The 57671-nt window shown below is 72.0% G+C and carries 39 protein-coding genes and 3 pseudogenes (1 of these 42 only partly in view); 20 read left to right on the top strand and 22 right to left on the bottom strand.

Going from position 1 to position 57671, the window contains the following annotated elements; all coding sequences use genetic code 11:
* From ACFWVP_RS03250 to ACFWVP_RS03240, 3 genes and pseudogenes are all read left to right on the top strand, one after another.
* Positions 1-4209 carry the 3' portion of an SDR family NAD(P)-dependent oxidoreductase gene (locus ACFWVP_RS03250; protein WP_384493211.1) on the top strand. Its footprint begins 1689 nt before the window's first position, so 4209 of the gene's 5898 nt are visible here — the last part of the coding sequence; its start codon lies beyond the left edge, outside the window; its stop codon occupies positions 4207-4209.
* A 73-nt stretch (positions 4210-4282) separates the two neighbouring features.
* Positions 4283-10936: pseudogene (locus ACFWVP_RS03245) on the top strand (beta-ketoacyl synthase N-terminal-like domain-containing protein); the annotation flags it as partial.
* Positions 10937-12303: 1367 nt separating this feature from the next.
* A pseudogene (locus tag ACFWVP_RS03240) lies at positions 12304-12599 on the top strand (HEAT repeat domain-containing protein); the annotation flags it as partial.
* Positions 12600-13238: 639 nt separating this feature from the next.
* On the opposite strand, the gene ACFWVP_RS03235 reads toward ACFWVP_RS03240, so the two are convergent.
* The 4 genes from ACFWVP_RS03235 to ACFWVP_RS03220 form a co-directional block, all read right to left on the bottom strand.
* The gene (locus tag ACFWVP_RS03235; protein ID WP_384493305.1) at positions 13239-16130 is read right to left on the bottom strand and encodes an AAA family ATPase; all 2892 of its coding nucleotides are present in this window, start codon (positions 16128-16130) and stop codon (positions 13239-13241) included.
* A gap of 139 nt (positions 16131-16269) precedes the next feature.
* Positions 16270-16608 (bottom strand): hypothetical protein, encoded by a 339-nt coding sequence (locus ACFWVP_RS03230; protein ID WP_384493210.1) that lies wholly within the window; start codon positions 16606-16608, stop codon positions 16270-16272.
* A 123-nt stretch (positions 16609-16731) separates the two neighbouring features.
* Entirely contained in the window at positions 16732-17262 is a 531-nt protein-coding gene (locus ACFWVP_RS03225) for a hypothetical protein (protein WP_384493209.1), read from the bottom strand.
* A gap of 61 nt (positions 17263-17323) precedes the next feature.
* A complete protein-coding gene (locus ACFWVP_RS03220) occupies positions 17324-18424 on the bottom strand; it encodes a M20 family metallopeptidase (protein ID WP_384493304.1) in 1101 nt (366 codons plus the stop codon).
* 266 nt (positions 18425-18690) lie between these two features.
* On the opposite strand from ACFWVP_RS03220, the gene ACFWVP_RS03215 reads away from it, so the two are divergent.
* Positions 18691-19584 carry a LysR family transcriptional regulator gene (locus ACFWVP_RS03215; RefSeq protein ID WP_384493208.1) on the top strand — a complete coding sequence of 298 codons (894 nt, stop codon included), beginning with the start codon at positions 18691-18693 and terminating at the stop codon, positions 19582-19584.
* Positions 19585-20030: 446 nt separating this feature from the next.
* On the opposite strand, the gene ACFWVP_RS03210 is transcribed toward ACFWVP_RS03215, so the two are convergent.
* Both ACFWVP_RS03210 and ACFWVP_RS03205 read right to left on the bottom strand, forming a co-directional pair.
* A complete protein-coding gene (locus ACFWVP_RS03210) occupies positions 20031-20336 on the bottom strand; it encodes a cupin domain-containing protein (protein WP_384493207.1) in 306 nt (101 codons plus the stop codon).
* Between the two features lie 178 nt (positions 20337-20514).
* Positions 20515-20721, bottom strand: a complete 207-nt coding sequence (locus ACFWVP_RS03205; protein WP_384493206.1) for a hypothetical protein — start codon at positions 20719-20721, stop codon at positions 20515-20517.
* Between the two features lie 396 nt (positions 20722-21117).
* On the opposite strand from ACFWVP_RS03205, the gene ACFWVP_RS03200 reads away from it, so the two are divergent.
* From ACFWVP_RS03200 to ACFWVP_RS03180, 5 genes are all read left to right on the top strand, one after another.
* A complete protein-coding gene (locus ACFWVP_RS03200) occupies positions 21118-21903 on the top strand; it encodes a DeoR/GlpR family DNA-binding transcription regulator (RefSeq protein WP_384493205.1) in 786 nt (261 codons plus the stop codon).
* A 52-nt stretch (positions 21904-21955) separates the two neighbouring features.
* Positions 21956-22309 carry a DUF4406 domain-containing protein gene (locus ACFWVP_RS03195; RefSeq protein ID WP_384493303.1) on the top strand — a complete coding sequence of 118 codons (354 nt, stop codon included), beginning with the start codon at positions 21956-21958 and terminating at the stop codon, positions 22307-22309.
* Positions 22306-22977: an NUDIX domain-containing protein gene (locus ACFWVP_RS03190; protein WP_384493204.1), complete on the top strand. Its 672-nt coding sequence runs from the start codon at positions 22306-22308 to the stop codon at positions 22975-22977. The genes ACFWVP_RS03195 and ACFWVP_RS03190 overlap by 4 nt, the downstream gene beginning before the upstream one ends.
* 105 nt (positions 22978-23082) lie before the next feature.
* The gene (locus tag ACFWVP_RS03185; protein ID WP_384493203.1) at positions 23083-23700 is read left to right on the top strand and encodes a GNAT family N-acetyltransferase; all 618 of its coding nucleotides are present in this window, start codon (positions 23083-23085) and stop codon (positions 23698-23700) included.
* A gap of 288 nt (positions 23701-23988) precedes the next feature.
* Positions 23989-25344: a tetratricopeptide repeat protein gene (locus ACFWVP_RS03180; RefSeq protein WP_384493202.1), complete on the top strand. Its 1356-nt coding sequence runs from the start codon at positions 23989-23991 to the stop codon at positions 25342-25344.
* Between the two features lie 422 nt (positions 25345-25766).
* On the opposite strand, the gene ACFWVP_RS03175 is transcribed toward ACFWVP_RS03180, so the two are convergent.
* The 7 genes and pseudogenes from ACFWVP_RS03175 to ACFWVP_RS03145 form a co-directional block, all read right to left on the bottom strand.
* Positions 25767-26162, bottom strand: a complete 396-nt coding sequence (locus ACFWVP_RS03175; protein ID WP_384493201.1) for a contact-dependent growth inhibition system immunity protein — start codon at positions 26160-26162, stop codon at positions 25767-25769.
* Between the two features lie 136 nt (positions 26163-26298).
* Positions 26299-27027 (bottom strand): annotated as a pseudogene (locus tag ACFWVP_RS03170) (transposase family protein).
* 139 nt (positions 27028-27166) lie between these two features.
* Entirely contained in the window at positions 27167-27694 is a 528-nt protein-coding gene (locus ACFWVP_RS03165; RefSeq protein WP_384493200.1) for a DUF6584 family protein, read from the bottom strand.
* A gap of 135 nt (positions 27695-27829) precedes the next feature.
* On the bottom strand, positions 27830-28921 hold the full coding sequence (locus ACFWVP_RS03160) for a DUF1996 domain-containing protein (protein ID WP_384493199.1): 1092 nt from the start codon (positions 28919-28921) through the stop codon (positions 27830-27832).
* Between the two features lie 392 nt (positions 28922-29313).
* Positions 29314-31494, bottom strand: a complete 2181-nt coding sequence (locus ACFWVP_RS03155) for a discoidin domain-containing protein (RefSeq protein ID WP_384493302.1) — start codon at positions 31492-31494, stop codon at positions 29314-29316.
* A gap of 374 nt (positions 31495-31868) precedes the next feature.
* Positions 31869-32300, bottom strand: a complete 432-nt coding sequence (locus tag ACFWVP_RS03150) for a cupin domain-containing protein (RefSeq protein ID WP_384493198.1) — start codon at positions 32298-32300, stop codon at positions 31869-31871.
* Positions 32301-32647: 347 nt separating this feature from the next.
* Positions 32648-33658 carry a ferritin-like protein gene (locus tag ACFWVP_RS03145; RefSeq protein ID WP_384493197.1) on the bottom strand — a complete coding sequence of 337 codons (1011 nt, stop codon included), beginning with the start codon at positions 33656-33658 and terminating at the stop codon, positions 32648-32650.
* Between the two features lie 765 nt (positions 33659-34423).
* Here ACFWVP_RS03145 and ACFWVP_RS03140 point away from each other — a divergent pair.
* On the top strand, positions 34424-35692 hold the full coding sequence (locus tag ACFWVP_RS03140; protein WP_384493196.1) for an esterase/lipase family protein: 1269 nt from the start codon (positions 34424-34426) through the stop codon (positions 35690-35692).
* Here ACFWVP_RS03140 and ACFWVP_RS03135 read toward each other — a convergent pair.
* Positions 35679-36077: a phytanoyl-CoA dioxygenase family protein gene (locus ACFWVP_RS03135; RefSeq protein WP_384493195.1), complete on the bottom strand. Its 399-nt coding sequence runs from the start codon at positions 36075-36077 to the stop codon at positions 35679-35681. The genes ACFWVP_RS03140 and ACFWVP_RS03135 overlap by 14 nt on opposite strands.
* A 65-nt stretch (positions 36078-36142) precedes the next feature.
* On the opposite strand from ACFWVP_RS03135, the gene ACFWVP_RS03130 reads away from it, so the two are divergent.
* Both ACFWVP_RS03130 and ACFWVP_RS03125 read left to right on the top strand, forming a co-directional pair.
* A complete protein-coding gene (locus tag ACFWVP_RS03130; RefSeq protein ID WP_384493194.1) occupies positions 36143-36757 on the top strand; it encodes a YdeI family protein in 615 nt (204 codons plus the stop codon).
* A gap of 134 nt (positions 36758-36891) precedes the next feature.
* The gene (locus ACFWVP_RS03125) at positions 36892-37098 is read left to right on the top strand and encodes a hypothetical protein (RefSeq protein WP_384493193.1); all 207 of its coding nucleotides are present in this window, start codon (positions 36892-36894) and stop codon (positions 37096-37098) included.
* A 219-nt stretch (positions 37099-37317) separates the two neighbouring features.
* On the opposite strand, the gene ACFWVP_RS03120 is transcribed toward ACFWVP_RS03125, so the two are convergent.
* Positions 37318-37647, bottom strand: coding sequence for a Tn3 family transposase (locus ACFWVP_RS03120; RefSeq protein ID WP_384493192.1), 330 nt, complete (start codon positions 37645-37647; stop codon positions 37318-37320).
* Positions 37648-37713: 66 nt separating this feature from the next.
* Between ACFWVP_RS03120 and ACFWVP_RS03115 the strand changes: the two genes are divergently transcribed.
* The 6 genes from ACFWVP_RS03115 (at position 37714) to ACFWVP_RS03090 (ending at position 42213) form a co-directional block, all read left to right on the top strand.
* A complete protein-coding gene (locus ACFWVP_RS03115) occupies positions 37714-37950 on the top strand; it encodes a hypothetical protein (RefSeq protein WP_384493191.1) in 237 nt (78 codons plus the stop codon).
* A 131-nt stretch (positions 37951-38081) separates the two neighbouring features.
* Complete coding sequence (locus ACFWVP_RS03110; protein ID WP_384493190.1) at positions 38082-39029, top strand: adenosine kinase; 948 nt, start codon at positions 38082-38084, stop codon at positions 39027-39029.
* Positions 39026-39166, top strand: a complete 141-nt coding sequence (locus ACFWVP_RS03105) for a lycopene cyclase family protein (RefSeq protein ID WP_384493189.1) — start codon at positions 39026-39028, stop codon at positions 39164-39166. Before ACFWVP_RS03110 ends, ACFWVP_RS03105 begins: the two co-directional genes overlap by 4 nt.
* 16 nt (positions 39167-39182) lie before the next feature.
* On the top strand, positions 39183-39527 hold the full coding sequence (locus tag ACFWVP_RS03100; RefSeq protein WP_384493188.1) for a sugar nucleotide-binding protein: 345 nt from the start codon (positions 39183-39185) through the stop codon (positions 39525-39527).
* Between the two features lie 326 nt (positions 39528-39853).
* Complete coding sequence (locus ACFWVP_RS03095; protein ID WP_384493187.1) at positions 39854-41209, top strand: M14 family metallopeptidase; 1356 nt, start codon at positions 39854-39856, stop codon at positions 41207-41209.
* Positions 41210-41427: 218 nt separating this feature from the next.
* Positions 41428-42213 (top strand): SAM-dependent methyltransferase, encoded by a 786-nt coding sequence (locus tag ACFWVP_RS03090; RefSeq protein ID WP_384493186.1) that lies wholly within the window; start codon positions 41428-41430, stop codon positions 42211-42213.
* A 234-nt stretch (positions 42214-42447) separates the two neighbouring features.
* Here ACFWVP_RS03090 and ACFWVP_RS03085 read toward each other — a convergent pair whose 3' ends face one another.
* Genes ACFWVP_RS03085 through ACFWVP_RS03065 form a run of 5 tightly spaced genes read right to left on the bottom strand, consistent with a single transcriptional unit; the run spans position 42448 to position 49306 of the window.
* Positions 42448-43161 carry a DUF2470 domain-containing protein gene (locus ACFWVP_RS03085; protein WP_384493185.1) on the bottom strand — a complete coding sequence of 238 codons (714 nt, stop codon included), beginning with the start codon at positions 43159-43161 and terminating at the stop codon, positions 42448-42450.
* Between the two features lie 29 nt (positions 43162-43190).
* Positions 43191-44435, bottom strand: a complete 1245-nt coding sequence (locus ACFWVP_RS03080; protein WP_384493184.1) for a type III PLP-dependent enzyme — start codon at positions 44433-44435, stop codon at positions 43191-43193.
* Between the two features lie 33 nt (positions 44436-44468).
* Complete coding sequence (locus tag ACFWVP_RS03075) at positions 44469-46223, bottom strand: IucA/IucC family protein (protein ID WP_384493183.1); 1755 nt, start codon at positions 46221-46223, stop codon at positions 44469-44471.
* A 6-nt stretch (positions 46224-46229) separates the two neighbouring features.
* Complete coding sequence (locus tag ACFWVP_RS03070) at positions 46230-48107, bottom strand: IucA/IucC family protein (protein ID WP_384493182.1); 1878 nt, start codon at positions 48105-48107, stop codon at positions 46230-46232.
* On the bottom strand, positions 48104-49306 hold the full coding sequence (locus ACFWVP_RS03065) for an acetyl-CoA carboxylase biotin carboxylase subunit family protein (protein WP_384493181.1): 1203 nt from the start codon (positions 49304-49306) through the stop codon (positions 48104-48106). The genes ACFWVP_RS03070 and ACFWVP_RS03065 overlap by 4 nt, the downstream gene beginning before the upstream one ends.
* Positions 49307-49523: 217 nt before the next feature.
* On the opposite strand from ACFWVP_RS03065, the gene ACFWVP_RS03060 reads away from it, so the two are divergent.
* Positions 49524-50396, top strand: a complete 873-nt coding sequence (locus ACFWVP_RS03060; RefSeq protein ID WP_384493180.1) for a (2Fe-2S)-binding protein — start codon at positions 49524-49526, stop codon at positions 50394-50396.
* Positions 50397-50531: 135 nt separating this feature from the next.
* On the opposite strand, the gene ACFWVP_RS03055 is transcribed toward ACFWVP_RS03060, so the two are convergent.
* Positions 50532-53909 carry a pyruvate carboxylase gene (locus ACFWVP_RS03055; protein ID WP_384493179.1) on the bottom strand — a complete coding sequence of 1126 codons (3378 nt, stop codon included), beginning with the start codon at positions 53907-53909 and terminating at the stop codon, positions 50532-50534.
* A 291-nt stretch (positions 53910-54200) separates the two neighbouring features.
* Positions 54201-54650 carry a Fur family transcriptional regulator gene (locus ACFWVP_RS03050; protein ID WP_384493178.1) on the bottom strand — a complete coding sequence of 150 codons (450 nt, stop codon included), beginning with the start codon at positions 54648-54650 and terminating at the stop codon, positions 54201-54203.
* A 467-nt stretch (positions 54651-55117) separates the two neighbouring features.
* Between ACFWVP_RS03050 and katG the strand changes: the two genes are divergently transcribed.
* Entirely contained in the window at positions 55118-57349 is a 2232-nt protein-coding gene (katG, locus tag ACFWVP_RS03045) for a catalase/peroxidase HPI (RefSeq protein WP_384493177.1), read from the top strand.
* Positions 57350-57671 lie beyond the last annotated feature (322 nt).

Raw genomic sequence — 57671 nt, 5'->3', positions numbered from 1 at the left:
ACCTCACCCGGCCGGATCGGCTTCCTCTTCCCGGGCCAGGGGGCGCAGTACGTCGGCATGGGCGCCGACCTCGCCATGCTGTCCCCGGCCGCCCAGGACACCTGGGACCGGTTGGGCGGTGCCGGGTTCGACGGCCGCCCCCTGCACCGGGTGGTCTTCCCACCGCCTGCCTTCACCGACGAGGAGCGTGCGGCCCAGGGCGCACGGCTGACCGCCACCGAGTGGGCGCAGCCCGCCCTCGCCGTGCACGGTCTCGCTCTGCTGGAGGTGCTGCGGGGGCTCGGGCTGCGGCCGGACTGCGTGGCGGGCCACAGTTTCGGCGAGCTGGTGGCCCTGCACTGCGCCGGGGTCCTGGACGCGGAGTCCCTGGTGGGCCTGGCCCGCAGGCGCGGTGAGCTGATGCGGGACGCGGCCGTCGCGCCGGGCGCGATGCTGGCGGTCGGCGCGGACCGTGACCGGGTGGCGGCCGTGCTGGCCTCCGGCGGGTTCACCGACGTCTGGCCGGCCAACCACAACTCGCCCCAGCAGGTGGTGCTTTCCGGGACCACGGAGGCGATCGAGGCCGTGGAGAGGACGTGCGCCGCAGAGGGCGTCTCCACCCGGCGGCTGAACGCGTCGGCCGCCTTCCACAGTCCGCTGGTCGCCTCGGCCGGTGAACCGCTCGCCGCGTTCCTGCGGGACGTCGCGATCGCGGGCCCGGGGATCGAGGTCTACGGCAACGCGGACGCCGCACCGTATCCGTCGGAGCCCGACGAGGTGCGCGACAGGATCGCCGGTCACCTGGCCTCGCCGGTGCTCTTCCACGACCAGATCGAGGCGATGTACGCGGCGGGGGTGCGGACCTTCGTCGAGGTCGGCGCGGGCGCCACGCTGAGCGGTCTGGTCGGTCAGATCCTCGGCGACCGCGAGCACGCGGCCGTCCCCCTGGACCGGCCCGGCCGGTCCGGGGTCAGCAGCCTGCACACCGCGCTCGGCCGCTTGGCCGTACGCGGTGTCCCGCTCGACCACGACCACCTCTGGGCGCCCTACGCGCCGCCCGGAACAGCGAAGGAGCGCGAGCCCAGGATGACCGTGAAGATCAGCGGTGCCAACTACGGTCAGCCCTACCCGCCGGCGGGCGGGGCCGCGGCGCTGCCCGCACCGAATCCGCCTGCTCCGGAGCCTGTGCCGGCACCGGCACCCGTGCCCGTGCCCGTGCCCGAACTCCCGGGGGGTTCCGACTGGTACGCCATGGTCGAAAGTGTGCAGCGGCAGACGGCGGAGGCCCACGCGGCCTGTCAGCGCATGCTGATCGACAGTCATATGGCGTTCCTGAGGATGACGGAGGCGACCTTCGCCGCGATGCTGGGGTCGCCCGGAGCCCCTGGCGCGCTCGGTGCGGCCGTCTCCGGACCGCCGCTCGCGGCAGTCCCTCCGGCTCCGCCGCAGCCGCCTCGGCAGGTGCCGTCCGCACGGACACACGCATCCGCCCCGCACCCGGCGACGGTCCCGCCCGCCGCACCGGCCACCGTCATGGCGCCCCCGCCGGTCCTCGCCCCCGTACCGCCGCGCACCGTGCCGGAGACCCCGGACGTCGCGCCTGCGGTGACGGTCGCCGAGCCCGCCGACCCGTCGCCGCGGGAGATTCCCCCGCCCGAGCTCGAGGAGCTGCTGCTCTCGGTGGTGGCCCGGCTCACCGGATACCCGGTGGCGATGCTCGACGCGGACATGGAGCTGGAAGCGGATCTGGGCATCGACTCGATCAAGCGCGTCGAGATCCTGTCCGCCGTACGCCGGCAGGTGGGTGACGCTCCGGCGGGGGACATCGCCCGCCTCGGCAAGCTCCGCACCCTGCGCGAGATCGTCGACGCGCTCACCCCGGGTGCCGGCACCGGCACCCCGCCTCCGCAGGCCGCCGTCCCGGAGATCCCGGCCATGCGGGACGCGCCCGCGCCACGCGCCGGACTGACCAGGCTCGTGCCGCGTTCGGTGGAGGCACCGGCGTCCGGCCTGGCGATGGCGGCTCTGGGCGACGGGCCGCTCGCGGTGGTGGGGGACGACTCCGAGATCGCCGTCCTCGTCGCGCGGAAGCTGACGGGTCACGGCATCGACGCCACCGCCACCACCGGCGTTCCCGAGAACGCGCACGGTGTCGTGCACCTCGGCGGCCTGACAGCGGCCGGCTCGCCCGACGAGGCCCGCGAGGTCCACCGGTCCGCGTTCCGCACGGCACGTGCGGTCGCCGCCCGGACGGCCGCGCGGGGCGGGCTGTTCGTCACCGTGCAGGACACCGGCGGTGACTTCGGGCTCGACGGCCGCCGTCCGGACCGTGCGTGGCTCGGCGGAATCGCCGGTCTGACCCGGACCGCGGCCAAGGAGTGGCCGGAGGTTTCGGTCAAGGCGATCGACTGCGAGACGGGCGGGCGCGACGCCGACGCGGTAGCGGAGGCGATCGTGCACGAACTGCTCGAAGGCGGCCCGGAGCCGGAGGTCGGCCTGCGCGTGGACGGTAGCCGTACGACGCCCCGGGTGGTACCTGCCCCGCCGGCACCCGGGACGCCGCGGATCACGGCCGAGTCGGTGATCGTGGCCACCGGAGGGGCTCGGGGTGTGACGGCCGCCGCGCTGCTCGACCTGGCCGGGCGCCACCGGCCGCGGATCGTCCTGCTCGGCCGGACCGGTGCCGTCGTGGAGCCGCCCGGCCTGGATTCGGCCACCGACGAGCCCGCGCTGACCCGCCTGCTCGCCGAGCGCTCGGCAGGTGACGCGGGTGACGCGTCGCCGGCCGCCGTTTCCGCACGGGCCCGGGAGATCCTGGCGGCGCGTGAGGTGCGGGCCACCCTGGCACGGCTGGAGGCCGCCGGCTCCGCCGCGCGGTACGTCACCGTCGATGTGCGGGACGGCGACGCGGTAGCTGCCGCGCTCCGCGACGTACGGAGGGACTGGGGGCCGATCACCGGCCTCGTGCACGGCGCCGGGGTGCTGGCGGACAGGCGGATCCGCGACAAGACCGACGACCAGTTCGACCTGGTGATGTCCACCAAGGTCGACGGCCTGCGCGCGTTGCTGGCCGCGACGGCCGACGATCCCCTCGACGTGATCTGCCTGTTCTCTTCGGTGGCCGGCGTCTTCGGCAACGCGGGACAGAGTGACTACGCGATGGCCAACGAGCTGCTCGCCCAGGTGGCGTCGGCCGAGCAGTCCCGCCGCCCCGGCTGTCTGGTGCGGTCCCTCGCCTGGGGTCCGTGGCACGGCGGAATGGTCACCCCGGCCCTGGCCGGGCACTTCGGCCGGTCCGGGGTCGCCCTCATCCCGCTGGAGGAGGGGGCCGCCGCCTTCACGGCCGAGCTGGACGGCGCGGCCGGGGAGCCGCGTGTCGTCATCACGGCCGGCGACGGTGCCACCGCCCTGTCCGGTGAGCCGCGCCCCGCGCAGGTGCGGGTCGGGCGGAGGACCCATCCGCAGCTGTCCGACCACGAGCCGGCCGGGGTTCCCGTGCTGCCCGTGGCGATGGTCCTGAACTGGTTCGCCGGGGCGGCCGCGGCCTGGCGGCCGGACGCGACCGGCGTGGTCCTGCGCGATCTCCGGGTGTTCAGGAAGCTCGTCCTGCCCCGGCTCGCCCACGAGGGCCACCGGCTGACCGTGCACGGCAGCCGCGGCACGGTCGGGGATCCCTCGAACCTGGACGTGGAGCTGCGGGCCGAGGACGGCGTTCCGCACTTCCGGGCCGTGCTGGCCTTCGAGCCCGCCCGCGATTCGGCCTTCGGTGCCGGGGAACCGGATCCGGCCGCCTGGGTCACTCCCGCCGGGCTGACGCCGCCGGCCCGCCAAGAGGTGTACGACGGAGGGGTCCTCTTCCACGGCCCCCTGTTCCGGGCGGTCCGCACCGTGCACGGGGTCTCCCGGCACGGGGCGGAGGCGACCGTGGCGGGTCTGCGCGAGCTGGGCTGGCCCGGCGACCACTGGACGCTCGACCCGGCCGCCGTGGACGGCGCGCTCCAGCTCGCCCTGGTCTGGGCGGAGCACGTACTCGGTGACGCGACACTGCCGATGGCGGTCGCGGAGTGCAGGGTGCACCGGGGCGGCCCGGTGACCGGCACGCCGCGGTGCGTGGTGCGGGCACGGAAGGCGCATGACACGGGGGCGCGGTGCGATGTCGCGCTGATCGACCCCGACGGGTCCGTGCGCGTGGAACTGCGTGGCGTGGAACTCGTCCGCCGCCCCTCCTGAATCCGGGCGGACCGCCCCCCCGACCCGAGCAGCGGCCGACGGCCATCCGTACCGCACGCGAAGTGAGATCTGTATGGGATTCGAACCGATCGCCGTCGTCGGCCGGGGCTGTGTACTGCCCGACGCGCTCGACCCGGATACGTTCTGGGACAACATCGCCGCAGGCCGGCGGAGCCTCTCGGCGGTTCCGGACGACCGGTGGAGGCTGCCGCGCCACTGGGCCATGGGCGCGGTGGACGACCATCTGGACCGTACGTGGACCGATGTCGGAGGCTACGTACGAGGTTTCGATTCCGTCTTCGATCCGGGTGGCTTCCTGATCGACCCGGAACAGATCCTCGGGCTGGACCCGCTCTTCCGATGGGTCCTGCACGGCGCCCGTCAGGCGCTCACGGAGGCCGGGCGCGAAGGGCCGCTGCCGCGCGCCGGCCTCGTACTGGGCAATCTGTCCTACCCCACGGAAACGGGCTCGGCGTACGCCGAACACGTATGGCTGTCCGCGCAGCGGCCGTCCGTGCGCGATGCCCTGCTGACGGGTGGGCGCCGGGTCCGGCCCGACGCGCGCAACCGCTTCTCGTCGGGGCTCCCCGCCCATCTGGCGGCCCGGGCGCTCGGGCTCGGCGCGGGTGGATGGGCGCTCGACGCCGCCTGCGCCTCGTCGCTGTACGCGATCAAGCTGGCGTGCGACCGGCTGCACGACGGCACGGCGGACCTGATGGTTGCGGGAGCGGTCAACCGGGTCGACAACCTCTATCTGCATGTGGGGTTCTGCGGGCTGGGGGCGGTGAGCAGGACGGGCCGCAGCCGGCCGTTCCACCAGGACGCCGACGGGCTGATGCACGGTGAGGGCGCGGGGTTCGTCGCGTTGACGCGGTTGTCAGACGCGCTCGCCTCCGGCCTGCCGGTGCTCGGTGTGATCCGGGGTATCGGGCTGTCCAACGACGGGCGTGGCCATGGGCTGCTCAGTCCGGCGGAGGAGGGCCAGGTCCGGGCGATGCGCCTGGCGTACGCCTCGGCGGGCATCGCGCCGGAGACCGTCTCGCTCGTGGAGTGCCATGCGACGGGGACGCCGGTCGGGGACGCGGTGGAGGCGCGCGGCATGGCCCGGGTCCATGCCCGCGGCGAGGATGTGCCGATCGGTTCGGCGAAGTCCAACGTGGGCCACCTGCTGGCCTCGGCGGGGATTGCCGGGCTGCTGAAGCTGCTCGGCGCGATGCGTACGGGGATCCGTCCGGCGACGCTCGGCGCCGATCGTCCGCTCGCCGAGCTGCGTGGCACTCCGCTGCGCGTGCTGACCGGACCGGAGCCGTGGCCGGGGCGGCGCAGGGCGGCCCTGAGCGCCTTCGGTTTCGGCGGGACCAACGCCCATCTGATCGTGGACTGCTGGGACCGCGACCAGGTGTTCGCCGCGCCCGCACCGTCGCGTCCGCGTGCGGACACCCGGATCCCGGACCCGCCCGTGCCGCCCCCGGAGCCTTCCGGCCGCCCCGCCCCCGACGTGCCGGGGCGTCGGGCGCCGGTGGCGATCGTCGCCCTCGGTGCCCGGGTCGGTGACGGGGCCGATACGGAGGACTTCCGCCGCGCGGTGCTCGGCGGCGAGCGGCGCGGTCCCGTCGCCGGGATCGCCGTGGAGCTGACGGATCTGTGCTTCCCGCCGCTGTCCCTGGAGCACACCGTGCCCCATCAGCTGCTGGTCCTCGAAGCCGCCCGTGAGGCGGTACAAGGGGTGTCCCTGCCCCGCGAGCGGACCATGGTGGTCATCGGGATGGGGGTGGATCCCGAGGTGGCGCGGGCCGGGGCCCGGTGGCGGGTTCCGTACTGGCTGCGGCAGGCCGGGGAGGCCGGCGACGCCGATTCGCTCGACCGCGCCCGGGACGCCTTCGTGTCCCCCATGACGGCGGAACGGGTGGTGGGCAGTCTGCCCAATCTCGTGGCGAGCCGGATCAGCACCCAACTCGACCTGGCGGGTCCCGGTTTCGCGGTGTCGGCGGAAGAGGCTTCCGGTCCGGTGGCGCTGGGCCTCGCGGCGCGGGCCATCAGGGCGGGTGAGGCCGATGCCGCGCTCGTCGGCGCCACGGACCTGTCGTGCGGGCTGGTCGCGGGCACCGCCCTGCGCGAACTGGGCCACGAGTCGGAGCCGGGTGACGCCGCCGTGGTCCTGGTCCTCAAACCGCTCGACGCCGCCCGCGGGGACGGCGACACGGTGATCGCGCTGCTCGACGAGGACCCCACCGGCGTACCCGACCTGGTCGTCGGCGACGGGGCCGACGCCGCGTTCGACCCTGCGTCACTCTTCGGGCGTGCCCACGCGGCGCAGGGGCTGCTGTCCGTCGCGGTCGCGGCGGTCGCGCTTCGGCACCGCGTGGTGCCGTGCGCGGACAGGCCCGCGGACCCCGGCGCGTTCCCCCGGACCGCCGCGGCCGTCGTGTCCCCGCTGGAGGGGGCGCCCGCCACGGTCCGGCTGTGTGCCGGTGACCCCCTGCCGTGGCTGCGGGGGCAGGCGCCTCGCCTGCACGTGTTCTCCGGGGGCGACCGCCGGGAGGTGCTCGCCGCGCTCGCGTCCGGCAGGGAGTCCTCGGACGGCCCGGCCAGGCTGGCGCTCGTGGTCGAGGGCGAAGGCGGGCTCGCGGCTCGTGCGGAGGCCGCGCGTCGCTGGCTGGCGGAGGGCGGGATCAGGCCGGCCGACGTGTTCTACCGGGACGGACCGGTGACGGGGCGGACCGCCTTCGTGTACACCAACGGCTCGGCCTCCTACCGGGGCATGGGCCATGAGCTGATGCTCGCGCTGCCGTCGCTCGGCGAGGCGGTCAGGGCCGAACACGGGCCCGTCGCCGCCTGGGCACGCCCCTGCTCGGCGCCGACGGTGCTGGACCGGATCTGGGGTGCCGCCGGGCTCGCCGCCGTACACACCGAGCTCACCCGGAACATGCTCGGCCTGCGGCCGGACGCCGCCATCGGCTACTCCTCCGGCGAGTCGGCCGCCCTGGTGGCCCTGGGGGCGTGGCCGGACGCCGCGGGGCTGTACGGCGCGGCCAAGAACAGCGGTCTGTTCACGACGGAGCTCACGGGTGAGCTCCGGACGGTCCGGCGCGCCTGGGAACGTCTGGGTGTGCGGGGTTCCCGCTGGTCGAGCTACCTGGTGGGCGCGCCCCTCGGCAGGGTCCGTACGGAACTCTCGGGCGAGGTCGCCGTGCACCTGGTGGCGGTGAACGCGCCGGACCTCTGTGTCATCGGCGGCGAGTCGCGGGCGTGTGCCGCCGTCGTGGCCCGGCTCGGTGACGTCCAGACCATCCCGATCGACTACGACATGGCGGCCCACGTACCGGAGTTGGCCGGGATCCGCGACCTGTGGCGGGAGGTGCACCACCGCCCCACCGTCGATGTGCCGGGCGTGCGGTTCTACAGCGGGGCCACCGGGCGGTCGTACCGCCCGACGCCCGAGCGCGCGGCCGAGGCACTCACGGCCCAGGGCCTGGGCACGATCGACTTCGCGGCCACGGTCGGACAGGCGTGGGCCGACGGGGTCCGGGTCTTCGTCGAGCACGGGCCGCGCGGGCTGTGCACCGGCTGGGTCAAGCGCGTGCTCGGCGACCGCGATCATGTGGCCGTCGCCCTCGACGCCCCGCGGGGCGAGGGCCTGCGGCAGTTGTGCCTCGCCGTGGCCGAGCTGGTCGTCGCCGGGGTACCCGTGCGGGCCGAGGAGCTCTTCCGCAGCCTCGGGGCGGCTGCCGTGGGCCGTACCAAGCCGGGGCCCACCGTCACGGTGTCCGTACCGGCCACACCCCGTCTGCCGTCCCTCCAGGCACCCGCCGTGACCATGCGCAGGGCTCCCGAGCTGGCGCCGCTGCACGGGTGGGAGGCCGACCTGTCCGCGGCCCCGGCGGCCGTCGAGGTGGTGGGACCACGGGCGGAGCGGCAGCCGGGGCCGACGGACGTACGGGCTCTGGTCGCCCTGCAGACTCGCCGGGTGACCGCGCTCCATCAGGAGATCACGGCCCTGCACACCGAGACCCATCTGCGCTTCCTGCGCACCTCCGCCCAGGCGGTGGCCGCACTGACGCGCACCGGAACGGGTGGCGCGATGCCCGCCGGGACAGGTCGCGGGACGCCCCCGCTGCCCGTACGGCTGCCACCCGCAGCCGCAGCCGCAGCACCGTCACCGCGCACCGCATCCGCCGCAGCACCGTCGCGCACCGCATCCGGAGCCGCAGCACCTGAGCCGCACACCGGACCCGGTGCCGCGCCCCTGCGGCAGGGCTCTCGCCAAGGGCCGCTGCCCGGACCGAGGTTCGACCGTGCCCAGCTCGAACACCTCGCCTCGGGCCGGATCTCCGCGCTGTTCGGTCCCCGGTTCGCCGCGCAGGACGCCTACGCGGTGCAGACCCGGATGCCCGAACCGCCCATGCTGCTCGCCGACCGGGTCACCGGCATCGACGCGGTACCGGCGGCGCTCGCCGGACCCGGTCAGGTGCGCACCTCGGGGACGATCTGGACCGAGACCGATGTCCGCCTGGACAGCTGGTACCTGGACCCCGCCGGCCGGATGCCGGCCGGTCTGATGATCGAGGCGGGCCAGGCCGACCTGCTGTTGATCAGCTGGCTCGGGGTCGACCTGCTCAACCGGGGTGATCGCGCCTACCGGCTGCTCGGCTGTGAGCTGACGTACCACGGCAGCCCGCCCGAGGCGGGCGACACGCTGCGCTACGAGATCCATATCGACGGCCATGCCGAACACGACGGCGTGCGGCTGTTCTTCTTCCACTACGACTGCTCCGTGAACGGTGAGCTCCGCCTGAGTGTCCGCAACGGCCAGGCGGGGTTCTTCACCCGTGCGGAACTCGCCGACAGCGCCGGGGTGCGGTGGGATCCCGCCGACTGCCCGCCCGGTGACGGGTTTCCGCTCGATCCGCCCGCCGTGCGCTGCGAGCTGACGCACTTCACGGCGGAGCGGGTGCGCGCACTGTCGGAGGGGCGGCCCGCGGACTGTTTCGGGCCGGGCTGGGAGGCGACCGCCGCCCATGTCCGCTCCCCCGGCATCGACGCGGGCCGGCTTCGGCTGTTGCACGAGGTCACCGAGTTCGATCCGGCCGGGGGCCCGTGGGGCCGGGGCTACCTGCGCGCCGAGACGCCTGTGTCGCCGGAGGACTGGTTCTTCGCCGGGCACTTCAAGAACGACCCGTGCATGCCGGGCACCCTGATGCTCCAGGGCGGCTTCCAGGCGATGGCCTTCTATCTGGCGGCCATGGGCTTCACCGTCGGCAGGGACGGGTGGCGCTTCGAACCCGTGGACGGCTCCCCCTGTTCGGCGGAGTGCCGTGGTCAGGCCACCCCGGAGAGCCGCCGGGTCGTGTACGAGGTGTTCGTGCGGGGCGTCTCGTCCGGGCCGCTGCCGACGCTGTACGCCGATGTCCTGGGCACGGTGGACGGGGTCAGGGCCTTCCACGGCCGGGACGTGGCGCTGCGTCTGGTGCCCGACTGGCCGCTGTCGCACTGGCGGCGGCTGGGCCCGCCCGCCGTCCAGGACAGCGGTGTCCCGGTGCCGCTCGCGGCCCTCGGCGGGCTCGACGGCCATGCGGAGGTCCGTCCGGTCGCCTCGGTGGGCGGATTCCCGTTCGGTTACGCCTCGCTGCTCGCGTGCGCCTGGGGCAGGCCGAGCGAGGCGTTCGGTGCCGCGTACACGCCGTTCGACGGTACGCGCAGGGTCGCCCGGCTGCCCGGTCCGCCGTACCACTTCATGAGCCGTATCGCCGAGGTGGACGGCCCGCAGGGCGGTATGCGGGAGGGCAGCGCCGTCGTCGCGGAGTACGACGTGCCGGACGCGGCCTGGTACTTCGAGCAGAACGACGGCCGGACGATGCCGTTCGCCGTACTCCTGGAGGTCGCGCTGCAGCCGTGCGGCTGGCTGGCCTCCTACGTGGGCAGCGCGCTGACCACCGGCACCGACCTGCTGTTCCGCAACCTCGACGGATCGGGGACCGTGACCGGCGAGGTCACTCCCGCGACCGGGACCGTGCGCACGGACGCCAGGCTGACGCGTGTCTCCCGCAGCGGCGACATGATCATCGAGTCGTTCGACGTCACCTGTAGGGCCGACGGGGAGCCGCTCTTCGAACTCTCCACGGTCTTCGGGTACTTCCCGCCCTCGGCCTTCGACCACCAGGCCGGTCTGCCGGTGTCGGGGGAGGACCGGGCGCGCCTCGACGAGCCCTGCGACCGCACCGTGGACCTGACCTCCCGGCCCGGCCGTTACTGCGCCGGTCCGGCGCGTCTGCCCGGTCCGATGCTGCTGATGTTCGACCGGATCACGGGGTACTGGCCGGACGGGGGAAGGGCGGGGCTCGGCCGGCTGCGGTCGGAGAAGGACGTCGACGCGGACGAGTGGTTCTTCGCCGCGCACTTCTTCCAGGACCCGGTGCAGCCGGGTTCGTTGGGCATCGAGGCGATGTGCCAGCTGCTGCGGTTCCACCTGATCGAACGCGGGATGACGGCCGGTGTCCCGGACCCCCGCTTCGAACCGGTCCTGCCCGGACGCGAGATGACCTGGACGTACCGCGGCCAGATCACCCCGGCCAACCGGCTGATCAGGGTGGAGATGGACGTCCTGGAGGCCGGGCACGACGCACGGGGTCCGTACGCGACGGCGGAGGCGTCGCTGTGGGGCGACGACACGTGCATCTACCGCGTACGCGGGCTGGGCATGCGCGTGGTGCCGGGGGGTGGTCCCGTCACGGCGCCGAGAGATCCGTCCGGGCGGGGGGAGGGCCCCACCGGCAGGCCGGAAAACCCATCAGGAGCTTCCATGGGTGATCCGTCAGGCCCTGCCACGGGTGGTCCGACCGGCCCGGGTACCGAGGAGCTGCTGGATCCGGGGATCGACAGGTGGGTGGCGGATCACTGTCCGACCTGGACGGTTCCGGTGCTGCCGATGATGTCCGTCCTGGACCGGCTGGCCGGTGCCGCGGCGGACCGCACCGGCCGGCGGGTCGTCGCCGTACGGGATGTGCGGCTCCGCCGCTGGATCCCGGTGTCCGGGCCGGTCCGGCTGCGGACCGAGGCCGTTCCCGGTCCGGGCGGGGCCGATGACGGGCTGGGCGGTGTCGGGGTGCGGCTGCTGGTGTGGCGGGAGGCGGAGACTGCGGCCCTGTCGAGGTTCGAGGAGGTCGCGACCGCGACGGTGTGGGTGGGCGACCGGGCCGCCGCCGGACGGCCCGATCCGTTCGCGCCGCTGCCCGACGCGGAGACGCGGCCCGACCCGTATGCCTCCGCCGAGCTGTTCCACGGCCCGGCCTTCCGGTATCTGACCTCCTGGTCGACCGGGACTACCGGTTCGTCGGGGGTTCTCGACGCGGGGCGCGGAACCGTGCCGCCGGGACACCTGAACCAGGGGCTGCTCGACGCCGTCGTGCAGGTGATCCCGCACCAGGGCCTGTGGCGGTGGGCCCCCGGCATCGGCGGTGACGAGGTCGGATTCCCGCACCGGGTCATCTCCCTGGACCTGTACGAGGTGCTGCCCCGGGCCGGTCTCGCGTCGGTCGAGGCCCGCTTCGCCGGATTCGACGGCGGCGACAGGTCGTTGCCGGTGTCCGATGTCCAGCTCATCGTCGAGGGGCGGGTCGTCGCCGCGCTGCGGCTGGTCAGTGTGCTGCTGCCGGTGACGGCCCTGGTCTCGGGTTCACCGGCCGAACGCCGGGAGTTCGCCGGGCGGCGCCCGGTGGCGGGGCTCGGTCTGTCCCGGCAGCGTGACGGGGTGACCGTGCTGAGCGCCGAGGACGTGGAGGGCCTCGACTGGCTGCGCGGCACGGTGGCCCAGGTGTGGGGTCTTCCGTCGGGGGCGCGCGGGCGGGACCATCTGGAGCTGATCGCGGTCAGGGAGCACGTGGGCCGGCCGGCCGGGGTCCATCCGTCGGCCGTGGAGGTGGCCGCCGATCTGCGGTCCGCGCGCGTCGCGGGTGCTGCGGGGCCGGCGCACCGCGTCGAGGTGACGCGCGTACGGGACACGGTCACGGTCCGGTCGGCGGCGGCCCCGTGACCTCGGTGCCCGTCCCTGTGCCGTCCGAGGCCGTTGTCGGTGGCGCCCCCGGCAGACTCGGGTTCATGTTCACGGGGATCGATGACGTCGACTGGGCGTCCATGGGCCATGCGTACGGCGACGTGTCCGATGTGCCGGATCTGCTGCGGGGGGGGCGTCCCCCGACCCGGCCGAGCGGGAGATCGCGCTCGACGGGATGAGGGGTGCCGTGCACCATCAGGCAGACGTGTACGACAGCACCGTCGCGTGTGTCCCGTTCCTGTTCGAGCTCGTCGGGACGGCCGGTCCGGCGGGGCGCGGGGAGCTGGTCGGCCTGCTGTGCGGCATCGAGGATGACGGCCGCGACCCCGAGGTGATCGACGGGCCCGGGAGGCGCTCCCGGAGCTGCGGTCGCTCGCCCGGGACTGCGCGCCGCATCTCCACGTCGACACGGCGGCGGCGCCGTGGTCGGTCGGGGGCGAGGCGGGAGGCAGCGTTCCGCCTCTGCTGACGGCGGCTCTCGGCGCGGAGCACCGGTCGCAGCGGCGCGACGCGCTGCGGGTGGTCGCCGGAACGGGGACCGGGGCGGCGTCGTTGCTGCCCGAGCCGCGCGTACTCGCGGGGTCGCCGGCGGAGAACGGCGGCCGGGTCGCGGGCGCCCCGGCGGTGGCCGTGCGGGAGGCGGGCCGGGATGCGGAGGAGGCCCTGTCGTTGCTGCCGTGCGCGTGTTCGGCACACCCTGACAACCGTCCGGTTGTGGCCGGTGTGTGGGCGCGGTCGGGTGCCGCGGCGGCGCCGGCGTTGCCGCGTGCGGAGTTCGCCGCGGCACGCCGCCACAACTCGGGCGGCAGGGGCAGGATGCGCTATCGCTGCGCCGGTGCTGCGGCACGCCCGTACCGTGCTCGGAGCGTGCGGCGAGGGGTTCACGCCCGGGACGCTTCCGGATGGGGCCTGATCAGGCCTTGTCCGGGAGCGGAGTCGGTTGCGTGCGGCCGTCCAGGAGGCTGGGGCGTCCTGGGTCTCAGGAGCGGGCCATCAGGGCGGCGAGGCCGGCGCGGGTGGCGACGTCGGTCTTGCGGTACACGCGGGACAGGTGCGTCTCGACGGTGCGTGGGCTGAGGTAGAGCCTGGTGGCGATGGCCTGGTTGGTGAGGCCTTCGGCGACCAGTTCGGCGACCTCGCGTTCGCGGGCCGTCAGGGAGGCCAGCCGCTGCGGGGTTCCGGACGAGGTGGCGGGTGCGGCGGGCCGTGTCATCTCCGCCAGGCCGATCAGCAGTCCCGCGCCGCCGGTGGTGGCCAGCCGGTGACCCTTCTCCCACATGGCGGTCCCGCGCGCGCCGAACCCGGCAGCCGTCATGGCCGGGGCGGCGAGCAGGAGTGACCTGGCCTCCCAGAACACCGCGCCGGACCGGGCGCATTGCGTTGCCGCCTCGGACAGCAGCGTCGCCGCCGTGGCGGGGTCGCCGCCGTGCAGGGTGAGCTGTGCCGCGCTGCGCAGGGCGGAGGCGCGCTGGACGGGAAGGCCGAGCCGATCCGCCTCCTCGCGGGCCTGCTCGGCCCAGGCCGACGCGGAGTCGACGTCTCCTGTGGCCATGGCGGCGGTGACGAGGAGTTCCGACAGGAGGGGGCGCATCGAGGGCTGCAGTCCGCGCAGGTCGTCGCCGCCCGCCCGGAGCAGGGCGTCCCGGGCGCGGTGCGGGTCGCCGCCGGTGAGCGCCGCGTAGCCGAGCATGCTCCAGGCCATGGACGCCCGCCAGTTGTCGCTGGGTCCCATGGAGGCGACGGCTTCCTCGGCGGCAGCCAGTGCCTCCGGGGCTCCGGGCGAGGAGGCCGCGACGAGCACCTGTGCCTTGTTGGCCAGGACGAACGCGAGCAGTTCGCCGCTTCCGATGCCCCGGGCGATGTCCTCCGCCTCGTACGCCAGTTGTCGGGCCGACGGCAGGCGGCAGGTCTGGATCCGTACGTGGGCCTTGCACAGCAGCAGGAGCGGCAGGAGGTAGACCTGCCCGCTGCGGCGGGCGATCCGCAGGCCCCGGTCGGCGTGGCGTTCGGCGTCGGTGAAGCGGCCCAGGAACGCTTCCGCCCATCCCAGCCTGCCCAGTGGTTCGCACAGTGTGGTGAGGTCGTCGTCGGGCAGGCCGTCCACCAGTCCGGCCGCCTGTCCGGCGTACGCGGTCGCCGTGGCCACGCCGCCCTCGTATGCCTCGCCGAAGGCGGCGACCGCGAGTGCTCCCGCCTCGCCGAGTTCGTCCCCGAGGGAGCGGGCTTCGGCGAGTGTGCGCGCGACCTCGCCCCGCATCCGCGGATAGGGGGTGTTGTGCGGTGCGGACGAGCTCAGTTCGAGCCCGATCGCCACCCTGTCGGACGGCGAAGGCTGCGGCTGCCTGCTCAGCTCGCGGCGCAGGAGCGCGAGCGCCTCGGGGTACCTTCCGAGGTGTCGCTCCATCAGGGCGCAGAGCACCACCGCCGACGTCCTGACGCGCCCGTCCGCACCTGCCGTGCTGATGACCTTGTGCAGCAGGTCCCGGCTCTCCCGCAGGCCGCCGGCGACACCGAGCGCGCGGGCGCGGCGCAGCATCAGATCGCTTCGCTCGGCGGCGTGTTCGACCGTGTCCGGTAACAGCCGGAGTGCGACCTGGAGCCAGTGTGCGCAGCTCGACGGCGCCGTGGACGCGGTCTGCTCGGCGGCCTGCTTCAGCAGGGTGACCGCCTGCGGGTCCCAGGCGGTCACCAACCGTTCGATGTGCTGGGCCTGTTCGACCGCCGGAGCGCCCGCGTGGGCCAGTTCGGCGGCGGCGGCGCTATGGATCTCGACGCGCCGCCGGGCGGTGGTGGACTCGTGCACCAGCGTGCGGAGCACCGGGTGGCGCAGTGCCGGTCGGCCGGCCGTTCCCGGTCGCACGAGGTCGCGCCGGACCAGGGTGTCGAGATCGTCGTCGAGCTCGGCCTCGGGGCGGCCGGTCGCCCTGGCGATCACGGGGGGTTCGGCGTGATCGCCGAGCACGGCGATCGCCTCCAGGATCCGGCGCTGTGGCGGGGTCAGTGGGGTCAACTCGTTCAGCAGGAGTGATCCGAGTCCGCTCGGCAGTTCCCCGAGGCCGTCCGCGGTGAGGGCCGGGGCGGAGTCCGGGTCGCGCGCGGCGCCTTCGCGGTGCGCGTGGACGAGGGACAGGAAGTACAGGGGGTTGCCCCCGCCGGCGGCGTAGAGCTGCGCGGCCCGGTCGCGCGGCAGGTCGGGGGCGAGCCCTTCGACGCATTCCTGTTCCGCGAGCGGCCCCAGCCCGATCCGGATCACGGCTTCGGTGTCGACTCCACGGGTGAGTGCGGCGGTGAGCGGCGACGGGGTCTGGCGGTCCCGGCGCGCGAGGACGAGCCCGACCGGGCCGACTACGGGGTGCCGGACGAGGTGGTCCAGGAGTTCCAGTGATGCCGGGTCGGCCCAGTGCATGTCGTCGAGCGCGATCACCAGGCCGCCCTCCTGGCCGAGCTGTGCCAGCAGCCGTGCCACCGCCCGGTGGAGCCCGAAGCGGTCGGCGGTGGGGGTTCCCGGCGCGGGGGCCGGTCCGGCACCCCGGCCGCCGAGGATCGGCGCGACCGCGTCGAACAGCGCCGGTGCCACCCCGGGCGGGCGGTCGTCCAGATCGGCGAACGCGTCGGCGAACGGCTGGAACGGGAGGTGCCGCTCGTACTCCGTGGCCCGGCCGCGCAGCACCGTCACCCCGCGCCGCCGGGCGCGCAGGCAGAACTCCCCCATCAGCCGGCTCTTGCCGATCCCCGCCGCGCCGGTGACGTCGACGAAGGGTGGGCCGCCTTGGCCCATCCGGTCGATCACCGTGTCGAGCAGCCCCAGCTCCGCCGTGCGGCCGACGAGCGGGCTCCCGCTGTCGCGGTGCGTGGGGGCGTCGCAGGACACTCCCACCTGTGTGATCTCTCTGCCGAACTCCACGGCATTGTCTACCACGTTGAGCGGCAGAGTGTTCGAGAGTCACACATACCTCGCGCCCTGTGCGTCCGTCGCAGGCGGCGTGGTCCTACGGTGGCGCCCCGCCTCCTCAGCCGAAAAGGGCGAGGTCGATGGCGACCGTGATGCCCACCAGGAGCCCGAGGACGAGGGCGGCCATCACGGCGGCGATGAAGACCAGGACGTAGTCACCGTTGTGGCTCCAGGTGCCGTGCCGCGCGCTGGAGCGGAACGACAGCGACAGGGCGAGGAACGGTCCGAACATGAGCCCGGTGACGGTGACGAGCGTACCCAGCGCGTCGCCCGACAGTTCGTGGGCCCGTCCTCCCGCCATCCGCACGTCCAAGGTGCTGCCGGGCGCGTGCTTCCCGGCGGCCTTTTCCGGTGTGATCTCACGCCGGGGTTCACGTGCCGCACGCGGTGTGTACATGCCCCAGAACGTCCACGTCGCCCGGAGCCGTCTGCGGCCTCCGGAACCCCTGTGCCCCGCGGAACCGTCTACGGCCTCGGAACCCTCCGGCGTCGATGGGCATCGGGTGCCCGGCGGCGAGCATCACCCCCTCCGGGCGCCCGGTCGGCGCACGCCGTTCTCCGCGGCGCGGCCGAGCAGTTGGGCCACCAGGGGCGGCTGAGCCCCCATGGCCAGGAAGGCCACCGTCCGATAGCCGCGCCGCACGACCTCGAACCGGTGGAAGGACATGAACAGCGACTGGCCTGCCAGCATGTTCAGTGCCGCCACCTGTTCCCACGCCACCGCCCGGGGCCGCCCGACGATGTCGGTGAGCACCAGGCCGCCGGGGAAGAGGTAGCACCTGCGCAGCCCCCATCTGGCCGACAGGCGCCCCCATGCCCACCTGAGACCGACCACGACGATCACCACGGAAGCGGCCACCAGCCCCTTGACGAACGCCCCCGAGGGCCTGTCGACGGCCAGTGCCACGATCAACGCCAGGCTCAGGCCGATGATCAGGCGCCGGGCGAGCTGGGCGAGCGCGCCTGCCACTCCCGCGACGGGGTAGTCGCCGTACGCCTCGCCGAATCCGGCTCCGAACCGGACTCCGAATCTGTTCGTTCCCGCCCTCATACCGGATCTTCCCTCTGGCTCGTCATCGCGGTCTCCTAGTCGGTGCACGTCGCCGGGCGGCTCATTGCCGCGTCCGCGCGATGAGTTCGGCGAGCAGTCGGGTACGGGGGGCCATCTGCGTGATGTCGACGTACTCGGAGTCCGCGTGCGCGCCCGCGCCCACGGCCCCCAGACCGTCGAGCGTCGGACAGCCCGCCGCCGCGGTGTAGTTGGCGTCGGAGGCACCGCCCACGGACGCCCCCCTCAGTGGTGGCCGTCCCTGTTCGGCGGCGATCCGGGAGGCGAGGGCGAACAGGGCGGCGGAGGACTCCGGTGCCATGGGCGGCCGTCGGATCCCGCCCAGCACCTCCAGCCGGGCTCCCGGTGTCCTGGCGCTCAGCCCTCGCAGCGCTGCGTCGATCCGTTCCTGCGCCACCGTGGTGGGTGCCCTCACGTCGAGCGACAGCCGCGCCAGAGCGGGAACGGTGTTGCGCGCGCTTCCGGCCGTCAGCATGGTCGGGGTGACGGTCGCGGGTCCCAGCTCACCATCCGCGCCCGAGGCCGCGGACGCGGCCCCGAGACCGGCAGCGGACAGCACCTGGTGCGCCACCTCGACGAGGGCGTTGACCCCTTTCTCGGGTTCCTGACCGGCGTGCGCGGCCCGGCCGTGCACCAGCACCTCGTACCGCGAGGTGCCTTTGCGCGCGGTCTTGAGCGCTCCCCGCTCATCGGCGGACGCCTCCAGTACGAAGGTGGCCGCGCACCCTCGCGCGGACTCCTCGATCAGTTGCCGGGAGGTGACGGATCCGACCTCCTCGTCCCCGTTGACCAGCACGCACACCCCGTCGGGGGACGGCAGGGAGGCCAGCGCGTGGAACATCTGCACCAGGCCCGCCTTCATGTCGAGGACTCCGGGACCGCGGGCCTTCCCGTCCGCCACCGACCAGGGGTGGCTCCGGAGCGATCCCATGGGCCACACGGTGTCGTGATGCCCCACCAGCAGGACCCGCGGGGTTCCGAAGGACCAGCGCAAGTGGGTCACACCCTCGATCACGATCAGCTCCGGCGTGACCCCCAGCGTCCTCTCCCCCAGGGCGCCGACCACCAGGGCGCTGCGAGCCACCGCCGGCAGACTGGCCGAGAAGGACTCGCAGCGCACGAGCCTCTCCAGGTCGGCCAGCATCGCCGGAAGTGCGACCTCCGCCTCGCCGGTCACCACACCTGCCCCGTCTCCATTACCCGTCGTAAGGACACACGTCCCCCTCGCATCTCATGGGCCATCGGTGGAGCGGCGGACCTTGTCGCGTCCGGGTCTTCGCCGCGTGAATGACGCTAGGACAGGGCCTGGCATTCCACCAGCGACCACATGGCATGGAAGCCATGCGCCGGAGGAATGTCAGGGCGGATGATGGCCGGGACCGACGAAGACAACGGACAGGATGGGGAACGGTGTTCGAGAACGAGGACCTGCGGCTGCTCGTGACCGTGGCCGAGTTCGGTTCGTTCACGCAGGCGGCGGTCAGGCTCAACTACACGCAGTCCGCGGTCTCCCGGCGCATCGGCTCCCTGGAACAGCGGGCGGGCGGCGCCCTGTTCGACCGGCTCCCCCGGGGTGTACGGCTCAATCCCGCCGGTCGTACGCTCCACCGGCACGCACTGGACGTGCTGGAGAGGATGGCGCGCGCGGAGCGGGAGCTGGCCGTGCTGCACGCGGGGCTGGGCGGGCTGCTGCACGTGGGGGCGTTCGCGACCGCCAACATGTCCCTGATGCCCACCGCCCTGCGGGCGCTCCGGGACACCAGGCCGGAGGTGGAGGTCGTCGCGGCCGAAGGCCCCACCGGTGCGCTGATGGAACGGCTCGCGGACGGCGTGCTGGACCTCGCCGTCGTCAGCGACTACCCGTCCGGTCTGCCGCGGGCCGAGGGGGTCACGACGACGAAGCTGTGCGAGGACGAGTTGTGTGTCGCCCTTCCGCGAGGGCACCGGCTGGCCGACGCCGGCCGCTTCGACCTGTACGAACTGCGTGACGAGGCCTGGCTCCAGGGCGCGTACGGCGACCGCCCGACACTGCTCGCCGACGCCTGCGCCCGGGCGGGCTTCAGCCCCAGGAAGATCGTCAGGATCGCGGAGTGGGCGGGCAAGTTCGGCTACGTGGCCGCGGGGCTGGGGGTCGCGCTCGTTCCCGCGCTGGCCGCGCGGGCGGTCCCCGGGACGCTCACCCTGTGCCGCCTCACCGACCCGGAGCTGCGCCGCACCCTGCATGTGGCCATGCCCGCCACTCCGCTTCCGGCCGCCCTGGAACTGCGGACCCTTCTGCGTGAGGTTGTCGGCCGCGAACAATGAGACCGGCGACGCGTCCGCGCGGTCCGCCGCGCCCGGCCGGGGCCGACCTGGAGGAGATCGCGGACGTGCTGTTCCTCGCTTTTGGTCGCGCGGCACCAGGGGCCGCACGCAGCCGTGGGATCCGGCGTGGAGACTCGGCGGCCGGTGGGGTGTGCGGTGGCGTGTTCAGGCCGTCCATCCCGTGGCGGGTCCAGGCCACGGGTCCGGTGGCGGTGTCGTGCGCTCGGCGTCAGCGCGGGCCCCGGGCAGCAGGTGCGAGACGTCGCGGCGAGTCACGCCCGGTTACGCCGGTCACGCCACGCCGAGGCCGGTTTGCGGGCCAACGACGCACGCGGGGTCACCGAGATCCGCCATGGTGCCGCGGACCGACGACTACCGGCGCCCCTGTCGGGCGGTGGGACCCGGCTCCGACAGGAGTTGCCCGCCAGGGACTGCCCGACGTGCCGTCACTCCTGCGCCAGTTCCACGATCACCAGCGTGCCCCCGCTTCCGGGCCGGACCGCGTGTTCCGCGCCCGCCGCCACCATGTACAGCTCCCCTGCCCGTACCGATACCGGCATGCCTGCCACCTCCAGCTCCAGCCGGCCGTCGAGGACCAGCAGCGCCTCGGCGGCACCATGGCTCTCCGACCCGACCGGCAACTCGTCCATGCGCAGCACTTTGACGCGGGCAGGGCCCACCCGGCCCAGTTCGAGGGAGTTCCACGCCTCCGGCAGACCGACGGCAGTCTCCGCAAGGTTGACGGCACTCATGACACACCCCTCCTGCCGGACCGGTCGGTCATGCCGAACGGTCCGGTATCCGAAGCTCGTTGGATGTCACGAAAGCTATCCGGCCAGGTGGGACAAGTGGTCGACCGATTGGCAAAGCCTGCCGACAGTCGGCCGGCCACCACGTCGGCCCGCCGGTCGGCCGACGATCGGGGGCGAGCTACCGGCGGGCGTGGCGCTCCGCGGCGGCGTGCCACCAGCCGGGCGGGGAGGGGGCGCCGGCCTCGGACGTCGGCTGGTCGGGATGGAGGCCCAGCCGACGCAGGGCGTCGGGGTGGACACGGACGTCGAACCAACCGTGCCAGTGCCCGTCGGGGCCGATGCCGCAGGCAAGCCCGCAGCGGATCTCGTCGAGTTCGAAGGGCATCCAGTCGATGCCCCGGTCACGCAGTCAAGCGCGCACGGCCTCCATCGGCCGCGGGCGGCCCGGCACGTTCTCGAAGGCCGCGACAGTGATCCAGTCTGCGTTCGTTGTCTTCGTGCTCATGGAGCCCATGATGCCGGGCGCACCGGCCCGGCATCATGGCCACGCCTGGATCGCCTCGACGAGGACGGCGGCCCGCGGCGTCTGAAGGGCCGTCGGTGCGTCAGGTGCGTACACCGGCCGGGCCGGGCCGCTCGTCAGCCCGGATGCGGACGTGCGCATGCAGGTCGCGCCGGCCGTCACCGTGGAAGGCGGCGCTGCATTCGGTGCTTCCAAGGACCCCACCACCACTCTCACATCTAGATGTTCAAACGAACGAATTCATGTTAGAAATGAGCCATGGGTGTCGCCAATCGTCTGGACCTGACCCTGCGCTTGGTGCAGGGCTCCGACCGGGTTTCCGTGTCGGAGCTCTCCCATCGCCTGGGGGTCTCCGAAATGACCGTGCGCAGGGACCTGGACGCGCTGGAGCGCCAGGGGCTGGTGCGCAGGGTGCATGGCGGCGCTGTCGCCACGCGGTCCCGACAGGAGGAGGCGGGCTTCTCGGCGCGTGAGCCCTGGCAGGCCGCGACGAAGGACCGGCTCGGTGCGACGGTGGCCGACATGGTGGAGCCGGGATCGCGCGTCCTGCTGGACGCGGGCACCACAACCGTGCACGTCGCGGAGCACTTGGCCGATCGGGCCCCTCTGACGGTGGCGGTCCTCAGTCTGCAGGCCGCGGTGCGGCTGGCGGACCGGCCCGGGATCGACCTTCTGGTCGTCGGCGGCCGGTCACGTCCCGGCGAGCGGTCCCTGGTCGGCCCGCTGGCCCTGCGTACGCTCGAATCCCTGGCGTTCGACTGTTTCGTCCTGTCCATCGGCGGTGTGCATGCCGAGCACGGGTGGACGGAGTTCTCGCTGGACGACGCCGCCGTCAAGCAGGCCGCCCTGGCGGGGGCGGCCCGGACGATCGCCGTCGCGGACGCGACCAAGCTCGGGGTACGGGCGTTCAGCCAGGTCGCCCCCTTGGACGCGGTGGACGACTTCGTCACCGACGCGGCCGCCGAGGATCCCGCCACCCATCCCAACGGCCCCCTGACCCTGACAGCCCTGCGCGATGCGGGCGTCCACACCGTCCTGGCCTGAGCCGGGACCACCATGAGGAGCGCATGTCGTGACCGCTGTCCCCCACTCGCTGATGATTCTGGTCGCCGGTCCGTACCGCTCGGGAACCGGCGACGATCCGGCCGCGATCGAGGCCAACGTCCGGGCCATGGACCGGGCCGCGCTGACGCTCTTCCGCGCCGGCCATCTGGCGGTGACCGGTGAGGCCCTGGCCCTCCCGCTGGTGCAGGCCGCGGGCAGCAGCGGTCCGGGCGACGCCGTCTTCGACGAGATCTTCCACCCCGTGGCCGAGCGCCTTCTGGTGCGCTGCGACGCGGTACTGCGCATAGGAGGCCCCTCGGAGGGCGCGGACCGGATGACCGAGGTGGCCCGGGCCCATGGCCTGGACGTCTACACCGGCATCGACGACGTTCCGGCCGCCCGGTGACCGCCGGTCTGGACACCCCGGACCGGCGCGGCCGTACCGGCCTGGACCTGCACGGCCGGGACCTGACCGGCAACCCGCGGGTGCGCGTGCAGGACGTCGAGGTGCTGTCCTGCGACTGGTACGTCCTGCGCAGGACGACCTTCGACTACCGGCACAGCGACGGCCACTGGAGCAGGGAGCAGCGCGAGACCTACGACCGGGGCGACGGCGCGACGGTCCTGCTCCACAACATCGAACGCCGCACCGTGCTGTTGACCCGTCAGTTCCGGCTGCCCGCCTACGTCAACGGGCACCACGACGGGATGCTGGTCGAGACCGCCGCGGGACTCCTGGACGGTGAGGCCCCGGAGGAGGCGATCCGCAGGGAGGCGGCCGAGGAGACCGGTCACACCATCGGCACCCCCGAGCCTGTCTTCGAGGTCTACATGAGCCCGGGGTCCGTCACCGAACGCCTGCACTTCTTCGCCGCCCCGTACGATCCGGTGGCCCCGGCGGCGGACGGGTACGGGATCGCCGCCGAGGGCGAGGACATCACGACCCTGGAACTCCCCTTCGACGAGGCGCTCGCCATGGTCCGCGGCGGGGAGATCGCCGACGCCAAGACCATCATGCTGCTCCAGTGGGCGGCCCTGGACGGGCCGTTCCGGCATCCCCGAGCGGTCCGTTGACCGAACAGGTTCCGTCGGGCCGACGAGGGTGACGCGATGCGGGGCGGGGCCGGACCGGCCCTTATCCGGTGGCCCTGCCGTGCGCAGTCCATCTAGGCTCCGCCCATGATCGAAGACACCGGGATCGAGGACGCCGGGATCGTGGGCGACGAACGCGACGCCGAGGCGGGCAGGGAGGTTTCCTGGCGTGCCAGGTCTGTCGGTCTCGCCGCAGTCGACCTCGACGACGCCGGGCTCCTGCACGCCTGGCGGTCCGACCCGGTGGTCACCTACGAGGTCGGCATCTGGCCGCGCTCCCTCACCGCGATGCGCGAGCGCATCGAGCACGACAGCGACAACGACGACCGCGACGACTTCCTCGTCCTGCTGCCGGACGGCACCCCGATCGGTCACATTGCGCTGAGTGACCAGAACATCGTCAACGGCACAGCGCAGATCGAGCTGATGCTGGCGCCAGAGGCCCGCGGGCTGGGCCACGGCACCGCCGCCGTGGACGCCCTGGTCGATCTGGCGTTCGGCGAACTCCCCCTGTACCGCCTCACGGCAGAGACCCACACCGACAACGCCCCGGCCCTCGCGGTCCTCGTCAAGGCCGGCTTCGTGCACGAGGGGGTCAGTCGTGCCGCCTGCCTCCATCGAGGCCGCCGCCACGACCTCGCCGTGCTCTCACTGCTCCGCCCTGAGTGGGCAGCCATGGACCGCCCCCGCGCCTGGGATGCCTGACCGGAGCCTCGCCTCCCTCCTGCGAAGTTGGCGGGAGAGATGGTCGAGGAGGTCGAGGAGGCCTACAGCTGCTCGCGCCGCCGAATCCTGGTCGGACTTCTGACGGTTCGTACGGGCTGTCACCGCGACCAGCGCGGTTGCCGCGCCCGGTCGTTCGCGTACCCCTCACGCCAGGCCGCCGTCCAGGCCGAGGCACCGAGTGACGGGCAGCGACATTCCAACTGTGCTGTATTCGAGCTGTCGGTGGTGTCGGCCTGGCGTCGAGGGTGAGCGCTATGGTGCTTGGCCATGGACGCTACTGATCTTGACTACCGGGTCCGGACGCGGTCCGGCTGCATACCGCCGGAGCTGGTCTCGCGGCTGCTCGAACGCGGCCATGCCGACGTGGTGGAACTGCAGGCCAAACGCGGGGAGTGGTTCTGTGCGCTGGCGTGGGCTCGGGTGCTGGGTGATCAGGGCCGAGAGACGGACGCGTTGGAGGCGCTCGCCCCGTACGTGGTAACGGGCTGGTGGCCGGCTGCTGTCGCCGCGGCCGAGTTGCTGGAGGGCTGGGGCCGCATCGACGAGGCGATCGAGATCACCCGGATCCGTAAGGAAGCCGGGCACCCGATGGCTTTGGAGGCCTACACGAGGCTGCTCGCCCGGCACGGCCGCGCCGAGGAGGCGTTCAACCTGCTCGTGCCGCACGTCGGGGACTGGGTGCTCGCCACCGCCCTGGTCGACGTCGCCTCCGTCGCCGGCCGCGACGAGGAGGCTGCCGCGCTGCTCGTCGGCCGGATTCGGGCCGATCACTGCTGCGACGGCCCGTGGTGCTGCCGCGGCCTCGATCCCGACACGGTGTTCGGCCTGCTCGCGACGATCCGCGAGCGCCAGGGCTACATCGATGAGGCCATCGGCTTGCTCCGCCGCCGACAGATCACGTCGGTCAACAGTCGGGACCAACTCGCCGACTCGTTGGCCCGGCACGGCCGGATCGAGGAACTGCGTGCCTACGCCGTGCTGGACGGACATGAGGAGGCCGTACAGAAGCTGGCGGAGCTGCTGGAGAAGGGTGATGATCTGGAGGGCGCGATCGCCGTATACGGGCAGGCCGACGGCCTCGCGGCCCGGAACCCGAACTCGGCTTACGAGCTCGCGCAGCTCCTGGCCCGACACGGACGGGGCGGAGAGGCGATCGCTGTGATGCGCGCCCAGGCCGACGCCCACCACAGCGACGACTGGATTCTCCACACCTTGTCCGAGCTGTGCCTCGATCAGGGTTGCCCCGCCGACGGCCTCGCCCACCTCGACGCCCTCGACGCCCAGCGCGGGGGTGAGGACGAGTGGGAGCTGTACTGGATGCGGTTGCCACTGATCGCCGCCTGCAGTGGGATTGACGAGGCGGTTGAACGAGCCCGAGCCCACCCCGAGGGCAACACCTGGTACGCGGCGGAGCACATTGCGCACCTCCTCGCCGGTGCCGGATGCACCGAGGAAGCCGTTACCGTCCTCCAGCAGCACGACCGCGGGAACAGTCATGACCTCGCCGGCTACCTCGTCGACCTCGGCCGCGTTGAGGAGGCCCTGGCCATCGTGTTGCACAGAAGTCCCCCGCCGCCGCTTGTGCCCTCTACGCGCCTGTGGTCCCACGAGCCACCATTCTGAAGCCCTGACCGAGTGCTGGCGATGACGGCCCATCACCCGATGGTCGGCGGGGCCGGGCTTGCGGTTGTCGACAGCCGGCACTGGTGGGTCACTGTCCCGGGTGGACATACGGGCTTCGAGGTAGGCGGTCCCGTCGATGGCCGCGCGGCGCCGCCAGTGCTCGGCGGTGATGGCGTGGAGTCCGAGCAGGGTGCGAGGACCGTTGGCGGCAGGTTCTCGGCGAGCTGGACCAGTGCGGTAGTGCGGGCCGGCCGGATGAGGATGTGGTGGGTGGCCAAGCGCCGCTGGGCAATGATCGGCATCATGGTCCGCCGACTCACCCGTGGCCGACCGGCGACCCGTCCCGGCCCGCGCTTGCTCCTGCGAGATGTTCCATAAATATGCTGGCCCTTCCTCGACGGGGTACGTCCCGCGTCGGTGCTCTATGGAGCCAGGAAGCGCTCCGCCTTCTGCTGAAGGTCGGGGGGCAGACCAGTCAACTTCGAGACGATCACGCGAAGCTCTCCACCGAATTCGGACAACTCGGCCCAGACCGAGGGGTTCCTGGTGAGTACCGCGGACAGCAGATCACCTTCGTACATGTCCCCCTCTGCCATCGGGTTCTCCCGCAGTACCTCCAGTGCCAGTGGCAAGAGGAAGCGCAGACCTATGTCCTGCCCGATCAACAAGCGCAGGTCCTCGACGGTCAGCTCGCCGATCGGCCGACGCCGCAAGGTGAGTGCAGTAGCGACAAGACGGGTGTCGTTGGCCGAGGGGGCTGGCCAGCGGGCGTGTTCAAGCTCTTCAAGGGAACAGCCACGATTCAAGGGGCGCGTCACCGATCGATTGTCCTACGACCAGATCTCAAACGAGGTCTCAGGCTTCACGAAGCAGGATCACGAGACACTGAGGGCTGTCCCGTAAATGATCTCGGAGCTGCCTCGGGAGTCGTTGGCCGTCGTGCGGGCCGCTCGTCTATCCGGCAAGGGTGAGGTTGTGCATCCGGGCGATGCCGAGCATGGCGTGGTGGACTCCGTCGCCTTTGAGGCGGCAGTCGCGGAGGATCTTCCAGGTCTTCATGCGCGCGAAGACGTGTTGGACGCGGACGCGGACCTGCTTGTGGGACTTGTTCGGTGCTTCCTTCCAGTCCGGAAGGCCTTCGCCCTTGCGCCGGCGGTGGGGCATGACGATCCCGGTGCCGGGATAGCCGCTGTCGGCGATCGTGAGCGTTCTGCTGACGGCGGCTTTGGCGTCGGATTCCTCCGACGCCTTGCAGTCGTTCCGGTTGCCGAGCAGGGGCTGGCCGACCGCGACGACCAGACGGATGTCGGCATCGATGACGGCCCGGTGGCTGGTCGAGTACCGGTAGTTCTTGGACTGCTCCGCCACCGCGTGGTCCCGGGTTGGGACCAGGGTGCCGTCCACGATATGCACGGCGTCTTTGGTGAACCGCATGCGGGGTTGGAGCGCGAGCATCGGCCCCAAGTGTCGATGATCGGTCCGCTGCCGATTTGGACACACCGAAGAGCGGGGCGAGCTGGCGCGTTGTCAAGTTCGAGCGCCAGTACGCCACGACCAGCAAAGCCCGGTCCTTCAGCGGGAGGCTCCAAGGCCGGCCTTGCGGACCGCATCCGCACCCTCGCGCCGCAGTACGGTAACCAGCTTGCCGAACAGGCGAGGGCTCAGCCCCGAGAACGGGGCCATTCAGAACGGCTCCGAAGCCGCGACCACACCAGACACCGGGAGATCATTTCACTCGTCACCGGGCGTCCCCGTTCACGGCAGCTCCGGACGGTCTCGCCGAACCCTGAGCGGCGCTCCTCACATGCCTCGGTGACGTGAGTCAGTCGAAGAGGGCAACGAGTCCCCTCACCCAGATCGCGAGGAACACGAGGGCCACCACCAGACAGCCGACGCCCGCCAGCACACCGCCGACCGTCCACGGCTCGGAGGGCGCCTCGTACCCCCCTTCCAGGTCGTCCCTGTAGGAGGTGGGGTCGTCCCAGTCGACGGGGTGCCCTAGCTTTTCGGCGCAGGCGGTCCGCACCGCGACCAGCTGTCCCTCCGAGAAGGCGGTGGCGGCCTTCGCCTCAGGGCCGTGCCAGGCGAGGGCCTTCATCCGCCGCCCGGGAGACCCGTATCGCGCCTCGAAGGCGGCGGTCTCGTCGGCATTCCGGTCCTCTTCGAGGTACATCCATCGTCCAGCCTCGGCGGCGTCGCCGTAGAGCCGGTACACCTCGGCCAGACGAGGGCGGAGTGTCAGGTCGTGCGGGAAGGACGAGATGAGACCGCGCAGGCGCTGGCGCGCGACGGGAACCCGGCCGGCGGCCAGGTCTGCATCGACTCGGGCAAGTGTCTCTCTCGGGGGCATGAACGCATGATCATGTACCGCACTGACCTACGTCGAACTGGTTTTGTCGCTCAGCACTCGCTCGCTCTCAATCGAGGGCCCGGCCGCCCCCGGATGAGCAGGGGCGGCCGGGCATCGGGGGATCCAGCGGTCGGGTCAGGGAAGGCGGTGGTCTGCGTTCAGCACGGTACCGCGTTCGGGGCGGTACAGGTCGAAGCCCCTTGTGTCGCACTGGAGGCCGCCGACGATGCAGTGGTCGACCAAGGCCTTGAGGGTGCGCTCCTCCCACGCGTTGAAGAAGTCGTAGTGGAAGGAGTAGCCGCGGCCGCTGGCCAGGCGGACCTGGGACATGTCACCGTTGACCGGCCACGCCATTTTGAACTCGATCATTGGCAGGGCGACCGGGTGGGAGGCCGGGCACATGTTGTCGTTGGTGCCGGGCTTGACCACCGGGTAGGCCATGTGGCTCTGGTGGTTGGGGGTGTCGAGGTACTTGCCGTCCCAGCAGCTGGGTGCCTGCATGCGCAGGTTGAGCTGGACGTCTGGCCGGCTCGGACAGCTTGCCGGGATGTCGGAGTTGAAGAAGCTGTCACCGCACTCCCAGCCCTCGACGAAGCCCTTGTGGCTGCGGAACTCCTGGGCGCTCTGCATCGGGTCGCCGACGACGTACCGCAGCCCCTTGGGGAAGGGACGGACGCTCCGGTAGTCGGTGACACCGGCCTTGTAGTAGATGACCTGCGGGCCGACGGGCAGGATCTTCTGGTCGCCCTTGTACAGCGAGGGCATCCAGTACGCCGAGGAGTCTGCGGGCGCCTTGCAGGTGGTGTTCCCTCCGTAGAGCGAACCGGTTGTGCTGGCGGCGTTGGTGGTGGTGTTGCCCATGAACGTGTGGTCATGGGACTTACCGAACTGGCCCGGGTAGACGATCGGGTCGTCCGTCGCGGTGTGGGTGACGGCGCAGCCCGCCTGGAACTCGTGGTGGTAGGCCGGGGGCGGGGTGGCTGTGGATGGTGTTACACCGGTGACCTGGGGTACGGCCGGGATGTAGCCGTCTCCGTCGGCGTCGTCGCCCGAGGCCTGGGTGGACGCGGCCATGACGTGTCCACTGTGAGCGTTGGACGCGACGACGGCCGGCGAGGTTCCGTTGTCCGTGCCCGCGGCGGAGGCGATGGTGCCGATGCCGAGGACGCCGGCGATGAGGGCTGTGCCGAGGAGGAGTGCGGGGAGCCGTTTCGGACGCGATCTCAAGGGGATCTCCTGCCCATGGGGGGTGTTTCGCGTGTACGCGAGTACGCCACGCGACTGGTCTCGTGTGGTTGTGCCGGGGTGGCGGGGCCGAGCGGCGGGCTCCGCCACCCGTCATGGGGTCCGGCTCGTCAGCTGTAGACGCCGAACTCGTGGAGCGAGTAGCCCCAGCTGGTGCCGCGCGCGTGAGTTGGAGATTGCCGTACGGGCGGTGGCGGCTGACGCCAGGTGCGTGGGGCCGAACCGTCGGGCCGGCACGCGCGACGCTCCTCGTGGAGGGAAATGCACGGTGTTGTCGTGGGAGCCCCTTCCCTTCCGGGCCGCGGCGGCATGTTCACCCGGCCCGGAAGGGAGTCGAAGCCCCCGCCACCGTGCGGCGGTGAGGCGGGGACGTCTCAGGGGAAGGAGACGACGGTGGACGGCACGGTCGAGGTTCCGGCGGGGATGGTGGACGCCCCGGTGTTGTTGATGACGTGGTTGTAGTGGCCCATTCCGCCGAGGGACACCACCAGGAGGCTGTGGAACTTCACCCCCGGTTTGACGGGCGCCTTGAAGCCGTGGTCCTGCACGATGGTCGGGTCCACGTTGTAGTTGCAGTAGCTGCCGAGGCTCCACGCTTCGTGGGTGTTCACCGAGTCGTCGACGCGGTAGGCGGCGTAGCCCTTGGTGGTGCCGTTCTGGATGGCGGCCTGGTTGGGGGCGTCGTACGCCTTCTCGTTCTGGTAGAAGATGGTGCGGCCGCGTTCGCCGTACCACTCGACGTCGTACTTGTTGAAGTGCTCGACGAACAGGCCGGTGGCGAGCACGTCGTCGCCGTTGACCCGGACGCCGTAGTCGGCGCGGTTGGTCTCCCAGCCCCAGCCCTCGCCGTGGTCGGCGCGCCAGACCCAGGTGTGGTCGATGATCGCGTCGTCACTGTTCACGACCATGCTGGTGGTGGCCTTGCCCGCGCCGGCGCCGCCGATGCGGATGTACACGTCCTGCACGGTGGTGGGGTTGGCGGCGTGGTCGGCGGAGGCGCCCTGGCCGCCGATCTCCAGCAGGGTCGGGGAGTTGACCGGTCCGGCGTCGATCAGGAAGCCGGCGAGCCGGACGCCGTCGACATCGGCCACCTTCATCGCGGTGACCCCGTTGTCCGGGATGATCGTGGCGAGACCGAGGCCGAGCACGACGGTGTTCGCGCGGTTCACGTTGATGGTCTGGTCGACGTGGTACACGCCCGGGGTGAACAGCAGGTGCAGGCCTTGGGCCAGCGCCCGGTTGATCGTGGTGGCGGTGGCACCCGGCTTGACCACGTAGAACCGACTGAGCGGAATGGAGTCGCCCCGCGGGGTGCCGCCGGCCCAGCTGGTGCCGCGCGCGTTTGTCCGCTTGGCGGGGGTGAACACCTTGTACTCGCTGCCGTCCAGGTAGAGATACGGCTTCTCGCGAGAGATCGGGGTCGTGTCGAGCGTGGTGTAGCGAGGCTCGGGGAACGAGGTGGCCGGAGCGCCTTCGACGCCGGAGAAGGTCTGATTCCAGACGCTGTTGGACCAGCCGCCGATGGAGCTGTCCCGCGTGTACCACTGCTGCTGCGAGTAGTTGCCGATCTGGCCGTCGATCTTCGAGTCGGCGATGTACCCGCCGCTGGCCCAGCCGTAGCCGTTCGGCGCCAGGTTGAGGCCGCCCTTGACGTGCATGCGGCGGAAGGAGGACGCCTGCGAGACCGCCCACCGGTTCGTACCGTTGACCGGGTTCAGGGTCAGTCCCTCCGCACCGCGCCAGAAGTTCTGGGTGGCGTTGCCGTTGAACCAGCCTGCGTCGACGGTCACGTCACCGTTGATCGTGGTGTCACCCGGGCGTAGCCCGAGACCGGCGATCTGGGTGTAGAAGCCGATCTGCGCGTTGAGGTTGTTGTACGTGCCGGGCTTGAAGAGGAAGGCGTGCCGACCGGAACCGAACTGGGCCGACTCCTGCTCCTGGAACACCTGGTCCAGCTTGCCCTGGACATTCGGGGTCGAAGGATCGATGACGTGGACGTTGGGGCCGAGATCACCACCGCCCGGCAGGGCCGGACCGCCGTCGCCCCCACCGCCGTACACCTGGAACTCCCAGAGCGAGTAGCCGTATCCGGTCGCTCGCGTCACACCCTGCATACGCACGTACCTGGCCGTGCCGGATATCGCGAGGGTCTCGGTGCCGCCCGTGCCGGTCGCGGTCGAGTAGGCCGTCGACCAGTTGGCGCCATCCGTCGACAGTTCGATGCGGTAGGCCTTGGCGTACGCCCCCTCCCAGCGCAGCACCACCTGGTTGAGCGCGGCTGAGCTGCCCAGGTCGACCTGCAGCCACTGCCCGTCGGACGCGGCGCTCGACCAGCGGGTTCCGAGATTCCCGTCGACCGCGTCAGCCGCCGGGGTCCCGTAGTGCTCCTGGCTCGAAGCCGTGACGGGCTTGCCCTGCGACAGCAATGCAGGAGCTGCCTGCGCTGTGGTCGTCGGGACCACCGCCAAGAGCGTGGCGGCCAGCGCGGTGACGACGGCGCCCGCGAGCCCACGCCGTAACCGGCCGCAGGCCGGTGGCACGGCCGTCAGAAACATGACAAATAGAGGCATAAGGGGGACTCCTCAAAGCGAGAACGCATGGGAGAGCGCTCTCCGGAACCATGCCCGCCCTCTCGGGCACGGTCAATAACTCTGACGCGACTTTTCTTTCAGCTTGAGTGAAGTGAGCGGACGAGCATGTCGTCGACCGGGTCCACGGCCTGCTGCAGCGTGGTCTGTTCGCAGTGCTGCAGGAGGTGGACCGCGTGGGTGAAGCAGCCGGTGTCCTTGTCACGTTCCAGGGAGGCATCGGCCCCTTCGTCGGTGAAGAGGCCGACGCTCCGGCTTCGTTCGGCCTTCGAAGCTGTGGAGCTGTCCGCAACACGAAGTGCCGTGCTGTGCAGGGGCCGCCGCCCGGCACATGCGGGTGTTCAGCCCGCTCCTGCGGCCAGTGGGCCGATGCGGGTGGCCAGCCAGTCGGGAAGGTCCAGGAGTCGGACGCCTTCCTGTTCGTCGGGGTCGGTCCGGGCGACCAGGCAGGTCATGTCCTGGTCGCCGGTGTTCACCGGCAGGTGGGGGGTGTCGGCGGGGATGTGGATGTAGTCGCCGGCGCGCAGGATGACGTGTTCGGTCAGGCCCTCACCGTGCCAGACCTCGACCTGCCCGGACTGGATGAAGATGGCCGACTCGTGTCCCTCGTGCAGATGAGGGCGGCCCCTGCTCCCGGCGGACATCACCAGCTGGTGGAGACACAGTCCCTGAGCGCCGGCGGACTGGGCGCTGATGCCGGTGGCGAAGGTACCGCCTTGAACGCCCTGGTACTGCCCGGTCCGTACCACGGTGCACTGCTTGTGATCTGCCATACCCGCAGTACAACAGCACTCCTGAAGTGTTCGAGCGGTTCACGCCAACCCCGACACCACGGGTGGATCAGCAACTCGTTCTGTGTCCGCGCCGGTCAGGAGTCCCGGCCCTCCCGGGCCGGGACTCCGTCGGACGGGCCGGGTCGGCTCAGGTGGCCCCGGTGTAGCGGGAGGTGCCGCCGACGGCCGGCCTGGCGTCGGCAGGTCAGCGCCGTAGCGTTGCCCTGAAGCCGAGCGGGTTGATGAGGGGCAGGGACCTCTTGCGCCGGACCAGCCGTGGCCGGCCTGATGCAGTGGCGGATCGATGTCCGGGTCTGTCGGCTCACGGCCGCATTCGCCGGGCCGGTTCAGGTCGGCACGACGAGGAACTCGGGTCCGTAGGTCTGCGTGCCGTCGCTGTCCGGCAGCGGCATCTGCATGAGTGAACGCGCGGGAGAAGCGAGCTGGTACATCTTGCCGATCGACGCGCCCAACTCTGTGGCGGACCCGGTCTCCCACGCCTTGTCGAGGTGTCCGAGCATGGCGGTGTAGGTCTGGTTGAACGTCGCGAGCAGTGCGGCCACGTCCGGTGCGGGGTCGGGCCATGAGGCTGTCGTGAGCCGGCCCATCGGGTAGGTGTCGGGGAACGCGACGGGGTCGCCGTCGAACTTCCAGTCGGTTCCCGTCCAGCGCAGCTTGTGACCGTGGTAGAGCTCGCCGAAGCGGTAGTAGTGGGCCGGGACGTCCCCGCCACTCGGTGACTCCGGCGTGCCTTCGCCCTGTTCCTTGATCAGGGCGATGCTCTCCTCGACGACGCCGAGGCCGGTCATCGCCACGAGTTTGTTCGTCGCACCGACGTTGCTGGTCAGCTGCCTGGTGGGATCGATGGCGGGGTTGACATCCTTGAAGGCGTCAAGGAGTGCGTCGTAGAACGCTCCGATCGTCGGCACGCCCTCACCGGTGAACGCCAGGGGGTGTTCCGGCATCTCGATCTCCATGAACACCTCCTTCACGTAGCTCTTCGTCAGACCCGACAGATACACACTCAGTTGGGGCCGCACCCCGCCCGGCAGTTGGCCGGGATAGGAGATGTCCGTCGCGGCCTGGACGATGCGCGGCGTACCACCGATCGCGGTGAGCATGTTGGAGACCAGACCCATGTGGAACATCTCGTCGACGGCGATATGCGAAATGAGCCGAGCGGCTTCGGACGACGGTTCCGTGACCGACCAGTAGCCGCACAGGTATGGCGGGAGTGTCGAAAGTTCCAGGGCCACGGCCGCCTGCAAACCCTCCTTGAGCCACTGCAGATCCCGTTCCGGGGTGGGGATCGTCATCAGCCGGACGATCTCGGGTGATCCGGTAACTGTGCTGGTCATATGGTGTCCCTGGGTTGAATGCCGGGCCGAGCCCGTCGTAGTGGGCCGCAGCGACGGGAGCAGGCCGCTCCCGTGGCGACACTGGCACGGACACATGCCACTGGGCCGGATCCCGCATCAATCAACCGGAATGGGTGAATGCCACCGCCTCCGGGCCTTGCCCGGCACCGGGAGACAGTGGGCTGTCGGTGCCGTTCCAGCGGCTGGCACAGTCAGCGGAACGTGCGCGGGCCGGAGGCCACTCGAGCGGCGGGGAGCGTCTGTACGGCGCAATCAAGGGGCGGACCACAGCCAGCTCTGGTTCTGACGATCGTCCGCCGCGGGGGTGTGGGGGACGGCGCTCGTCCGAATGGGGTCCAGCAGGGCGGTGGGGCCTCAATGGTGGGGCTGTCGCCGGGCCCCGCCGAGTGATGACGCGTGGTCAGCTGGGCTGGTCTCCGGTGCAGCGGTAGATGTCCCCGCCAAAGTCGACACTCACACGGTGCCTTCGATCCCGGCCCCGATATCACTCAGAGCACCGGGAACAGCCACCCACGGCGTGCTGTCGTCCACCCACCCCTCGCGGCGAGCGAGGTGGTTCCGGCTCGCGGGATCTCCGTCCTCAGCGCCTGCCCACCTCAAGAAGGGGCGTGTGAGCGAGCGCGAAGAAGGTCTTTCGTACCCGTGAGGGTGATCCGAACGGGTTCCGGTGGGACGCGGGTGCGCGCGGCGGCACGATGACGCTGATCGACGTGATCATCCGCGCTACCGAGGAGACACCGAAGCATGTCCAATCCTGTTGTCAACATCTGGGGCACCTCTGAAGAGGCCGCATCCGCAGCCGCGCAAGCCGCCCCCGCCCCTTGGGACACGAAGTGGGACCTCGGGACCAGGACCACCAGCGGGACCGCCTGGGTCTTCTACAGCTCACCTGGCGAGAAGACCCTCAAGCGTCCGGTGATCCTCGCCGACGGCTTCGCCCCCGGCGGGACCAGGGTCGACGATCTGTACGACGGCCTGCAGAACGGAGAGTACCCGTTCGTCTCCACGCTGCGCGAGGCCGGCTTCGACGTCGTGCTGCTGGGCTTCGCCGACCGCACCGCTTCCATTCTCGACAACGCCGAGGTCGCGATCCAGTGCGTCCTGCGGGCGATCGCCGACCGCGAGGGCGAGCACCCGCTGACCGTCGGCGGCTTCAGCATGGGAGGGCTGGTCACCCGCTACGCCCTGGCCAAGCTGGAGCGCCAGCGGATGCGGCACGAGACCGCCACCTACCTCTCCTACGACACCCCGCACCGCGGTGCGTGGCTGCCCCTGGGAGTCCAGGCGTTCGCCCACTACGTGAAGGACAACTGGGGAGGCCCCGGCAAGCCGGTCCTCAACTCCTTCTCCGATCTGGTCAACAGCCCCGCCGCGCGCCAGATGCTGCGCTGGCACCTGGAGACCGCCACCGGGACCACCCTCGACGTCGCCGACGGACAGCACCAGGACCGGACCGACTTCCTGGAAGCCCTGGATCGCATGGGCGACTGGCCCCAGATTCCCCGCCTCCTCGGCGTTGCCAACGGCACCGGCACCGGCGCCGGGAACGACATCCCCGCCGGCCATTCCGCGATGGAAGCCTACGGACCGCATCTGATCGGCCGGCTCGACGCCCAGGACACGGGCTCGCAGACCGTCGCCCGGCTGGACAAGCCGGGTCAGGAACCGGCAGAGATCCGCACCACCGGATTCCCCGAACTCGACGCCGCACCCGGCGGCCTCTTCCCCGTGGCCCCCGCCTTCAACGATGCCGCCAACTTCGGCATCGCCGCCATGCTCGCCGGCCTCGTCAACAAGACCGAGGCGCAACTCACGCACAACGCCTCCACCTTCGTCCCCACCATCAGCGCCGTGTCCTCGGCCCGCATCGACGACCCCGACGCCCTCTACAGCAAGATCGACCCCCAGCACAGCGACCTCCACGACTACCACTGCGCCACCACCAACGAAGGCCACACCACCATGACCCGCGAACTCGGCGAGTGGATCGTGAACAAGCTCAAGGAAGCGTGACCCCCGGCCGACAACCGACGGAAGTGATTCCCCCGTGGGGCCCGGGACCGTACGGTTCCGGGCCACACGGGTACGGATGCGGACCGTGCCCGGTCCGACCCAGACCGGCCCCGTGCCCCCTGCCGACCACGAGTCCCCCAACGGAACGGTGCGGCAGCGCGACACCCAGGAGGATTGGCGTCGCCTGCCGCGACCGGGACGGGAACAGCGTCGCCATGCCCGAACCCGGCCTCGGCCAGGAGGCTTGGTCCGCGCGGCCGTGTGTCGCTGTCCCCGTGCTCGGCCTCCACTTCACGCGCCGGTAGCCGAGTTCGTGGGGGCCGGGGGCGATGTGCAGGCAGCCGTTCACCAGGGTGGCTTCGGTGAGGGCTAGCCAGGCGGACACCGACGCTGCGGGCTCGACGAGTTACCCCGACAGATCGCAACACCGGGTCGCGGCACTAACCTGCGGTGGTGACCGGAACCGAGCTGGATGAGTTGATCGTTGCTGACGGCGCGGCACTGCGCGCGTGGCTGCTGGACAACCACACCGCCTCTCCTGGCGTGTGGCTCGCCCTGACCAGGAAGGGCGGCTTGGTTACCACGTTGACCTGGCAGCAGGCGGTCGACGAGGCACTGTGCTTCGGCTGGATCGACGGGCAGGCCCGCAAGCGCGACGAGGGGAGTTCCTGGAGGCGGTTCACCCCGCGCCGGCCCCGCAGCGTCTGGTCCCAGCGCAACGTTGCCAACGTGGCCCGGTTGGAGGCGGCCGGCCTGATGATGCCCGCCGGCCGCGCCGCGGTGGACGCCGCGAAGGCCGACGGGCGGTGGACGGCCGCCTATGCGCCGTCATCGGAAGCGGAGGTGCCGGCCGACCTGCGAGCCGCGATCGCCGCCGACCCGGCCGCGCAGGCGATGTTCGAGGTGCTCACCAAGGCCAACCGCTTCGCCCTCATCAGCCGGGTCAATGCCGTCAAGCGGGCCGAGACGCGCACCCGGAAGATCGCCGAGTGCGTGGCGATGCTGGTCCGGCGCGAGACGGTCCTCCCGCAGCGAGCCAAGCCGGCGGACCCGCCGACGTCGTGACCGGCCCCCATGTTCAATCTCACCGTTGACCGCCGTACGGCTGCTCTCGCCCCCGGGCGATCCGCATGAGGTCGGGCAGAGGTGGGCACAGCCCAGGTACTCATGTCCGCAGAGTGAGCAATCCTGGGGGAATTATGACGGGTGACCGTCACGATGCGGCCAGCCCGGCTCGCCACACCCGGGGCCAGAAGATGACGGCTCGGTACGGCCGCAATGCGCTGTGGGTCGTCATAGGCGGCTTTTTGCTGCTCGTGGCGATGTTCTACCTGATTGCGCTCACCGATGGCACCGGTGCTGGCGAGCCGTGCCCGACCGGCAAGGTCTGTGGTTTCGTCCGTTGAGCGCGCCGATCCGGCCAAGCTCCCACCGGACGTCGTCCAGGTCGAGCGTCCATGCCTCGTTGATCCGCGGTCCCAAGTCCCAACGGCCTGCGGTCACCCGAACGAGGTAACAGGCCCAGGTCCAGGCACTCTCACTCGTGCCAGGGAGCTGTGGACGAACACGTAACCCGGGGACTACTGCTCCCCCGTCATGCGAGGTGAGCGGGCATCACACGGCGGTCAGGGCTCGCTGCCCGGACCGCCGGCTGGGCACCACGGCGCCGTCACCAGGTCGAGCCGGCAACTCATGTCCAGGTCGAACCGGCCGTAGGGGTTCACGTGGGTCCAGAACAGCGGCGACAGGCCCCTCCGGTCGGCGTTGGTGAGGCGCTCGGCGCACTTCGGCTCGGGCCGGGACTTTTGGATCAGCAGGGTGTTGACGTGGGCCAGGCCGGACTGGAGCAGGTGCAGTGCGAGCATGCTGACCTCCATGCTCTCCCGGTCTTCGCCGGTCAGTTCACTGTCCTTGCCGTCGAACAGGTCTTTGTGCGCCGAGTTCCGGTTCTCCACCGCCTGCAGCCTTCGTTGATCTCCCGGCGAAGCCCCTCGTCCGCGAGGGGACAGGGCAGGGGAAGCGTGGTCCAGCAGTCCTGGCAGCCGCTGCGCACCGATCCGGGCCCGGGCGACACCCGCGAGGACGTCGGGGCGTTGGGCGACCACCTGGCCGAAAGCACGGAGTCCACGCCGCTCGCCCTGGGGAACGGGTCGTCGGCCACCGTACGGACCGATCTCCCGGGCACCGGCGGCCCCATGGAAAGCGGCCACGGAACCGGTTCCGGCACCTTCGGGACAACGTTCGCAACATCTTGCTGAAACACTCTGCAATTTCTTGCTGAGATCGTCACCGGCTGCTTAACTCACCTGCAATCAAAGGTGGTTGCCGACACTCCCACGATGTCTGCGCGAGGGCCGGACACCCTCCCTCGTGTGCGAGAGGAACAGCGATGAGCAGCGGATACGACGTCCTCGTCCTAGGAGGGTCGGGCGTCGACACGATCGTGTACGTCCCCGAACTCCCGCTCCCGTACGCGGACAGCTACATGATCCGGCCGGGCATCGAGACCCGGGCCGGGCAGACCGGCGATTTCGTGGCGCTGGGCCTGAGCTCGCTGGGGCTGCGCACGCACCACCTCGACATGATCGGGGACGATCCCTCCGGCGACCTCATCCGCGCCTTCCACCGCGACCGGGGCATCGGCTTCACCGAGGTGCCCCTGCCCGGCGGGACGAAGCGGGCCGTCAACCTCGTCGGCCCGGACGGGCGGCGGCTCTCCCTCTACGACGACAGTCGCTCCAAGGAGTCCGACCGCCTCCCCGAGGAGCTGGTCCGCTCCCTGGCCTCGGCGAGTCGCCACGCGCACGTCTCCATCACGTATCCGTGCGCGTTCACCCTCCCCCAGCTGCGCGAAGCGGGTCTCAGCATCTCGACCGACCTCCACAACTGGGACGGCGAGAACCCGTATCACGAGCCGTTCGCCTACGGCGTGGACATCGTCTTCGTGTCCACCGCCGCCCTGGTCGACAAGGAGAAGACCATGCACCGCATCCTGGAGCGGGGGCGGGCCGAGGCCGTGATCGCCACCGCGGGGGCCGAGGGCGCGTATCTGCTGACCGCCGACGGGCTGGTCCACATCCCCGTGGTCGAGCCGCGCAAGCCGGTGGTCGACTCCAACGGGGCGGGTGACGCCTTCGCCTCCGGCTTCCTCTTCGGCCGGCTGACGGGCGAGGACCTGGGCCGTAGCGCCCTCTACGGCTCCGTGGCCGGCGCCTACGCCTGCACCGTCCCGGCCACCGGGAGCGACGCCATCGACCGCGCCGGGCTCCTCGCGGAGGTCGCGGAGCTGACGGGCGAACCGGTGTCCACGGGCGGCGGAGCCGAGGGCGGACGATGACGATGACGTCCGCCCCGTCCATGGCCTCCTACGACGTCGTCGTCCTGGGCGGAGGTGTCGCCGGCTGTGTGCTGGCGTCCCGGCTCAGCGAGGACGCCGGGCTCTCCGTCTGCCTCGTCGAGTCGCCCGGCTGCTGACCGCCGGGGGCACCGGGTGACGCTCACCTCCCGCGCCGTCCGGCGGCCGACCCCGCTGGACCGCATCGTCATGATCTCGACGGACAACGTGTTCGACGGCTCGTCACCGCACAACGTCGAGACCACGCCCGTCCCGCCCGCGAACGCCTACGGGGCGGCCAAGCTGATCGCCGAGCAGACGCTGCTGTCCCGGGCCGTGTCCCCCGCCACCGTGCTGCCCGTCAGCCTCGTCTGCGGTCACGAACCGGCCGGGAGCGAGAAGTGGCTGAACTTCTTCTCGTCCTGCGCCCATCGCCTCTCACGGGGCGAGACGGTGGAGGCACCGGCCGACCAGTGGACCGCACCCCCTTGTGGGACGTGACCACCTCGGCCGAGGCTCTGGCCCCCGTGTTCCTGCGCGCGGGGAGGTAGACCCGGAGCGGGCAGCCGGGGTCGCGGGGGCCGGCGCGAAGCCGGCCTGGTGGCGGGCCGGCCGGGTGCGGGTACGTACCCGGCCGGCACCGCGTCCTGGACGCCCGGCGCACCGTGGACGCCCGGGCCGGCCGGGGACGCTGTGCGGCCTCCCCCGGGGGCCTCCTCCCGCCGGTGGCCGGAACCTCTCTCTTGACCCGGTCTTCTCCTGTCAGGACCATGTGCGCGTCGCACAGCTCCACCCCCCCACCCCACCGGACTCAGGAGACTGCCAGCATGCGACTCGTCAACGCACGGAAACCCCGGCCGACGAAAGTCAGACGCACGGCCACTCTCGCCGTCCTGCTCGCCCTCGGTCTCGCCGCCCCCGTCACCGCTGTGACCGGCGCCGACGCCTCGTCCCGGAACGCGGCCGTCACCGCGGACGAGCGGACCCGGCAGTACGAGATCACCGGGCACCACACCCCCGCCGACCGCACCGCGATCGCGCGGGCCGGTGTCTCCATCGACGAGGTGCACGACCACGGCGTCGTGATCACCGCGGACACCGCCCAGGCCGAAAGGCTCCGGGCGGGTGGCCATGTACTTGAGGTACTGCCCGCTCCGGCCGCCGAGCCGCGGGCACAAGGGCCCGTCGGCACGCTGGACTTCCCTTCGGCGGACTCCAAGTACCACAACTACGCCGAGATGAGCGCGGAGATCGACGCGCGCATCGCGGCCCATCCCTCGATCATGAACAAGCGCGTGATCGGGAAGACCTACCAGGGCCGGGACATCGTCGCGATCAAGGTGAGCGACAACGTCGGCACGGACGAGGCGGAACCGGAGGTCCTCTTCACCGCGCACCAGCACGCCCGTGAGCACCTGACCGTCGAGATGGCGCTCTACCTGCTCCGCGAGCTCGGTGAGGACTACGGCACCGACTCCAGGATCACGCAGGCGGTCGACGGCCGCGAGCTGTGGATCGTGCCGGACATGAATCCCGACGGCGGTGAGTACGACATCGCGTCGGGCTCCTACCGAAGCTGGCGCAAGAACCGGCAGCCGAACGCCGGTTCCAGCTACGTGGGCACGGACCTCAACCGCAACTGGGCGTACAACTGGGGCTGCTGCGGCGGTTCCTCGTCCAGCCGTTCGTCGGAGACCTACCGTGGTGCCGCCGCCGAGTCCGCACCCGAGACGAAGGTCGTGGCGGACTTCGTCCGCAGCCGGGTGGTCGGCGGGAAGCAGCAGATCAGGGCGGGCATCGACTTCCACACGTACAGCGAGCTGGTGCTGTGGCCGTTCGGCTACACGTACAGCGACACCACGACCGGGATGACGGCCGACGACCGCAACGCGTTCGCCGCCGTGGGCCAGAAGATGGGCGCGAGCAACGGCTACACCGCCGAGCAGTCCAGCGACCTCTACATCACCGACGGCTCGATCGACGACTGGCTGTGGGGCTCGCAGAAGATCTTCGGCTACACCTTCGAGATGTACCCCGGCTCGTCCTCGGGCGGCGGCTTCTACCCGCCCGACGAGGTCATCGAGCGGGAGACCTCGCGCAACCGGGACGCGGTGCTCCAACTGGTGGAGAACGCGGACTGCATGTACCGCTCGATCGGCAAGCAGGCGCAGTACTGCGCCTGACGTCCGGTCACACGGCGTCCCGGGGGGTGTCCCCGGGGCGCCGGTCCCGTCTCCGCCCGGCCCCTCGCGGGCCGCAGCGCCTGCGTCGACGTCCCCGAGGGCACGGCCGGGTACGTCCTCCCACCTGGGCAGCGGTACGGTCGTGCTGTGGGTACGACCCGCACGAGACCCTGGGTCAGGGTCAACTGCTGTGCATGCCGGGTGAGTAGGAGACTGTGATGGCTGTCGACGACGTCGAGTTCCGCAAGAAGATCCGATCGGACATTCCGCATTCGGCGCGGGTGTGGAACGCGTGGCTGGGCGGGAAGGACAACTATCCGGTCGACCGGGAGCTGGCCGACGCGGTCACCGCCGCCTATCCGCAGATGGCCGACATCGCACAGGCCTCGCGCGCCTTCCAGGCCCGTGCCGTGCGCCATCTGGCGGGCCTGGGCGTGCGTCAGTTCCTGGACGTGGGCACCGGTCTGCCGGTGGAGAACAGCACCCACGAGGTCGCGCAGGCCGTCGCCCCGCAGTCCCGCATCGTCTACGTGGACAACGACCCCATCGTCCTGGTCCACGCCGCGGCTCTGCTGACCAGCGCGCCGGAGGGACGGACCGCCTATGTGGACGCCGACCTGTCCCTGACGGACACGGTGGTGGACGAGGCGGCCAGGACGCTGGACCTCTCGGAGCCGGTGGCCGTCCTCCTGATGTCGACCCTGGGGCACCTCACCCCGGCCGAGGGGATCGAGGTGGTCCAGCGGTACATGTCCCGGATGCCCTCGGGCAGTTATCTGGTGCTCTGCGACACGGTGAAGACACCCCAGACCCTGGCGGCGCAGGAGGCCTACGACTCCGGCGACAACCCGCCGTACCTGGTGCGGGAACCGGAGGAGATCACCGGATGCGCCGAGGGACTGGAGCTGCTCGAACCGGGCTTCGTGTCCATCGCCTTCTGGCGCCCGACGGACGAGGACCCGGCTCCCGTCGACCAGTGGGGGCTCGTGGCCCGGAAGCCGTGACCCTCGCTGCCCTGTACGGCGCCCGCGCCGTACAGGGCAGCGGTCACGCTCCGTTCCGGGCCGGTGAAGGGCCACGCGCAGACCGAGGGCGAGGCGCGGGTCAGCGCCGCGGCGTACGGCTCCGCACCATCTGCGTCCGTCACAACCCTGGCCGGTGTCGCTCCGGTACGTGCCGTGTGGCCGCGAGGGCCCGGCACACACCGGGCCCCGTGGACGGCCGCCCGTACGGGGAGCTCAGAAGTGGGACTCGCCCCGGCAGCGCCGGGCGTGCGCGAGCAGCAGCTCCACCTGGCCGCCGACCTCCGCGGCGTCGCGCACCGGGGTCGGGAAGAGGAGGCGGGCGTCGCGGTGGCCCTGGGCGTACTCGTAGCGGAGGGTGAAGCCGTACCGGTCCATGGCGTACGGGCGGACGGCGACCACCCCCCGGCGGACCTCGGGGGCGGCGAGGCGGGCGAGCCGGGTGACCACGTCACGGTGGTCGTCGTCCAGGTGGCCGAGCATGGCCGCCTCATGGACCGCCAGGGCGTCCGGATCCGACCTGAACACCTCGTCCACATCCACGTGTTCGACGCGTCCGTGCCACTGGACGCCGGCGCGCGCCGGGTCCAGGCCGAGGATCAGTACGTCCCCGTCCCGCCGCCCCGACCGGGTCAACCAACCGGACAGCGTGACCCGGGCGCGGATCCGGTCGCGTGCCCGGACGGGCGCGACATCGGTGAACTCGACGAGCGCGCCCAGGGCGCCGTGCGGGGCACACACCATCTCCGCCGCGAGCGGTGTGTCGTCGGGCACCCGGAGCGTGAGCCGCCCGCTGTCGACCGTGTGCATGGCGATGAGGTCGTACGACGCGCCGGCGGTGGTCAGGCTGAGCGAGCCCGCGGCGGCGACGACGGAACGGATCCGCTCCGCGTGGGAGAGCTCGGCGGTGCGGGCAGGGGCGACTGCCATCTCATCTCCTTAGGTTAGGCTTACCTAAATTAACATCTCTTGGTGGGTGCTGTCCCCGCCCCGCCGAGGAATCGGAAGCCCGGCGGAGGATGCATCAGGAAGTCGCGGTGCGAGATGTTCCAGGCGTAGGCACCGGCCAGGGCGAAGACCACCCGGTCGCCCGCCCGGAGTCCGGCCGCCTCCAGCCCCCGGGCCAGGACGTCCTTGGGGGTGCACAGCTGACCGGTGACCGTCACCCGGTCGCCCACCGCCGCCGGACGCGGCCACGGATGCGGCCAGGGCTCGACCGGCACCACCTCCGCCGGCTGGTCGTGCCCCTTCGCCGCGGGTGTCCGCAGGTGATGGGTACCGCCGCGGACCACGGCCACGTCCTCGCCGTGGCTGCGCTTCACGTCCAGCACCTCGGTCACGTACCAGCCGCAGTAGGCGGTCAGGGCGCGGCCGGGCTCGACGCGCAGGCGCACCCCGGGGTGACGGCGGGCCAGGGCGTCGAGGCCCGCTCCGTAGGCGGCCCAGTCGAAGCGGTCGCCGGGGCTCGTGTAGTCCACGGCCATGCCGCCGCCCACACCGACCTCGGGAAGGGGCGTCCGGTGACGGTGGGACAGGTCGGCGGCGGCGTCCACGATCGCCCCGGCCACGTCCAGCAGGGCGCCGGCGGGCAGGCCGCTGGCCAGGTGGGCGTGCACACCGGCGGGTTCGAGGCCGGGGCAGTCGTCCCCGGTGAGCAGGCGGAGCGCTTCGGAGGCCTCCTCCGTCCCCATGCCGAAGGGCGTGGGGCGGCCGCCCATGGTGAGGGCGCTGCCCGTCAGCGTCCCTTCCGGGACGGCCGGGTCGATACGGAGCAGGACCCGGGTGGGCGGGCTGCCGGGGACGTGGGTGCGGGCGGCCAGTGCCCGCAGCATCCGCACCTCGTGCAGGCTCTCGGCGTGCACGCGCTCCACCCCGGCGGCCAGTGCGGCGGCGAGCTCGTCAGGAGTCTTGCCCGGGCCGGAGAAGGCGAGGGGCCGTCCCGGCACGGCGGCCCGGACATGGGCGAGCTCGCCGCCGGAGGACACCTCGAAGCCCTCGGTCCACGGGGCGAGTGCGGCGAGGATCTCGGCCGCGGGGTTGGCCTTCGCCGCGTAGTACAGCTCCACCGTGCGCGGAAGGGCGGCGCGCACGGCCGCCGCGTGCAGTCGCAGAGCGGTCAGATCGTGTACGTAGCTGGGCAGTTCGGCGGCCGGAAGGGCCTGCGCTTCGGCCCGTACGGCGGGGGTGAGCAGGGAGGGGTGCACCGGTGATCCGTTCGTCGGTGGCGGGCGCGGGGTTCATGCGGTGGGCGGTACGGCCAGCGGGGAGGGCAGGTGGACGTACCCGGCGTCCCGGTCCGCCGAGCGGCGCCAGCGGGTGAGCAGATTGGCCTTGGCGGGGAGGGGTGCGCCTGCCAGCAGGGCTTGCAGGCGCGGCGGTCGGCCGAGGGTGTCGGCGCTCCGCTCCACGGTGGCGCGTACCTGCCGCCAGAGGGCGGGTTCGGTCTCGGGGTGGAGGTCGGCGACGGCGGCCAGGACTTCGGCGAGGTGGTTGACGAAGAGGCAGTAGACGACCCGGTCCCAGCCGCGCCGCCGGTCGTACGTGAGGGGTTCGGCGACCTCGCGGGGCAGCGCGCGCAGCGCGGCGGCGTGGTGGTCGGGCAGGAGTTTGGTGCCTTCGAGGTCCCGGAAGAGGACCCGCTGCGGGAAGCCGTCGCGGCCGACGCAGACGACGACGTTCTGGAGGTGTGGTTCGAGGACCACACCGTGGCGGAAGAACGCGGTCAGGACGGGTGGCACGAGCAGGGTGGTGTAGCGCCCGAACCACTCGGCGGCCCGGTCCGGTCCGGCGCCCGCGAGGAGCGCGGAGACCCGGCCGGGGCCCAGCGGGTACTCGTCGGCGACGGCGGCGGCCAGCAGCGGAGTGGTGCCCGCGGGGGTGTGCCCGGCGAGGCCCTCCCGGACGATCACCCCGAAGCCTTCGAGCAGGGTGCGGTCGGGGCGGCCGTCCGCGCCGGGGAGGGCGAGCGAGCGGTAGGCGGGCTCGCGGAGCACACCGGCGGCCGGGTGGCGCCGGGTGAGGTCGGCGAGGACGGGGGCGAGCAGCCGGGTCAGGGCGACGGCGCCGGTGAGCTCGTACGAGGCGTTCTTCCGCACGCAGTTGGTGATGCGGACGTCCAGGCTGAACTTGAGGAAGGCGTGCCCGTCGTGGACCGTGCGCACGGAGGCGGTGGGGGTGACCGGGGCTCCGGACGGACCGAGGTCGAGCACGTCCCGGCGGGCGACGGCGGCCCGCAGGGCGGGGTGGTCGCCGAGCAGTCGGTACTGCCAGGGATGTGCGGGCAGCAGCCGGTATCCGGGCGGTGCCTCACCGGTCCGGTCGAGGGCGGCCGCTCCCCCGGGCTCGGCGGTGTCCTCGGCGACGAACCCCTCCCGGACGGCGAGCAGGTGCAGCGGGAAGCGTGCGCCTTCCTCCGGGGCGTACGCGGCCCAGGCCTCGGGGTCGGCACCGTGCGCCTTGGGCGTGGGGTGGAAGCGGTGGCCGAGGATCAGGGACTGCTCGGAGGCGAGGTAGACGGCCGTCGGATCCCCGGGGCGGGCCGCCGGGTCGTCGGTGGCCACCGCAAGGGCGGGAGCCGGAGCGGTGGCGCGGCGGCCGAGGGCGCTGGCGACGGCGCGGTGCCCGGCGGCCACCTGGGCCAGGAACTCGTCGTTCTCCGTGCCGGTGCGAAGGGAGAGTTCGGCATGGACCAGCTGGGCCAGCCGCTGCCATCCGATCGCCGTCCAGGCGCCGTCCGGCAGGCCCTCGCGGACGTCGGCGGGGCCGGTGAAGCGGTGTGCGCCCAGGAGGGAGGCGCGGCGCACGCCGACCCGTAGGAGCGTGTCGGTGTGCGGCAGGCGCAGGACCAGCCGGCCGTCGGTGAGGGTGCGGTCCTCCGGCGCGGTCGCCTCACGCAGCAGGCAGTTGAGGAGGGTGTGGCCGACCGCCTCGTCGGCGGTGGGCGGGCGTAGCGGGGTGCGGGCCGGGGTGCGGGGTGTGGTCGTGCTGGGCATCGGGGTTCATGCCTTCCGCAAAAGGTAGTTGGGGCCGGTGGTGTAGTGCTTGTTGATGTCGGCTGCGCCGGACCGGGCCTTGGTGAGCAGGGTGCCGGCCGTCACCATGGCCTTCACGGGCAGTTCGGGCGCGTCGAGGACGCGGGCGCGCAGTACGGCCGCGGCGCCGGGCCGGGTGACGGCGGTCCGGTCGATCGCCTCCGCGAGCCGGTCGCGTATCAGCCCGAGCAGCCGGCCGAGGGGCGCGGTGCCGTGCGCGGCGAGGCCGAAGGCCAGGGAACCCGCGCACAGGTGGACGGTGATGGCGGTGAACAGGTCGGCGACGGCCCCGTCCTCCGTGACGCATATCCGCCGGTCTGCGAAGCCGAGGGCGTCGGCGGTCGGTTCGGCGCACCCCCAGGCCTCGGCCAGCCGACGGGTGTGGACGCGCGGTCCGTCGTTGTCCTTCAGGAGCAGCCGGGGCCCGTCCGTGCCGCCGCCGAGGACCAGGGAGATGTTCTGCTGGTGGGACTCCAGGGCGATGCCGTGGCCGAAGAGGGTCGTCTGCCAGTCCAGCAGCAGGGTCAGCACCGCGTCGGCGAGGGCGACCCGGTCGCCGCCGTGGAAACGGTCGGCGAGGTGGCCGATGACGAGGCCGCCGTCCGGGGCCGGTGCGAGCAGTGCGGCGAGCGGGAGGACGGTGGCGTCGTCGAGTCCGGCCGGCTGGGTGCGGCGGAGTACGGCGAGGAGTTCGTGGCCGGCGTGGGCGTAGCAGCTCTCGTCGGCGAGCAGGACGCGCCCGGCGAAACGGGTCTCGCGGTGCAGGACGCCCTCCAGGAGGCGCTGCCCGGCGGCGCCGTCACGGAGTGAGCCGGGGGTAACGGTACGCCGGTTGAGCAGGCCCAGGGTGGCGGTGGCGAGTGGGAGTTTGAGGTGGGTGCCGGGCCGGTCGGCGAGCGCGACGGTCCGCATGGACAGGGTCGGAACGACGTGGACCAGTGGCCGTTCGGCGAGGACCGCGTGCCGGGCGAGGCCGGTCTCGGCCAGGGCGTCGTGGAGGCGGCCCGCGGCGGTGAGGGGGTGGACGGGCAGCAGGACGTGTCCCTCGTGGTGGCCGCGCGGCAGGCCCAGCTCGGCGGGGGTGGGCCAGCCGTCGTCCAGCCGTACGCCTCCGGTTTCCCGGGCGGGGCCGGTGGGCGGGGTCACGTCGGGGCCGGGGTGCGAGGCGGCGCCGGAGCCGGCCGCGGGTGCCGTGGTGACGTGCTCGGCGGGCAGGGACAGCCAGCGGAGCGCGAAGCGGGGGTGGAACTCGGGTGCGTACGACCGCAGTTCCGGCTCCCCCAGCCCTTTCCGGCCTCGGGGTACGGGGTGGACGGGGTGGTCGGTCCGGGCCGCGAGGGTGTCGTGGGCGAGGGATCCGGTGTGGCCGTGCCAGTGTGCCGGGCGCGGCCCGTGGCTGTCCGTCAGGCGGGCGAGGACCGTGTCGCGGGTCGCGGCGTGCAGGTGGCGGGCCGCGAGGTCGCTGCGGCACTCCTCCGCGAAGGCCGTGTAGCCGGGCGCGTCCTCCGGGGCGGCGAGCCTGGCGAGGGCGGCGAGTACGGCGTCGCAGGTGGTCAGGTCGGTGGCGTCGGGTTCCTGGCGCAGGAGGGGCAGCCGCGCGGCCCAGGTGCTCTGGAAGCCGTCCTCGCGTACGGGGAGGAGGAGTGCCTGGCCGTGGCCGGTGCCGAGCCGCAGCCAGGGGCCGTCGGCACGGTGGAGGAGGGTGCCGCGGGTGCGGAGCCCGGCCACGTCCTCCCGCAGCAGGGCACCGAGCACGCGCAGGAGTTGGTGGTCCGCGGCCGGGCGTTCGGTGGTCCAGGGGCCGGTGGTCCCGGGGCCGGTGGCGCGGGGCGGGGCGGCGGTCACGGGGTGATCTCCCACCGCTGGGCGGCGAGGAACGCGTCGGCGGCGCGGTCCACGGTGTCCTGGTCGGGGCCGATGGTCCGGAGGATGCCGAGGTAGTCACGGTTGGTGCGGTGCAGCGGGTGGCGCTCACCGGTCGGGCGCAGGGGGCGGTAGGTGAGGCGTACGTCCCCCTCGGTGCGGTCCGCCGCGCCGGGTGCGGAGGTGAGCACCCCGGCACGGTCGGCGCACGGGGAGTCGATCCGGGCGGCGCGGTCCGTGCGCGCGCCGAGGCTCTCGGGGAGGGGTTCACCCAGATGGGTGGCGAGTATGTGGTCGAAGAGCGGGATGCCGAGGAGGTCGGCGAGGAGGAGGTCGCAGTGGTCGCCGATGGCCCGGTAGTTCACCTCGATGATGCGCGCGCGGCCTTCGTGGACGACGAACTCGGTGTGGCAGGCCCCGAATCCCACGCCGAGCTGCGCGAGCCGGCCGAGTATCTGCGCGCGTACGGCTTCGGGGGGCTCGGGGATGTACGTCAGCCGCTCCTCCACGAAGTACGGCGGGGGCGAGAGACGGGTGTGGAATCCGCCGAGGACGTGCAGACGGCGGCCGTCGCCCAGGGTCTCCAGGGTGTAGAGCTCGCCGGGCAGGAACTCCTCGACGACCAGGGCGGCGTCCGGTCGGCGTGCGCGGATCTCCCCGCACAGGCGCAGGAGTGCGGCGGGGTCGTCGGCCCGTACGACGTCCTCGCTGGCGACGCCCTCGCGGGGTTTCACGACGCAGGGGTAGGGCACTCCCCCGGCCTCCACGCACGCGTCCGGCGCCTGGCCGGGCAGGACCTCGACGGCACGGACGGCGTCGGCCCCGGTGGCCGCGAGGTGTCGGCGCATCAGGGCCTTGTCCTTGGTGCGCAGGGCGGCCCGCCAGCTCTTGCCGGGCAGGCCGAAGAACTCGGCGACGAGGGCGCCCTGGGTCTGGAGGTGGTCACTGTTGGTGAAGACAGCGGCGGGCCGCCCGCGCCGCGCGATGTGGGTGATCACGGCGTGGTGGTCGCGGACGTCGCAGGCGGTGACCTGAACGTCCGGCCCGAGGGAGCCGGGTGGTCCGTACGTCTCCGGCCTGTCGGTCAGCAGCGTCACCGACAGGCCGAGCCGCCCGGCGGCCGGGAGGAAGCCGCTGACGACCGAGTCGGTCGGATTGAGGGCGAGCAGGTACGTCTGCATGGGCGGTCACTTCCGGCACGCTGGTACGACGGGAATCGAAAGAGAGCTTAGGTTAGGCAAACCTATTTCCACCAACTGATCGACACGAGCGGGGGGTTCGCCGGAGCACCTGCTGACGGGTAGTAAGGTGAGGCTCCCCTAAGCAAGCTGATCCGCCGACTGCCGCCACGGCCGCGGATCGCGCCCCTTCGTGCGCACGTCCCTCCAGGAGCCTTTCGTGATCCTCGCCCCGGCACCGGCGCCCCTCCGGCCCGCCGAGAGCTCCGCCGCCCTCCTCGCATCCACCTACCGCCGCCTCACCCGGCTCTGTCCGGGCCTGGACGCGGAGGTCGCCGAGCCCGGCGTCCCGGCCGGGCGGAGCTGGGTCGACGTCGCCGAACTGGCGCTCCGGCCCGGTGCGCTGGACGCCTTCCTCGACGCGGAGGCCACCAGGATCACGGACCGCTACGACCACCGGGCCCGCCCCGACGTGGTCGCCTCCCGGCTGCTGCACGACTGTCTCTGGTCGATGTGCCTGCTGGTCGCCGGGCCCTGGTACCTGGACCGCCGGGTGCCGCTGGTCCGCCCGGAGGACGTACGGGTCGGCCGGTGCGAGGACCGGTACCAGGTGGTGCCGGGTACGTTCGCCTGCCTGCCGGGCGACCCGGCACAGGGGCTTTCGGGGGTGCGTACGGTGCCGGACGAGGCCTCGCTGGGCGACGTGCTGCGCACGGCCGTCGCCGATCTGGTGCGCCCGTTGTGCGCGGCGCTGGGGCCCCGCGTGCGGCGCGGGCACCGGGCGCTGTGGGGCATGGTCGAGGACGACCTCGTCTCGGGCATCTGGTACGTGGGCCGCATGCTGGGCGAGGAGGCACAGGCGGTCGCCGCCGCCGGACGGCTGCTCCCGGGGCCTGTCCGGCCTTTCCCGGCCGGCGCGGGATTCCGGTGGCTGACGGACGCGGACGGCATGTCGCACCCGACGCGGGACCGGACCGGGTGCTGTCTCTACTACACGATCCGCCCGGAGGAGGCCTGCGGCACCTGCCCCCGCACCTCGGACGCCGAACGCCTGCGCCGTATCGAGGCCGAGCGCGCCCCGGCCGCCGGGTGACGACGGCCCGGGGCGCGGAAAGCCGGCCCGGTGGGATTCCCGGGGCGCGGAAAGCCGGCCCGGTGGGATTCCCGGGGCGCGGAAAGCCGGCCCGGTGGGATTCCCGGGCCGGCCGCCGGTCCTGACGACGCGGTGTCAGCCGATCTCGATGAGCAGATCGCCGGCCTCGACCTGCTGGATCTTCCCGATCGCCAGTCGCGTGACCGTGCCCGCGCGCTGGGCGGTGATGGAGGCCTCCATCTTCATCGCCTCGATGGTGGCCACCGTCTGACCCGCCGACACCGAGTCGCCCTGCGCCACCTGCAGCGTCACGACACCCGCGAAGGGTGCGGGGACGTGCCCGTCGTTGCCCCGTTCGGCCTTCTCCGCGGCCTTGACCTCGGTGGCGACGGACGTGTCCCGCACCGACACCGGGCGCAGCTGGCCGTTGAGCGTGGCCATCACCGTGCGGAAGCCACGCTCGTCGGCCTCCGAGATCGCCTCCAGCTCGATCAGGAGCGTGACACCGGCCCCCAGGGTGACGGTGTGCTCGGTGTCCGGTTCCAGACCGTAGAAGAAGTCCTGCGTGGGCAGTACGGACGTGTCCCCGTAGGCCTCGCGGTGGGCCTCGAACTCCTTGGTCGGGCCGGGGAACAGCAACCGGTTGAGCGTCGCCTTCCGGTCCCGGCCCAGCCCTTCGCGGTCCTCCTCCGACAGGGTCGCGGCCTCGGCCTGTGCGGGACGGCCCTGGAGCGCGCGCGTACGGAACGGCTCGGGCCAGCCACCGGGCGGGTCGCCCAGCTCGCCGCGCAGGAATCCGACCACCGAGTCCGGTACGTCGAACTTGCCGGGGTCGGACTCGAAGTCGGCCGCGTCGACCCCGGCGCCGACCAGGTGCAGGGCGAGGTCTCCCACCACCTTCGACGAGGGGGTCACCTTGACCAGCCGGCCCAGCATGCGGTCGGCCGCCGCGTAGCAGTCCTCGATCAGCTCGAAGCGGTCGCCGAGGCCGAGTGCGATGGCCTGCTGGCGCAGGTTCGACAGCTGACCGCCGGGGATCTCGTGGTGGTAGACGCGCCCGGTGGGCGAGGCCAGCCCCGACTCGAAGGGCGCGTAGACCTTGCGTACCGCTTCCCAGTACGGCTCGAGTCCGCCGACCGCGTCGAGCGAGAGCCCGGTGGCGCGTTCGGTGTGGTCGGTGGCCGCGACGAGCGCCGAGAGGGACGGCTGGCTGGTGGTGCCCGCCATCGAGGCGACGGCGGCGTCGACCGCGTCGACGCCCGCGTCGATCGCGGCGATCAGCGTGGCGAGCTGGCCGCCCGCCGTGTCGTGGGTGTGCAGGTGCACCGGGAGGTCGAAGCGCTCGCGCAGTGCGGTGACCAGGGTGCGGGCAGCGGGCGGGCGCAGCAGGCCGGCCATGTCCTTGATGGCCAGGACGTGGGCGCCGGCCTCGACGATCTGCTCCGCGAGACGCAGGTAGTAGTCGAGCGTGTAGAGCTGTTCGGACGGGTCCGACAGGTCCGAGGTGTAGCAGAGGGCGACCTCGGCGAGTGCGGTACCGGTGTTGCGTACGGCGTCGATGGCGGGACGCATCTGCGAGACGTCGTTGAGCGCGTCGAAGATCCGGAAGATGTCCATGCCGGTCGCCGCCGCCTCGGCGACGAACGCCTCGGTCACCTCGACGGGGTAGGGCGTGTAGCCGACGGTGTTGCGGCCGCGCAGCAGCATCTGCGTACAGATGTCGGGCACCGCCTCCCGCAGGGCCGCGAGCCGCTCCCAGGGGTCCTCGGCGAGGAAACGCAGGGCAACGTCGTAGGTGGCGCCGCCCCAGCACTCCAGGCTGAGCAGCTCCGGTGCGGTGCGGGCGACGTGCGGGGCGACGGCCAGCAGGTCGCGCGTCCTCACCCGGGTGGCCAGCAGGGACTGGTGGGCGTCGCGGAAGGTCGTGTCCGTCACGGCGACGGCCCGCTGCGCACGCAGTTCCGCCGCGAACGCCTCCGGCCCGAGTGCCGCGAGGCGCCGGCGTGAGCCTTCGGTGGTCGGTGCTCCCGGTGGGAGGTGAGGGAGCTTGGCGACCGGGTCGATGACCTGGGGGCGCGGGCCGTGGGGGCGGTTGACGGTCGTCTCGGCGAGATAGGCGAGCATGCGGCTTCCGCGGTCCGCGGAGGGGCGGGCCCTGATCAGCTCCGGGTGCTCGGCGATGAAGCTCGTCGTGATGCGGCCCTCGCGGAAGCCGGGGTGGTCGAGCACGGCGCCCAGGAAGGGCAGGTTGGTGGCCACTCCGCGGATGCGGAACTCGGCGATCGCCCGCCGTGCGCGGCGGGCGGCGTTGGCGAAGTCGTGACCGTGGCAGGTCAGCTTGACCAGCATCGAGTCGAAGTGGGCGGACACCTCGGCACCGGTGTGGACGGTGCCGCCGTCGAGCCGTACGCCGGGGCCGCCCGGGGAGCGGTAGGCGGAGATGGTGCCGGTGTCGGGGCGGAAACCGTTGGCGGGGTCCTCGGTGGTGATGCGGCACTGCATGGCCGTGCCGTTGAGGACGATGTCGTCCTGCGTCAGGCGCAGTTCCGGGAGGGACTTCCCCGCGGCGATGCGGAGCTGCCCGATCACCAGGTCCCGTCCGGTGACCTGCTCGGTGACCGTGTGTTCCACCTGGATGCGCGGGTTCATCTCGATGAAGACGTGGTTGCCGCGCTCGTCGACCAGGAATTCCACGGTGCCCGCGTTGACGTATCCGATGTGTTCGGCGAACGCGACGGCGTCGGCGCAGATGCGTGCGCGCAGCTCGGGGTCGAGGTTCGGGGCGGGCGCGATCTCGACCACCTTCTGGTGGCGTCGCTGCAACGAGCAGTCCCGCTCGTACAGGTGGACGACGTTGCCCTGCGTGTCGGCGAGGATCTGCACCTCGATGTGGCGCGGGTTGAGGACCGCCTGCTCCAGGAAGACGGTGGAGTCGCCGAACGCCGACTCCGCCTCGCGCATCGCCGCGTCGATCGACTCCCGCAGCTCGGCGGGCTCGGCGACGCGCCGCATGCCCCGCCCGCCGCCGCCGGCGACGGCCTTGACGAACACCGGGAACCCGATGGAATCCGCCGCGGCGACCAGCGTGTCGACGTCGGTGGACGGTTCCGAGGACTTCAGGACGGGAACGCCGGCCTCGCGGGCGGCCGCGACGGCCCGGGACTTGTTGCCGGTGAGGTGCAGTACGGGAGCGGGGGGCCCGACGAAGGTGATTCCGGCCTCGGCGCACGCGGCGGCGAGGCCCGGGTTCTCGGACAGGAAGCCGTATCCGGGGTAGACGGCGTCGGCGCCCGCCTTCAGCGCGGCCTTGATCACCTCGTCGACCGAGAGGTAGGCCCGTACCGGGTGGCCCTTCTCGCCGATCTGGTAGGCCTCGTCGGCCTTGGCGCGGTGCAGCGAGTTTCGGTCCTCGTAGGGGAACACGGCCACGGTGGAGATGCCGAGCTCGAACGCCGCGCGGAACGCGCGGATCGCGATCTCGCCCCGGTTGGCGACCAATACCTTGCGGAACATCAATGTCCCCTGTCGTGTTGCGGGCACGCGGCCCCAGGTGGCGATGTCACTCCGGCTGCCGGGATCGGCATCCGCTGTCCCCGTGGACGGTACCGATCACCAGGGGTGGCGTCGATCTCCCGCCGACGGGAGATAGCTCACGCCGGCGGGATGTCTGACGCCGGTGTGAGCCGGGTTCGGCACCGGTCCGGTGCCGCGGCGGGTCCTTCTCGCACGACGCGCGCGGGGGCGCAGGGGGCACACCGACGCCGACACGCCGTCAGGGGCGCACCGTGCCCCGGGCGTGTCCGCTCAGTGGGGTGCGTCGCCCGCCGGGGAGGGGCGCACGGCCGGGGCGCAGTCCGGGCACAGTCCGCGGTAGGTGACCTCGGCGTCGGAGACGGTGAAGCCGAAACGCTCCTCGGCCGGGAGGCCGGCCAACGGGTCGCCGGTCGGGTGGACATCGCGGATCGCGCCGCAGCCGGAGCACATCAGGTGCTGGTGCGGGCGGTGCGCGTTGGGGTCGAAGCGCTTGGCGCGGCCGTCGGTGGAGACCTCCATGACCTCACCCAGGGAGACCAGCTCGCCCAGGGCGTTGTACACGGTGGCGCGCGAGATCTCGGGCAGCCTCCGGACCGCGAGGGCGTGCACCTCCTCGGCCGTGAGGTGTACGTGGTCGCCGTCGAGGACCTCCGCGACGACACGCCGCTGCGAGGTCATCCGCCAGCCACGGGCCCGCAATCGCTCCAGCAGGTCACTCATGTTCGGTTCACCTGTTCAGGTTCGGCCGGATGTCCGATGTTCACCGGGTGAGCGTCCGGGATCCGATTGAATACGAGTTTGGCGCGCTTGTTGACCTGGACTCCATCCATCGTAGGATCGGTTCCGGCAATAGCCAAGGGACGGGAAGCCTCTCCAGTACGACAGGAGACCGAGACGTGACGGGACCACCACCGAGGACCCGCGCGGTGCCGGTCGGCGAATGACAGCCGTCCGCGTCGCGCCACTCCCGCCTCGGCCGGACACCCACGTCGCCTCGGCCCGGCCCTGGGGCGTGGTGCCGTTGCCGGCATCGACCGACCGGGCGGGTGACCGGGCCCCTTCGCCGCCCGCGTCCGGCGACTCCGCCTCCCGGCCGGCGACATCCGATTCACCCGCTCCTGCTCCCCGACCGCACGACCGCCCGCAGTACCTGAGCAACGTGATCCGCCCAGCCCGGAAGGATTCCCATGTCCGAGAACCATGACGCAATCGTCGTAGACGCCAAGACGGAGGGCGGAGGTGGCTGCCCCGTCGCGCACGGGCGTGCCCCCCACCCGACGCAGGGCGGCGGAAACCGCCAGTGGTGGCCGGAGCGGCTCAACCTGAAGATCCTCGCCAAGAACCCCGCCGTGGCCAACCCCCTCGGTGCGGACTTCGACTACGCCGAGGCGTTCAGGACCCTCGACCTCGCGGCCGTGAAGCAGGACATCGCCGAGGTGCTGACGACCTCTCAGGACTGGTGGCCGGCCGACTTCGGCCACTACGGCCCGTTCATGGTCCGGATGGCGTGGCACAGCGCGGGCACCTACCGGATCAGCGACGGCCGCGGCGGCGCCGGGGCCGGGCAGCAGCGCTTCGCCCCCCTCAACAGCTGGCCGGACAACGGGAATCTCGACAAGGCCCGGCGCCTGCTGTGGCCGGTCAAGAAGAAGTACGGCCAGAGCCTCTCCTGGGCCGACCTCATGATTCTCACCGGAAACGTCGCCCTGGAGTCGATGGGCTTCGAGACCTTCGGCTTCGGCGGCGGGCGTCCCGACGTGTGGGAGCCCGACGAGGACGTCTACTGGGGCCCCGAGACCACCTGGCTCGGCGACGAGCGCTACACCGGCGACCGGGAGCTGGAGAGCCCCCTCGGCGCCGTCCAGATGGGCCTCATCTACGTCAACCCGGAGGGCCCCAACGGCAACCCGGACCCGCTCGCCGCGGCCCGTGACATCCGTGAGACGTTCCGCCGGATGGCGATGAACGACGAGGAGACGGTCGCCCTGATCGCGGGCGGTCACACCTTCGGCAAGACCCACGGTGCCGGCCCCGCGGACAGCGTGGGCCCGGACCCCGAGGCCGCCCCGATCGAGCAGCAGGGCTTCGGCTGGAAGAACAGCCACGGCACCGGCAAGGGTGGCGACACGATCACCAGCGGCCTCGAGGGCATCTGGACGAACACCCCGACCACCTGGGACAACACCTTCTTCGAGATCCTGTTCGGCCACGACTGGGAGCTGTTCGAGAGCCCGGCGGGCGCGAACCAGTGGCGGCCGAAGGACGGCGCCGGGGCGGGGACCGTGCCCGACGCCCACGACGCGTCGAAGAGCCACGCCCCGACGATGCTCACCACGGACCTCGCGCTCCGGTTCGACCCCGCGTACGAGCAGATCTCGAGGCGCTTCCTGGCGGACCCGGCCGAGTTCGCGGACGCCTTCGCCCGGGCGTGGTTCAAGCTGACCCACCGTGACATGGGTCCGGTCGTGCGCTACCTCGGCCCCGAGGTCCCGGCCGAGACACTGGTGTGGCAGGACCCCCTCCCCGCAGTGACCCACACGCTCGTCGACGCCACGGACGTCGCCTCCCTCAAGAGCCAGGTCCTCGCCTCGGACCTGTCCGTGTCGGAGCTGGTGTCCACCGCGTGGGCGTCGGCCTCGTCGTTCCGCGGCAGTGACAAGCGGGGCGGCGCGAACGGCGCCCGTATCCGTCTCCAGCCGCAGAGCGGCTGGGAGAGCAACTCCCCCGACCGGCTGGCGTCGGTGCTGCGCACCCTGGAGGGCATCCAGGAGTCGTTCAACTCCGCCCGGACCGACGGCAAGCGGATCTCGCTCGCCGACCTGATCGTGCTGGCCGGCGCCGCGGCCGTCCAGCAGGCGGCGAAGGACGCCGGTTTCGACGTGGAGGTCCCCTTCACGCCGGGCCGGGTGGACGCGTCGCAGGAACAGACCGACGTGGAGTCCTTCGCCGCGCTGGAGCCGGCCGCCGACGGGTTCCGCAACTACCTCGGCAAGGGCAACCGGCTGCCGGCCGAGTTCCTGCTGACGGACCGGGCGAACCTGCTGACGCTGAGCGCCCCCGAGATGACGGCGCTCGTCGGCGGTCTCCGCGTCCTGGGCGCGAACCACCAGCAGTCGTCGCTCGGTGTCCTCACGACGACCCCCGGATCCCTGACCAACGACTTCTTCGTCAACCTGCTCGACCTGGGCACGACGTGGACGGCGACGTCCGGGGACGCGAACACGTTCGAGGGCCGCGACTCGGCCACGGGCGAGGTCAAGTGGACCGGCAGCCGGGTCGACCTGGTCTTCGGGGCCAACTCCGAGCTGCGGGCGCTCGCCGAGGTCTACGCGAGCGACGACGCGAAGGAGAAGTTCGTGAAGGACTTCGTCGCGGCGTGGGACAAGGTGATGAACCTCGACCGGTTCGACCTCGTCTGATCCCGGGGCGGTCCGTCCGGGCCGGTTGAAGGGCCCTCGCAGCAGCAGGTCGGTGGCCATCTCGCCGAGGATCACTCCGGGTGAGGCGTCCGGCCGGACGGCTCGGTAGAGCCGGGCCACCCTGCCGGGGATCCGGAACTTCAGCAGGGCGAGCCTCAGTGTGAGGCGGCTGACCCGGTCCAGCGCTCCGCTCGGCACGAACCACAGCCGGTACTCCTCCCGGTTGCAGCCCAGCAGCGGGTCGACCGTGGGAGGCGCCGGACCGGCCGGGGGGCACAAAAGGGGGGGCCGCAGAGTGGTGTGCCGCGCCCCCCCGGGGTGG

Origin of the sequence: Streptomyces sp. NPDC058637 (assembly GCF_042717325.1) — a bacterium.
Lineage (GTDB): Bacteria > Actinomycetota > Actinomycetes > Streptomycetales > Streptomycetaceae > Streptomyces.
The sequence above is the reverse complement of the archived record's forward strand: the minus strand, read 5'-3'. Positions and strand labels throughout refer to the sequence as shown.

Excerpts from the sequence above, each read along its gene's own strand:
- ACFWVP_RS03110 (WP_384493190.1), top strand. The coding sequence starts at position 38,082 with ATGAGCAGCGGATACGACGTCCTCGTCCTAGGAGGGTCGGGCGTCGAC.
- ACFWVP_RS03205 (WP_384493206.1), bottom strand. The coding sequence starts at position 20,721 with ATGCCCTTCGAACTCGACGAGATCCGCTGCGGGCTTGCCTGCGGCATC.
- ACFWVP_RS03055 (WP_384493179.1), bottom strand. The coding sequence starts at position 53,909 with ATGTTCCGCAAGGTATTGGTCGCCAACCGGGGCGAGATCGCGATCCGC.
- ACFWVP_RS03075 (WP_384493183.1), bottom strand. The coding sequence starts at position 46,223 with ATGCCCAGCACGACCACACCCCGCACCCCGGCCCGCACCCCGCTACGC.
- katG (WP_384493177.1), top strand. The coding sequence starts at position 55,118 with ATGTCCGAGAACCATGACGCAATCGTCGTAGACGCCAAGACGGAGGGC.
- ACFWVP_RS03050 (WP_384493178.1), bottom strand. The coding sequence starts at position 54,650 with ATGAGTGACCTGCTGGAGCGATTGCGGGCCCGTGGCTGGCGGATGACC.
- ACFWVP_RS03185 (WP_384493203.1), top strand. The coding sequence starts at position 23,083 with ATGATCGAAGACACCGGGATCGAGGACGCCGGGATCGTGGGCGACGAA.
- ACFWVP_RS03090 (WP_384493186.1), top strand. The coding sequence starts at position 41,428 with ATGGCTGTCGACGACGTCGAGTTCCGCAAGAAGATCCGATCGGACATT.
- ACFWVP_RS03150 (WP_384493198.1), bottom strand. The coding sequence starts at position 32,300 with ATGGCAGATCACAAGCAGTGCACCGTGGTACGGACCGGGCAGTACCAG.
- ACFWVP_RS03180 (WP_384493202.1), top strand. The coding sequence starts at position 23,989 with ATGGACGCTACTGATCTTGACTACCGGGTCCGGACGCGGTCCGGCTGC.
- ACFWVP_RS03165 (WP_384493200.1), bottom strand. The coding sequence starts at position 27,694 with ATGCCCCCGAGAGAGACACTTGCCCGAGTCGATGCAGACCTGGCCGCC.
- ACFWVP_RS03220 (WP_384493304.1), bottom strand. The coding sequence starts at position 18,424 with ATGCTGGCCGACCTGGAGAGGCTCGTGCGCTGCGAGTCCTTCTCGGCC.
- ACFWVP_RS03225 (WP_384493209.1), bottom strand. The coding sequence starts at position 17,262 with ATGAGGGCGGGAACGAACAGATTCGGAGTCCGGTTCGGAGCCGGATTC.
- ACFWVP_RS03085 (WP_384493185.1), bottom strand. The coding sequence starts at position 43,161 with ATGGCAGTCGCCCCTGCCCGCACCGCCGAGCTCTCCCACGCGGAGCGG.
- ACFWVP_RS03230 (WP_384493210.1), bottom strand. The coding sequence starts at position 16,608 with ATGTACACACCGCGTGCGGCACGTGAACCCCGGCGTGAGATCACACCG.
- ACFWVP_RS03095 (WP_384493187.1), top strand. The coding sequence starts at position 39,854 with ATGCGACTCGTCAACGCACGGAAACCCCGGCCGACGAAAGTCAGACGC.
- ACFWVP_RS03105 (WP_384493189.1), top strand. The coding sequence starts at position 39,026 with ATGACGATGACGTCCGCCCCGTCCATGGCCTCCTACGACGTCGTCGTC.
- ACFWVP_RS03200 (WP_384493205.1), top strand. The coding sequence starts at position 21,118 with ATGGGTGTCGCCAATCGTCTGGACCTGACCCTGCGCTTGGTGCAGGGC.
- ACFWVP_RS03065 (WP_384493181.1), bottom strand. The coding sequence starts at position 49,306 with ATGCAGACGTACCTGCTCGCCCTCAATCCGACCGACTCGGTCGTCAGC.
- ACFWVP_RS03155 (WP_384493302.1), bottom strand. The coding sequence starts at position 31,494 with ATGTTTCTGACGGCCGTGCCACCGGCCTGCGGCCGGTTACGGCGTGGG.
- ACFWVP_RS03145 (WP_384493197.1), bottom strand. The coding sequence starts at position 33,658 with ATGACCAGCACAGTTACCGGATCACCCGAGATCGTCCGGCTGATGACG.
- ACFWVP_RS03140 (WP_384493196.1), top strand. The coding sequence starts at position 34,424 with ATGTCCAATCCTGTTGTCAACATCTGGGGCACCTCTGAAGAGGCCGCA.
- ACFWVP_RS03125 (WP_384493193.1), top strand. The coding sequence starts at position 36,892 with ATGACGGGTGACCGTCACGATGCGGCCAGCCCGGCTCGCCACACCCGG.
- ACFWVP_RS03195 (WP_384493303.1), top strand. The coding sequence starts at position 21,956 with ATGATTCTGGTCGCCGGTCCGTACCGCTCGGGAACCGGCGACGATCCG.
- ACFWVP_RS03210 (WP_384493207.1), bottom strand. The coding sequence starts at position 20,336 with ATGAGTGCCGTCAACCTTGCGGAGACTGCCGTCGGTCTGCCGGAGGCG.